General features: G+C 64.7%; 55 protein-coding genes (2 of these 55 running past the window's edge). 22 read left to right on the forward strand and 33 right to left on the reverse strand.

Annotated features, from left to right (window positions below; all coding sequences use genetic code 11):
- The 5 genes from GYK42_RS11150 to GYK42_RS11170 all read right to left on the reverse strand — a co-directional run.
- Positions 1–242, reverse strand: partial view of a hybrid sensor histidine kinase/response regulator gene (locus GYK42_RS11150; protein WP_240943556.1) — the beginning only. The gene continues 3,922 nt to the left of window position 1, outside the view; only the first 242 of its 4,164 coding nucleotides appear in the window; it begins with the start codon at positions 240–242; its stop codon lies beyond the left edge, outside the window.
- A gap of 120 nt (positions 243–362) precedes the next feature.
- Positions 363–1,532, reverse strand: coding sequence for a patatin-like phospholipase family protein (locus GYK42_RS11155; protein ID WP_034751717.1), 1,170 nt, complete (start codon positions 1,530–1,532; stop codon positions 363–365).
- Between the two features lie 40 nt (positions 1,533–1,572).
- A complete protein-coding gene (gene ggt / locus GYK42_RS11160; protein WP_166447572.1) occupies positions 1,573–3,348 on the reverse strand; it encodes a gamma-glutamyltransferase in 1,776 nt (591 codons plus the stop codon).
- A gap of 72 nt (positions 3,349–3,420) precedes the next feature.
- A complete protein-coding gene (locus GYK42_RS11165) occupies positions 3,421–4,179 on the reverse strand; it encodes a 3-hydroxyacyl-CoA dehydrogenase (protein ID WP_166447573.1) in 759 nt (252 codons plus the stop codon).
- 149 nt (positions 4,180–4,328) lie between these two features.
- A complete protein-coding gene (locus GYK42_RS11170) occupies positions 4,329–4,766 on the reverse strand; it encodes a hypothetical protein (protein ID WP_166447574.1) in 438 nt (145 codons plus the stop codon).
- A gap of 281 nt (positions 4,767–5,047) precedes the next feature.
- On the opposite strand from GYK42_RS11170, the gene GYK42_RS11175 reads away from it, so the two are divergent.
- The gene (locus GYK42_RS11175) at positions 5,048–7,117 is read left to right on the forward strand and encodes a TonB-dependent receptor domain-containing protein (RefSeq protein WP_166447575.1); all 2,070 of its coding nucleotides are present in this window, start codon (positions 5,048–5,050) and stop codon (positions 7,115–7,117) included.
- On the opposite strand, the gene GYK42_RS11180 is transcribed toward GYK42_RS11175, so the two are convergent.
- The 10 genes from GYK42_RS11180 to GYK42_RS11225 all read right to left on the reverse strand — a co-directional run bounded on the left by GYK42_RS11180 (position 7,114) and on the right by GYK42_RS11225 (position 15,550).
- Positions 7,114–7,614 carry a glycine zipper family protein gene (locus GYK42_RS11180; protein ID WP_166447576.1) on the reverse strand — a complete coding sequence of 167 codons (501 nt, stop codon included), beginning with the start codon at positions 7,612–7,614 and terminating at the stop codon, positions 7,114–7,116. The two genes, GYK42_RS11175 and GYK42_RS11180, sit on opposite strands and share 4 nt — an antisense overlap.
- A 14-nt stretch (positions 7,615–7,628) precedes the next feature.
- Positions 7,629–8,051 (reverse strand): hypothetical protein, encoded by a 423-nt coding sequence (locus GYK42_RS11185; RefSeq protein WP_205711360.1) that lies wholly within the window; start codon positions 8,049–8,051, stop codon positions 7,629–7,631.
- A 175-nt stretch (positions 8,052–8,226) separates the two neighbouring features.
- Positions 8,227–10,350: a sodium-translocating pyrophosphatase gene (locus GYK42_RS11190; protein ID WP_166447577.1), complete on the reverse strand. Its 2,124-nt coding sequence runs from the start codon at positions 10,348–10,350 to the stop codon at positions 8,227–8,229.
- A gap of 179 nt (positions 10,351–10,529) precedes the next feature.
- Positions 10,530–11,186 (reverse strand): adenylate kinase, encoded by a 657-nt coding sequence (adk, locus tag GYK42_RS11195; RefSeq protein ID WP_034782090.1) that lies wholly within the window; start codon positions 11,184–11,186, stop codon positions 10,530–10,532.
- 244 nt (positions 11,187–11,430) lie between these two features.
- On the reverse strand, positions 11,431–12,186 hold the full coding sequence (gene kdsB, locus GYK42_RS11200) for a 3-deoxy-manno-octulosonate cytidylyltransferase (protein WP_166447578.1): 756 nt from the start codon (positions 12,184–12,186) through the stop codon (positions 11,431–11,433).
- 2 nt (positions 12,187–12,188) lie between these two features.
- Positions 12,189–12,365 carry a Trm112 family protein gene (locus tag GYK42_RS11205; protein ID WP_010395789.1) on the reverse strand — a complete coding sequence of 59 codons (177 nt, stop codon included), beginning with the start codon at positions 12,363–12,365 and terminating at the stop codon, positions 12,189–12,191.
- Positions 12,346–13,401, reverse strand: coding sequence for a tetraacyldisaccharide 4'-kinase (gene lpxK / locus GYK42_RS11210; RefSeq protein ID WP_166447579.1), 1,056 nt, complete (start codon positions 13,399–13,401; stop codon positions 12,346–12,348). The genes GYK42_RS11205 and lpxK overlap by 20 nt, the downstream gene beginning before the upstream one ends.
- A gap of 112 nt (positions 13,402–13,513) precedes the next feature.
- Positions 13,514–13,954, reverse strand: a complete 441-nt coding sequence (locus tag GYK42_RS11215; protein WP_034751736.1) for an ExbD/TolR family protein — start codon at positions 13,952–13,954, stop codon at positions 13,514–13,516.
- A complete protein-coding gene (locus GYK42_RS11220) occupies positions 13,951–14,556 on the reverse strand; it encodes a MotA/TolQ/ExbB proton channel family protein (protein WP_058050625.1) in 606 nt (201 codons plus the stop codon). Before GYK42_RS11220 ends, GYK42_RS11215 begins: the two co-directional genes overlap by 4 nt.
- A 631-nt stretch (positions 14,557–15,187) precedes the next feature.
- On the reverse strand, positions 15,188–15,550 hold the full coding sequence (locus GYK42_RS11225) for a hypothetical protein (protein ID WP_166447580.1): 363 nt from the start codon (positions 15,548–15,550) through the stop codon (positions 15,188–15,190).
- A 334-nt stretch (positions 15,551–15,884) separates the two neighbouring features.
- Here GYK42_RS11225 and xseA point away from each other — a divergent pair, with 334 nt between their 5' ends.
- A complete protein-coding gene (xseA, locus tag GYK42_RS11230) occupies positions 15,885–17,246 on the forward strand; it encodes an exodeoxyribonuclease VII large subunit (RefSeq protein WP_166447581.1) in 1,362 nt (453 codons plus the stop codon).
- Between the two features lie 87 nt (positions 17,247–17,333).
- Here xseA and GYK42_RS11235 read toward each other — a convergent pair whose 3' ends face one another.
- The 6 genes from GYK42_RS11235 to GYK42_RS11260 all read right to left on the reverse strand — a co-directional run bounded on the left by GYK42_RS11235 (position 17,334) and on the right by GYK42_RS11260 (position 25,470).
- Positions 17,334–19,784 (reverse strand): TonB-dependent receptor, encoded by a 2,451-nt coding sequence (locus GYK42_RS11235; protein ID WP_166447582.1) that lies wholly within the window; start codon positions 19,782–19,784, stop codon positions 17,334–17,336.
- Between the two features lie 106 nt (positions 19,785–19,890).
- Positions 19,891–20,943, reverse strand: coding sequence for an ABC transporter ATP-binding protein (locus GYK42_RS11240; RefSeq protein ID WP_166447583.1), 1,053 nt, complete (start codon positions 20,941–20,943; stop codon positions 19,891–19,893).
- Position 20,944: 1 nt separating this feature from the next.
- Complete coding sequence (locus GYK42_RS11245) at positions 20,945–22,312, reverse strand: GH1 family beta-glucosidase (protein WP_166447584.1); 1,368 nt, start codon at positions 22,310–22,312, stop codon at positions 20,945–20,947.
- A gap of 26 nt (positions 22,313–22,338) precedes the next feature.
- Entirely contained in the window at positions 22,339–23,157 is an 819-nt protein-coding gene (locus GYK42_RS11250) for a carbohydrate ABC transporter permease (RefSeq protein WP_034751746.1), read from the reverse strand.
- Positions 23,154–24,161, reverse strand: a complete 1,008-nt coding sequence (locus GYK42_RS11255) for a carbohydrate ABC transporter permease (protein ID WP_166447585.1) — start codon at positions 24,159–24,161, stop codon at positions 23,154–23,156. The genes GYK42_RS11250 and GYK42_RS11255 overlap by 4 nt, the downstream gene beginning before the upstream one ends.
- Before the next feature lie 7 nt (positions 24,162–24,168).
- On the reverse strand, positions 24,169–25,470 hold the full coding sequence (locus tag GYK42_RS11260; protein ID WP_166447586.1) for an extracellular solute-binding protein: 1,302 nt from the start codon (positions 25,468–25,470) through the stop codon (positions 24,169–24,171).
- Positions 25,471–25,903: 433 nt separating this feature from the next.
- Here GYK42_RS11260 and GYK42_RS11265 point away from each other — a divergent pair, with 433 nt between their 5' ends.
- The 5 genes from GYK42_RS11265 (at position 25,904) to GYK42_RS11285 (ending at position 32,228) form a co-directional block, all read left to right on the forward strand.
- Positions 25,904–26,923 carry a LacI family DNA-binding transcriptional regulator gene (locus GYK42_RS11265; RefSeq protein ID WP_034751748.1) on the forward strand — a complete coding sequence of 340 codons (1,020 nt, stop codon included), beginning with the start codon at positions 25,904–25,906 and terminating at the stop codon, positions 26,921–26,923.
- Between the two features lie 212 nt (positions 26,924–27,135).
- On the forward strand, positions 27,136–27,714 hold the full coding sequence (locus tag GYK42_RS11270) for a superoxide dismutase (RefSeq protein ID WP_034751750.1): 579 nt from the start codon (positions 27,136–27,138) through the stop codon (positions 27,712–27,714).
- A 128-nt stretch (positions 27,715–27,842) separates the two neighbouring features.
- Positions 27,843–30,815 (forward strand): sensor histidine kinase, encoded by a 2,973-nt coding sequence (locus GYK42_RS11275; protein WP_166447587.1) that lies wholly within the window; start codon positions 27,843–27,845, stop codon positions 30,813–30,815.
- Positions 30,816–30,901: 86 nt separating this feature from the next.
- A complete protein-coding gene (locus GYK42_RS11280) occupies positions 30,902–31,273 on the forward strand; it encodes a lysozyme inhibitor LprI family protein (protein ID WP_166447588.1) in 372 nt (123 codons plus the stop codon).
- A gap of 79 nt (positions 31,274–31,352) precedes the next feature.
- Positions 31,353–32,228 carry a Kdo hydroxylase family protein gene (locus GYK42_RS11285; protein ID WP_166447589.1) on the forward strand — a complete coding sequence of 292 codons (876 nt, stop codon included), beginning with the start codon at positions 31,353–31,355 and terminating at the stop codon, positions 32,226–32,228.
- A gap of 33 nt (positions 32,229–32,261) precedes the next feature.
- Here the strand turns inward: GYK42_RS11285 and GYK42_RS11290 are convergent, their stop codons facing one another.
- Positions 32,262–33,842: a CYTH and CHAD domain-containing protein gene (locus GYK42_RS11290; RefSeq protein WP_166447590.1), complete on the reverse strand. Its 1,581-nt coding sequence runs from the start codon at positions 33,840–33,842 to the stop codon at positions 32,262–32,264.
- A gap of 121 nt (positions 33,843–33,963) precedes the next feature.
- On the opposite strand from GYK42_RS11290, the gene mgrA reads away from it, so the two are divergent.
- A complete protein-coding gene (gene mgrA / locus GYK42_RS11295; RefSeq protein WP_072454448.1) occupies positions 33,964–35,004 on the forward strand; it encodes an L-glyceraldehyde 3-phosphate reductase in 1,041 nt (346 codons plus the stop codon).
- A 76-nt stretch (positions 35,005–35,080) separates the two neighbouring features.
- On the forward strand, positions 35,081–35,566 hold the full coding sequence (locus GYK42_RS11300) for a hypothetical protein (RefSeq protein WP_166447591.1): 486 nt from the start codon (positions 35,081–35,083) through the stop codon (positions 35,564–35,566).
- Here the strand turns inward: GYK42_RS11300 and GYK42_RS11305 are convergent.
- The 3 genes from GYK42_RS11305 to GYK42_RS11315 all read right to left on the reverse strand — a co-directional run bounded on the left by GYK42_RS11305 (position 35,551) and on the right by GYK42_RS11315 (position 36,872).
- Entirely contained in the window at positions 35,551–36,027 is a 477-nt protein-coding gene (locus tag GYK42_RS11305) for a DUF2244 domain-containing protein (RefSeq protein ID WP_166447592.1), read from the reverse strand. The two genes, GYK42_RS11300 and GYK42_RS11305, sit on opposite strands and share 16 nt — an antisense overlap.
- An 82-nt stretch (positions 36,028–36,109) precedes the next feature.
- Positions 36,110–36,427, reverse strand: coding sequence for a hypothetical protein (locus GYK42_RS11310; protein WP_046682651.1), 318 nt, complete (start codon positions 36,425–36,427; stop codon positions 36,110–36,112).
- A 115-nt stretch (positions 36,428–36,542) separates the two neighbouring features.
- Positions 36,543–36,872 carry a hypothetical protein gene (locus tag GYK42_RS11315; protein WP_166447593.1) on the reverse strand — a complete coding sequence of 110 codons (330 nt, stop codon included), beginning with the start codon at positions 36,870–36,872 and terminating at the stop codon, positions 36,543–36,545.
- A 285-nt stretch (positions 36,873–37,157) separates the two neighbouring features.
- On the opposite strand from GYK42_RS11315, the gene GYK42_RS11320 reads away from it, so the two are divergent.
- The 7 genes from GYK42_RS11320 (at position 37,158) to GYK42_RS11350 (ending at position 43,801) form a co-directional block, all read left to right on the forward strand.
- Entirely contained in the window at positions 37,158–37,475 is a 318-nt protein-coding gene (locus GYK42_RS11320) for a DUF4148 domain-containing protein (protein ID WP_046682653.1), read from the forward strand.
- A gap of 128 nt (positions 37,476–37,603) precedes the next feature.
- A complete protein-coding gene (locus GYK42_RS11325; protein WP_166447594.1) occupies positions 37,604–39,016 on the forward strand; it encodes an efflux transporter outer membrane subunit in 1,413 nt (470 codons plus the stop codon).
- A 73-nt stretch (positions 39,017–39,089) separates the two neighbouring features.
- Positions 39,090–39,596, forward strand: a complete 507-nt coding sequence (locus GYK42_RS11330; protein WP_046682655.1) for a MarR family winged helix-turn-helix transcriptional regulator — start codon at positions 39,090–39,092, stop codon at positions 39,594–39,596.
- A 10-nt stretch (positions 39,597–39,606) separates the two neighbouring features.
- Positions 39,607–41,751 carry an FUSC family protein gene (locus GYK42_RS11335; protein ID WP_240943557.1) on the forward strand — a complete coding sequence of 715 codons (2,145 nt, stop codon included), beginning with the start codon at positions 39,607–39,609 and terminating at the stop codon, positions 41,749–41,751.
- Entirely contained in the window at positions 41,741–41,941 is a 201-nt protein-coding gene (locus tag GYK42_RS11340) for a DUF1656 domain-containing protein (protein ID WP_034751763.1), read from the forward strand. The genes GYK42_RS11335 and GYK42_RS11340 overlap by 11 nt, the downstream gene beginning before the upstream one ends.
- A gap of 49 nt (positions 41,942–41,990) precedes the next feature.
- Positions 41,991–42,887, forward strand: a complete 897-nt coding sequence (locus GYK42_RS11345; protein ID WP_166447595.1) for an efflux RND transporter periplasmic adaptor subunit — start codon at positions 41,991–41,993, stop codon at positions 42,885–42,887.
- On the forward strand, positions 42,884–43,801 hold the full coding sequence (locus GYK42_RS11350) for a LysR substrate-binding domain-containing protein (RefSeq protein WP_166447596.1): 918 nt from the start codon (positions 42,884–42,886) through the stop codon (positions 43,799–43,801). Before GYK42_RS11345 ends, GYK42_RS11350 begins: the two co-directional genes overlap by 4 nt.
- Before the next feature lie 10 nt (positions 43,802–43,811).
- Here the strand turns inward: GYK42_RS11350 and GYK42_RS11355 are convergent, their stop codons facing one another.
- From GYK42_RS11355 to GYK42_RS11380, 6 genes are all read right to left on the reverse strand, one after another.
- Positions 43,812–44,342 carry an ester cyclase gene (locus tag GYK42_RS11355; protein ID WP_431190168.1) on the reverse strand — a complete coding sequence of 177 codons (531 nt, stop codon included), beginning with the start codon at positions 44,340–44,342 and terminating at the stop codon, positions 43,812–43,814.
- A gap of 114 nt (positions 44,343–44,456) precedes the next feature.
- Positions 44,457–45,203 carry an SDR family oxidoreductase gene (locus GYK42_RS11360; protein WP_166447598.1) on the reverse strand — a complete coding sequence of 249 codons (747 nt, stop codon included), beginning with the start codon at positions 45,201–45,203 and terminating at the stop codon, positions 44,457–44,459.
- A gap of 81 nt (positions 45,204–45,284) precedes the next feature.
- Positions 45,285–45,509, reverse strand: coding sequence for a hypothetical protein (locus GYK42_RS11365; RefSeq protein ID WP_166447599.1), 225 nt, complete (start codon positions 45,507–45,509; stop codon positions 45,285–45,287).
- A gap of 11 nt (positions 45,510–45,520) precedes the next feature.
- Positions 45,521–46,192, reverse strand: coding sequence for a thiol:disulfide interchange protein DsbA/DsbL (locus GYK42_RS11370; RefSeq protein WP_166447600.1), 672 nt, complete (start codon positions 46,190–46,192; stop codon positions 45,521–45,523).
- A 145-nt stretch (positions 46,193–46,337) separates the two neighbouring features.
- Positions 46,338–47,882, reverse strand: a complete 1,545-nt coding sequence (locus GYK42_RS11375) for a TonB-dependent receptor domain-containing protein (protein ID WP_166447601.1) — start codon at positions 47,880–47,882, stop codon at positions 46,338–46,340.
- Between the two features lie 144 nt (positions 47,883–48,026).
- Positions 48,027–48,917, reverse strand: coding sequence for a LysR family transcriptional regulator (locus tag GYK42_RS11380; RefSeq protein ID WP_166447602.1), 891 nt, complete (start codon positions 48,915–48,917; stop codon positions 48,027–48,029).
- Positions 48,918–49,029: 112 nt separating this feature from the next.
- On the opposite strand from GYK42_RS11380, the gene GYK42_RS11385 reads away from it, so the two are divergent.
- Entirely contained in the window at positions 49,030–49,848 is an 819-nt protein-coding gene (locus GYK42_RS11385; protein WP_166447603.1) for a DODA-type extradiol aromatic ring-opening family dioxygenase, read from the forward strand.
- Between the two features lie 112 nt (positions 49,849–49,960).
- Here GYK42_RS11385 and ylqF read toward each other — a convergent pair whose 3' ends face one another.
- Positions 49,961–50,908 (reverse strand): ribosome biogenesis GTPase YlqF, encoded by a 948-nt coding sequence (gene ylqF, locus GYK42_RS11390; RefSeq protein WP_071650173.1) that lies wholly within the window; start codon positions 50,906–50,908, stop codon positions 49,961–49,963.
- Between the two features lie 201 nt (positions 50,909–51,109).
- Here ylqF and GYK42_RS11395 point away from each other — a divergent pair, with 201 nt between their 5' ends.
- Positions 51,110–51,907, forward strand: coding sequence for a hypothetical protein (locus GYK42_RS11395; RefSeq protein WP_166447604.1), 798 nt, complete (start codon positions 51,110–51,112; stop codon positions 51,905–51,907).
- Between the two features lie 162 nt (positions 51,908–52,069).
- The gene (locus GYK42_RS11400; protein WP_166447605.1) at positions 52,070–52,402 is read left to right on the forward strand and encodes a hypothetical protein; all 333 of its coding nucleotides are present in this window, start codon (positions 52,070–52,072) and stop codon (positions 52,400–52,402) included.
- On the opposite strand, the gene GYK42_RS11405 is transcribed toward GYK42_RS11400, so the two are convergent.
- Positions 52,403–53,329 carry a histone deacetylase family protein gene (locus GYK42_RS11405; RefSeq protein WP_046682665.1) on the reverse strand — a complete coding sequence of 309 codons (927 nt, stop codon included), beginning with the start codon at positions 53,327–53,329 and terminating at the stop codon, positions 52,403–52,405.
- A gap of 211 nt (positions 53,330–53,540) precedes the next feature.
- Here GYK42_RS11405 and GYK42_RS11410 point away from each other — a divergent pair, with 211 nt between their 5' ends.
- The 3 genes in view from GYK42_RS11410 to GYK42_RS11420 are tightly spaced (at most 5 nt apart) and all read left to right on the forward strand, a layout consistent with a single transcriptional unit that may run on beyond the window.
- Positions 53,541–54,449, forward strand: coding sequence for an AAA family ATPase (locus GYK42_RS11410; protein ID WP_166447606.1), 909 nt, complete (start codon positions 53,541–53,543; stop codon positions 54,447–54,449).
- 5 nt (positions 54,450–54,454) lie between these two features.
- Positions 54,455–55,453, forward strand: a complete 999-nt coding sequence (locus GYK42_RS11415; protein ID WP_166447607.1) for a DUF58 domain-containing protein — start codon at positions 54,455–54,457, stop codon at positions 55,451–55,453.
- On the forward strand, positions 55,450–56,598 hold the 5' portion of the coding sequence (locus GYK42_RS11420; protein WP_166447608.1) for a transglutaminase TgpA family protein. It continues 873 nt past the right edge of the window; only the first 1,149 of its 2,022 coding nucleotides appear in the window; it begins with the start codon at positions 55,450–55,452; its stop codon lies beyond the right edge, outside the window. Before GYK42_RS11415 ends, GYK42_RS11420 begins: the two co-directional genes overlap by 4 nt.

Consider the following 56,598-nt stretch of genomic DNA (forward strand, 5'->3'; position numbering starts at 1 on the left):
CACAGCTGGCCCTGGCTATCGACGTGCAGTTCGCCGACCCAGTTGTCGGCCAGGCTGGTCTTGTCGCCTTCGATATTCTTGTAGACGACCATGCGGTAGCCGTCGTAGCGGCTCAGGCCGGACTGGCTGCCGAACCACATATAGCCTTGCCGGTCCTGGGCGATGGCCAGCACCGATTCCTGCGCCAGGCCCTGGTCGACGCTGAGCTGGTCGAAACGCAGGGTGGGCGCAGGCCCCGCCATCGCCCGGCCGCCCATCAGCAGAATTAATAGTAAGGCAACATCGAAAACACGTCGAAATACCAGCACAATCGTCCTGTCAAAAAAAACGCGAAAAACCCGCACGCCGCTCCAAGGGCCGTCTCAAGAACCAAAAAACGCCAGTACATCGTCCTTGCGGGCCTGCGTATCGCGCTGTCCAAGACGGATCAGCTCGTTAGTATACGTCGATTCGAACAATAAATACGATGCCAGCGCCGCCCCGCGCGCTTCGGCCGCGCCGATGCCCGACAACATGGTGCGGATGGGACGGGGCAAACTGCCGATATGCCGGCTGGCGATGGCGTCGAGCCGCTCGGACGGCGCGATGACCAGCAATTCCACGGGGCGCAAGGCTGTCTTGCCCAGCAGTTCGGGCGGCAGCATGGACAGGGTCAGGTTGATGCGGTTCAGGCGCTCGATGTCGACGGCCAGGCCGTCGAGGAAGATCGACGACAGCGCGTGGCCGGCGATCTGCGCCAGACTCGGGTAGCGCGCCGCTTCGGACGCGGCGGGCGCCGGTTCCGTCATGCGCCCCGCGCCCACCACCAGCACCTTGTTCGCGCCCAGGTGGATGGCCGGCGAGATCGGCGCCAGCTGGCGCATGGAACCGTCGCCGCAGTATTCGCGCTGGCCGCCCACGTACAGGGGCACGGCGGGGAAGATGAAGGGGATGGCGGCCGAGGCCAGCAAGTGCTCCACGCCGATCTGGTCCGGCAGGGCCAGGCGCTGCGTGCGCACCCAGGGCGCGATGTCCTCGGCCGTCTGGTAAAACGTCATGTGCCGGCTGCCCGAATACGACGACGCCGTCACGGCCAGCGCATGCAGCAGGCCGTCGGCCAGGGCCGCGTCCAGGCGCGGCAGGTCGAGCATGCGGTGCAGCAGGCTGACCAGCGGGGTATTGTCGAGCAGGGAACTGGGCGGCGACGCATGCCACTGGCGCAGCAGCCAGCCAAACGACAGCAGGGACAGCCAGCGCGCGCCCGAACGGATCACGCCCAGCGAATCGGCCCGGTAGACTTGCTCGACTTCGATGTGCTGCCACACGTCGAGCAGCTTTTGCACGCCTTCGCCGAAATTATCTGCGCGGCAGGCCAGCGCCGTGGCGTTGATTGCGCCGGCCGAGGTGCCGCAGATGATGTCGAACGGATTGCGCGCCGGCGCCCAGCCCGCTTCCCACAGAATCGCCGAAATCGCTTGCAGCACGCCCACCTGATAGGCGGCACGGGCGCCTCCTCCCGTGAGTATCAAGCCTGTTTTATTTTGCATTCCCATGCCGGCAGATTAGCAGGGTCTTGGTGCTTTGTGGAAAAGTTTAGTCTCCTCGCACCATGCCTTCGCGTCTTGGATCCGCGCCCCCAAACCAGAAATCCTTGCCATGCGCATTCAGGCGCATGATGCCCTGCAAGCCCGAGTTCTGTTCGATCACGCGCACCTCGTGGCCCATCGCCTGCAGCGCCTCGACCTGGGCGGCCGGCGCGCGGCCCTTTTCCAGTTCCGTCGGGCCGTTGCGGCTGCCGAAGTTCGGCAGGCTGATCGCCTGCTGCACGTTCAAGCCCCAGTCCATGGTGCCGACGAGGACCTTGGCGACATAATTGATGATGGACGAGCCGCCGGGCGAACCCGTGGCCAGCACCAGCTTGTGCGTGCCCTTCTCGAACACGAGGGTGGGCGACATGGCGCTGCGCGGACGCTTGCCCGCTTCGACCCGGTTGGCGATCGGGCCGTCCGCATCGCGCGAATCGAACGAGAAATCCGTCAGCTGGTTATTCAGCAGGAAGCCGTCGACCATCTGGCGCGAGCCGAACGCGTCTTCCACGCTGGTGGTCATCGACAGACCGGCACCAAAAGCGTCGACGGCCACCAGGTGCGACGTCGACGGGCGCTGCAAGGCGTTGTCCATGCCCCACGCCACCTGCATGCCGGGCGGCGTACCTGGCAAGGCGCGGCCCATGGATTTTTCGCCGATCAGGGAAGCGCGCTGCGCCAGATAGGTTTTATCGAGCATCGCGGCGACGCCATTCCCAGGCAGCGGCACGAAGTCCGTGTCGGCCACGTAGCGGTTGCGGTCCGCGTAGGCCAGGCGCCCCGCCTCCGAGAACAGGTGGATCGCTTGCGCATCGAGCACGCCGTCGACGGGCGCATACGGACGGATATCCTTCACTTCCAGGATGCCCAGCATCTGCGCGATGGCGATGCCGCCCGACGACGGAGGCGGCATGCCGCACACGGTCCAGGCCTTGTAATCGCTGCAGACGGGCTCGCGCACCTTGGCCTTGTAGCCGGCGATGTCGGTCGCCGTCAGCTTGCCCGGATTGGTCGGATGCGACGCCACCTTGGCGGCGATGTCGCGCGCGATGCGGCCGTTGTAAAAGGCGTCGGCGCCGCCACGGGCGATCTCGCGCAGGGTGCGCGCCAGTTCCGGATTCTTCAGCACGTGGCCGACGGGCCAGGCCTTGCCCTCTTTGTCATAGAAATACGCGGCGGCGACAGGGTCGCGCTTCAAGGCCTGATCCCAGTTCAGCAAACCATTGAGGCGCTGGCTGACGGGAAAGCCGCCGTGCGCCAGCTTGATGGCGGGGCCGAACAGGGTCGCCCACGGCAGCTTGCCGTGTTCCTTGTGCGCCAGTTCCAGCATGCGCAGCACGCCCGGCGCGCCCACGGAACGCCCGCCCACCACGCCCGTGGCGCGCGAGACGGGACTGCCGTCCGGATTCTGGAACAGGTGCTCATCGGCGGCGGCCGGCGCCGTTTCGCGCCCGTCGAATGCCTGCACGCCCTTGGTCGTGGAGTACAGCAGGAATGCGCCGCCGCCGATGCCCGACGATTGCGGCTCGACGAGGGTCAGTACCAGCTGCGTGGCGATGGCTGCGTCAATGGCGCTGCCGCCCTTTTTCAGCATCTGGTAGCCGGCATCGGCAGCCAGCGGATTGGCGGCGGCGACCATGAATTTCTGCGCAGCCCAACCCGATTTTTCCGCATACGCGGTGGCGACTTCCGGCGCCTTTTGCGGCGCCTCGGCAAATACGGGACTGGCAGCGAGTGCTCCCAGCAAGGTCAGGCTCAGCGCCAGCGGCTTCAATGTGATCATGCTTACTCCGGTAAAGATACCCGGGTATGCTACCTCAAATGCCGGCCACGGCGCTGCACCCTGGCCGAGGGCTTACTTCGGCTGCATGCGAATGGCGCCGTCCAGGCGGATCGTCTCGCCATTGAGCATGACGTTTTCCACGATGGCTTTCACCAGCTGCGCGTATTCGCCAGGCTTGCCCAGGCGCGATGGGAACGGCACCATCTTGCCCAGCGCATCCTGCACTTCGGCCGGCATGCCCAGCAACATCGGCGTTTCGAAAATACCGGGCGCCACCGTCATCACGCGGATGCCGTTGCGCGACAGGTCGCGCGCCATCGGCAGGGTCAATCCCACGACGGCCGCCTTCGACGACGCGTAAGCCGCCTGGCCGATCTGGCCGTCGTAGGCCGCCACGGACGCCGTGTTGATGATGACGCCGCGCTCGCCCTCAGCGGTGGCATCCTGCCTGGCCATGGCGTCGGCCGCCAGGCGGCACATATTGAAGGTGCCCACCAGGTTGATGTTGACGACCTTCTGGAACAGGGCCAGCGGATGCGGGCCGTCCTTGCCCACGGTTTTCACGGCGGGCGCCACGCCGGCGCAGTTGACGAGGCCGCGCAAGGTGCCGAGCTTGGTCGCTGCCGCCACCACGGCCATGCCGTCTTCTTCCGACGTCACGTCGCACTGCACGAACACGCCATTCAGTTCCGCGGCCAGCGCCTGGCCCGCCTCCGTCTGCACGTCGGCCAGCACGACCTTGCCGCCCGCCGCCGTCAGCATGCGCGCCGTGGCCGCGCCCAAGCCCGATGCGCCGCCCGTGATGATGAATACATTGTCTTGAATCTGCATGAAATCTCCTGAGTGATAAGGGCCGTGTTCCCGGCGCCTGATGGTTACATGGTGCCATAGTTACGTTTACGTAAACGTAATGTCGGCGACAATTGTAGCCATTTTTGAGCGCACCGCGCGAAAACTTGCAGGGCCAGCCTATGGCAGAGCTAAAAACACTGGATGAAAGCGCCATTGCGGTGGCAGATGCGCCCGTTGGCGTCGAGCGTGGCGTTGCCCGCGCCGTTGTAGCGCACGCCGGCAGCATCGCGGCAACCGCCCGTGTCGCAGGCGCCGATGGGCTGCGGCGCACGGGGCATGGGCACGGCCGGGCTGGGCGGCAGGGGCGCCATGGGTACGACGGGAGGCGCAGGCTGGGCCGGCATGCGGCCGATCACCTGCGTCACGGAACGGCGCGGCTGCACGGGCGGCGCCGGGCGGCATGGTTCCTCCAGCAGCTTGCCGCTGTCACGCGGGTCGAGCTGGCATACGGGCAAAGGTTCAGGCAAGGATTCGGCGGGCGCCGGCGGCTCCTGCGACCAAGCATGGCCGCCAGCGAGCAACACGGCGCAGGCTAGTCCCGGTATCGCTTTTTTCATCGTCTTCATGCCGCCTCTCCAAGCATCGATCTCATGGCGTTCATTATTGGCACACGCCGTGACAGATGCCAGCGCGCGTAACAATTTCTCACGCTTGTAGCTGCCGTGCACATGCTGCAACGGTGTTTTATTTCCTTTCAGCACTTTCCTTCTTGCCAGGATAGCATTACAATAAGAACGATTCTTATTCTCATTGGCAGAATGGGAGCGCAGTTTATTGCATTTTCAATCATTCATACCCGAGCCACCCGGAAGGCAGCCAGGAAAAAACAACATCCGGAAAGTTCACCATGACCAAGCGCAGTCCCGCCTTCGCAACCCTTGCAGCCCCCGCCGCCACTCCCGCCCGCTCCCGCCATTGCGCCGCCCTGCTCCTGCCCTGCCTGCTGTCCTTGGCCGTCAGCAGCGCCTGGGCCGAAGGCAATGTAGCCGCCGACCCGACCATGAACACGGTGGTGGTCACCGCGTCCGGCACGGCCATCGACATCAAGGATGCGCCGGCCAGCATCAGCGTCATCACGCGCGAGGAAATCGAGCGCCAGCCCGTATATGACCTCAATACCCTGCTGCGCCGCATCCCCGGCGTGACGGGCGGCACCAGCCCCGTGGGCGAAGAGTCGAAGATCAAGCTGCGCGGCCTGCCCGACAAATACACCTTGATCCTCGTCGACGGCAAGCGCGTGGGCAGCTCGGCCGACACGGCTTACCGTCCCGACCTGGGCCGCCAGGACTTGAACTGGATTTCGCCCGACATGATCGAACGCATCGAAGTGGTACGCGGACCCATGTCCTCGCTGTATGGTTCGGATGCCATGGGCGGCGTGATCAACATCATCACGCGCAAGGTGCCGGGCAAGTGGAACGGTTCGGCCACGGCCAACTACACGCAGCCGCAAGACAGCGGCCGCGGCACGGCGCACCAGCTGGGCGTGAACCTGGCAGGTCCCCTGTCGGACACGGTCGGCATGCGCCTGGGCATGGGCCAGACGCGCCAGAATCCCGATGAAAAAGCCATCGGCAAATCGGGCGGCATCGGCGGCGAACGCAACCAGACTGTCACGGGCCAGCTGAGCTGGGCGCTGGACAAGAAGCAGAACCTGACGCTGGACGCCAGCTACGGCAAGCAGCAATCGACGGATTCGACCACGCTCGACGCGGACGGCTACCCGCTGTTCGGCGCCTGGGGCGCGAGCAAGCTGATACGCAAGAGCGCCAGCATCGGCTATGAAGGCCGCTGGGACTTCGGCAAGGCCATGGTCAACCTGTACCACAACGATTTCGACAACGAAGTCGTCGGCACGGTGGCCAAATCCAAGGACAGCACCCTCGACGCCAGCCTGGAAAAACGGGTCGGCTGGGGCGGCATCGAGCAAATGCTGGTGATGGGCGGCCAGTGGAAACACCAGGAACTGACGAACACGGATACCATCGGCACCATCCCCACCGATTACCTGGGCAACCCCGTCAGCGGCGCCACCCTGTCCGGCACCACCTCGGCCCTGTTCGCGGAAGACCAGCTGTTCCTGCGCGACAACCTGACAGCCACGGCCGGCCTGCGCCTCGACCACCACAGCAAGTTCGGCAACCACTACAGTCCGCGCCTGTACCTGGTGTACCACCCTGCCCCCGCCTGGACCATCAAGGGCGGCGTGTCGCAAGGCTTCCGCGCCCCGAGCCTGAAGGAAAACTCGCCGGCGGCGGCCACGCAGTCGGGTGGACGCGGTTGCGGCAGCCTGAAACCCCTGGGCTACATCACGGGCGGCTGCTACATGGCCGGCAATGCGGACTTGAAGCCAGAAACGAGCACGGCCGGCGAGATTGGCGTGGCGTGGGAACAAAATGGCTGGGACGTGGGCGTGACGTACTTCCACACGGATTTCAAGAACAAGATCGACTACGCGCCGCTGGGCTTTTACCAGAAGCAGTGGTGGACCAAGATGACGAATATCCAGAAAGCGCGCACCAGCGGCGTGGAAGCGACGGCCACCGTCCCGCTGACGAAAAACCTGAACTGGCGTAACAACGTGACCTACATGGCGGAAGCGAAGAACTTGACGACGGGCGCCAACCTGCTGTCGACGCCGAAGCTGTCGTGGTACTCGGCGCTGGGCTGGCAAGTCAACGACCAGCTGTTCGGCGAAGTATCGGCCCAGTACACGGGCAAGGAACTCGATGCCGGCCAGGCTGCCAACAAGGCCTACACCATCGTCGACACGGTCGTGTCGTACAAGGTCACGCCCCAGTGGACCGTGCGCGGCGGCGTGGAAAACCTGTTCAAGAAAGGCCCTCTGGCCGATGGACTGGTCGACTATTATGTGCCGGGACGGCGCATGTTCGTCGGTTTGACATCGCGCTTCTAATAGCGGGGCGGCGGCGTATCGGGCGGCGGCGTGGCGGCATTGGCCGGCACGCTGCCCAGCATCTGCCCGGCCACGGGCACCTTGTGGCCGCTCGCGTACATGCATTGCTGGTAGGTGTAGTCATAGCGGCGCTGCATGCCATACGCGGAACTGTCGGCCGCGCCCGTGCCGGCCAGCGCGCCAAAGACCAGACCCGTGCCGGCACCCACGCCGGCGCCATGGCCGCCATCGATGGCGGCGCCAGCCACCGCGCCCAGCAAGGTGCCCAGGGCCGCACTGCGCACGCCGCTGTCGGCTGCGGCCTGCTGGGCCGAACTGCCGCCCAGCTGCGCCTGCGCATAACCGCGGCAACTGGCGTCATCGCCCTGGAATTGCGCGAAACTCTTGCCCGTGCCGGGCAACACCATGGCCGATGGCCCTTGCGGCATCACCGTGCATGCCGCCAGCACAAGGGGCGCCAGTACGCTCCCACACACTGCGCCTGTTTTCCCGTTCATGTCGCACCTCGCCTTCAGCGCACACTGCCCGGCGCCACAGCGCGCCACGGCAGCGTGCAACTTGTCACGTAGGGATAATAGCCTTGCGGCTGACGGCAGTAGTACCACATCGGCGCCGTCGGCACCCCGCCCTGCTCGACATACATGGGCGGCGCGACGGGCAGCGGCTGCACCACGACCGTGCGTCCGTACGGATGGCGGTACCACGGGTCGCCGTACCAGCCCGGCCCGTAGCCCCAGCTCGAATCCAGCCACACCCCCACATGCGAGCGGCCATGGAAATGGCCGTGCCCGTGATGGCCATGGTGGCCGTGAAAGCCGTGTCCACCGTGCCGGCCATGTCCGCCGGGATCGGCCCAGGCGCTGCCGGCCAGCGCCAGCCCCACCGCCACGGCCAGCCCCCGCATCAGCCAGCGCCGTTTGTTCTCCTTGTCCATGATGCCTCCTGCTGCCTGAAGTGACTTCCTTCATTATTGGCAGGCGGCTGGCGCAGGCAAGGCGCTGTAACATTTGCTCACTTTTGATACGCGCAAGATATGGAAGCCAGGAAATTTTGACAGCCCCAACGTCAAACAGCCCCGTGACAGGGCTGTTTGACGTGAAACGGAGGGTTTATTGCGCCGGCAAGCTTTGCACGGGTGTGGCCGGCGCCAGGATGGGCGGCACGGGCGCGTGGATCGGTGCCGGAGCCTTGACCGCCAGCCAGCCCGTGGCCGGCAGCAACGGCACCAGCAGCAGGGCCACGATATTGATGATCTTGATCAAGGGGTTCACTGCCGGACCGGCCGTGTCCTTGTACGGGTCGCCCACCGTGTCGCCCGTGACGGCCGCCTTGTGCGCATCGGACCCCTTGCCGCCGAAGTGACCATCCTCGATGTATTTCTTCGCATTGTCCCAGGCGCCGCCGCCCGTGGTCATGGAGATGGCCACGAACAGGCCCGTGACGATGGTCCCCATCAGCAGGCCGCCCAGGGCCGCTGGCCCCAGCAGCATGCCCACGACGATGGGCACCACCACGGGTAACAGCGAGGGCACGATCATTTCACGGATGGCCGACGCCGTCAGCATGTCGACGGCCTTGTCGTATTCGGGCCGCGCCGTGCCTTCCATGATGCCCTTGATGTCGCGGAACTGCCGGCGCACCTCGACCACCACGGCGCCGGCCGCGCGGCCCACGGCTTCCATCGCCATGGCGCCGAACAGGTAGGGAATGAGGCCGCCGATGAACAGGCCCACGATGACCATGGGGTTCGACAGATCGAAGGTGATGTGCTGGCCCACGGATTCGAGCGCATGCGTGTAGTCGGCAAACAGCACCAGTGCGGCCAAGCCGGCAGAGCCGATGGCATAGCCCTTGGTGACGGCCTTGGTCGTGTTGCCAACGGCGTCCAGCGGATCGGTAATGGCGCGCACGGAATCGGGCAAGCCCGACATTTCCGCAATGCCGCCCGCGTTGTCCGTGATGGGACCATACGCGTCGAGCGCGACGATGATGCCCGCCATCGACAGCATCGACGTGGCCGCAATGGCGATGCCGTACAGGCCCGCCAACTGGTACGAGACGAGGATGGCGATGCAGACGGCCAGCACCGGATACGCGGTGGACTTCATCGACACGCCCAGGCCGGCGATGATGTTGGTGCCGTGGCCCGTCGTCGACGCTTCGGCGATGTGGCGCACGGGCTTGAAGTCCGTGCCCGTGTAGTACTCGGTGATGTACACCATCAGCCCCGTGAGGACGATGCCGACGACGGTCGCGCCCAGCATCTTGTAGCGCATCGCGTCATCGGGCCACAGCAGCCACGTGACGACGGCAAAGCCGACCAGCGACAGGCCGGCTGCCCACCACAGGCCCGTGTACAGGGCTGACATGATCTTCTTGCCGGGCGCCGTCTTGACCATCGAGCAGCCGACAATGGAAGCGAGGATGGACACGGCGCCCAGCAGCAGCGGATAGATGATGGCCGTGCTACTCGCCTCGGCCATCAGCAAGGCCCCCAGCAGCATGGTGGCGATCAGCGTCACGACATAGGTCTCGAACAGGTCGGCCGCCATGCCGGCGCAGTCGCCCACGTTGTCGCCCACGTTGTCGGCGATGACGGCCGGGTTGCGCGGATCGTCCTCGGGTATGCCCGCCTCGACCTTGCCCACCAGATCCGCGCCCACGTCGGCGCCCTTGGTGAAGATGCCGCCGCCGAGCCGCGCGAAGATGGAAATGAGCGAAGCGCCGAAGGCCAGGCCGATCAGCGGCTTGATCAAATCATGCTGGGTCAGGCCGGGCGCGCCCGTCGTCACCAGCAGCCAGTAGAACAGGGTCACGCCCAGCAGGCCCAGTCCGACGACCAGCATGCCGGTAATCGCCCCGCCCTTGAAAGCCACGTTCAGCGCCTGGTTGATGCCCAGGGTGGCCGCCTGCGCCGTGCGCACATTGGCCCGCACGGAGACATTCATGCCGATGAAGCCGCAGGCGCCCGACAGCACGGCGCCGATCAAAAAGCCCAGCGCCGTGTGCAGGCCAAGCAGCAGATAGATGGCGATCAGGAGCACCACGCCGACGATGGCGATGGTGCGGTACTGGCGCGCCAGGTAGGCGGCCGCGCCCTGCTGGATGGCCAGCGCGATTTCCTGCATGCGCGCATTGCCGGGATCCTGCCTCAGGATCCAGCTGCGCGACACCAGACCGTAAATGACTGCGACCACGCCGCAGGCTACCGCAAACCACAAACTGGCTGCCATATCGTCCCCTTCTGTTTTTATCCGACGTCATTGCCAACAGCTGCAGACCGCACCGGGTAGGCACGCGCAGCCAGGAAAACACGACCTGCAAAAAAACTGAACCACGAAAACGATACGGCGCCCGCATGAAGCGCGGGCACAAAAAAAGCGGACACTCAGGTCCGCTTTTCAAACACTGCTTATTCCGCCAGGGCGGCAAATGCGCTGTCGCGGATTTGCTCGACCGGACCGACGCCGGCGATGCGGCGGTATTTCGGCGCGCCTGGCAGGCCGGACTTGGCCCAGTCATTGTAGTAACCGAGCAAGACCTTGGTCTGGTTGTGGTACACGTCCAGGCGCTTCTTGACCGTTTCAGCCTTGTCGTCGTCGCGCTGGATCAGCGGCTCGCCCGTGATGTCGTCGATGCCGTCGACCTTGGGCGGATTGAATTTGACGTGGTACACGCGGCCCGAACCCGGGTGGCTGCGGCGGCCATCCATGCGCTCGATGATCGACGCGTCAGGCACGTCGATTTCCAGCACGTAGTCGACATTGATGCCGGCATCTTTCATGGCGTCCGCTTGCGCGATGGTGCGCGGGAAGCCGTCGAACAGGTAGCCATTGGCGCAATCGGCTTCCTGCAGGCGGTTCTTGACCAGGCCGATCATGATGTCGTCCGACACAAGGCCGCCCGCATCCATGACTTTTTTCGCTGCCAGGCCCAGTTCCGTGCCTTCCTTGATCGCCGCGCGCAGCATGTCGCCCGTGGAGATTTGTGGAATATTGTATTTTTCTTTGATGAAGTTAGCTTGGGTGCCCTTGCCGGCACCGGGTGCTCCTAAAAGTATCAGACGCATTGAAAAGTTCCTAAAAAACAGATTTTGGATGGTGGTATGTGTAATTATTTTTAGATGATGTTGCTATGGCTATCTTTCCCTACGAAACTTACCACAAAAAATCCCCGGAACGCCAGTTTGCTGTCGATTTGCTATGCCCTGATTGATCAAAGCCAGCAATTATCGAAGCGGACGTTTCAAAATGTGGTTTTTACTGTAGGCGCGCAAAACTTTATTTGCACGCCTGCCGTTTTGCGGGTAGCGCTTACAGGGCGCCGTAGTGGGCTTGCACCCTGGCAAGATCTTCCGGCGTGTCGACACCGGCGGCCGGTGCCGAGTCCGTGACATGCACAGCGATGGCGTAGCCATGCCACAGCACGCGCAACTGCTCCAGCGCCTCGATCGCTTCCAGCGGCGACGCGGAAAGGCCGGGATAGGTTTGCAGGAACGCATTGCTGTAGGCATACAGGCCGATATGCCGCAGCGGCACGTAGCCGGCTGGCAAGCTGTCTTTCGACTGCGCAAAGCCGTCGCGGTGCCACGGAATCGTCGCGCGCGAGAAATACAAGGCGCGGCCATTTTTATCCAGCACGACCTTGACCACGTTCGGGTTGAACGCATCGGCCACGTCGTGCAGCGGATGGGCGCACGTGGCCATGAGGACGGCGGCGCTGATCTGCGCCGCGCAGGCGGCCAGCAGCGCCGGATCGATCAGGGGTTCGTCGCCCTGCAGGTTGACGACGACGGCGTCCGGCGGCAGCTCGAGCGTGCGCGCCACTTCGGCGATGCGGTCCGTGCCCGACGGATGGTCGCTGCGCGTCATGCACACTTCCACGCCATGCGCGGCGCAGGCGGCGCGAATGGATTCATGGTCGGTGGCGACGATCACGCGCGCGGCGCCCGACAGGGCTGCCTGCTCGGCCACGCGCACCACCATGGGTTTGCCGCCCAGGTCGGCCAGCGGCTTGCCCGGCAGGCGCGTCGAGGCCAGGCGGGCCGGGATGATGACGATGAACGCCATCGTTATTCCACTGCGTCTTGCAGGGTGCGCGCTTCGTCCGCCCACATGATGGGGATGCCATCGCGGATAGGATAGGCGAGGCGGTCGGCGCGGCAAATCAGTTCCTGCGCCTTCTTATCGTGTTCAAGCGGACCCTTGCAAACAGGGCAGACCAGGATATCAAGCAGTCGAGCGTCCACGACATTTCTCCACAATTTGTTGGGCCAGCGCGCTATCGATGCGCGCACTGACGGGGACGACCCACAGTCTCGGGTCGTCTTTGAGATATTCAATTTGCGCACATTTTACTGCATCCTTCTCGGTGATCAAGATCACATCCGTGTCGAGCGCCGCAAATGGCTGGTCGAGAAAGTCGTGATGGTCGGGCAAGGGCAGTTCCACAAAGTCCAATCCGGCGCCGCGCAGCATGGCAAAGAAACGCCGTGGGTTGCCGATGCCGGCCGCCGCCACGATGCGCTGGCCGCTGGCCGCCAGGGTTGCAAGCGCCACGCTTTCGCCGCGGTTCACCATGCGTTCGGCCACGCCGCCGGCCAGCAGCATCTGCACCACCAGCCCGCCCTGCGGCGCGACCCTGGCCACCAGTGCCGGCGCCAGCTCGGGCACATTGATCACCGTCACGTCGCGCCGGCGGCGCGGCGATTCGCGCAAAGGCCCGGCGGGCAGCAGCCAGCCATTGCCCGCGCCGCGGCCGTCGAACAGCACGATTTCCACGTCGCGCTGCAAGGCGTAATGCTGCAAGCCGTCGTCCGTGACCAGTACGTCGACGTCCGGGTGCGCGGCCAGCAGCGCCCTGCCCGCTTGCGCGCGGTCGCGTCCCACCATCACGGGGCAGCCGCCGCGCTGGAAGATCAGCAGCGGCTCGTCGCCCACCTGCTGCGGCGTGGAAGCGGCGGTGACGGCGCGCGGCAGCCGGTCGGCGCTGCCATGGCCGCGCGAAATGACACCAGGGCGCATGCCCGCGTCGCGCAAGGCTTGCACCAGCCAGATCGTCAGCGGCGTCTTGCCCGTGCCGCCGATAAAAATATTGCCGACAACGACGACGGGCACGGGCAGGCGCGCGGATTTGATGATGTTTGCCCGGTACAGGCCGCGCCGCGCGGCGCTCAAGGCGCCAAACAGCAGCGACACGGGCCACAGCGCGCACGCCAGCGGGCCGCGCGTCAGCCAGGCACGGGTCAATGTGGTTTCAAGCTTGACGGGGGAGGATGTAGGCATGGAGGATGACGTAAAAATGGGGGAGGTCGGATTAGCTGCGCCGCCAGGCGCTGCGTAATCCGACATGCTCGGCTGCGGCTTTGTCGGCTTACGCCGTGCCGGCTAAGCCGACCTACTTGCCACCCGCTTGCGCCGCGAACGTCAGCTTTTCATAGCCGGCCAGCCGCGCCGCTTCCATGACGTGGATGACCATCTGGTGCATGGCGAACTGGTCGGCGTTGACCACGACCACGGGCGTCTGCGCCGGGGCCTTGCCGCCGTTGGCTGCCTTGGCCGCGTTCTGCAGGGCGTCGGCCAGGCCGGCCACGTCGCGGAACGAGACGGGCTCGCGGTTGACCGTGTAGTTGCCCTTGGCGTCGATGGTGACGTCGATCTGCTGCGGCTTCTCTTTCGCCTGCTCGGCGTCGGCCGTCGGCAAGGTGATCTGCAGCTCCGTAAACTTGCTGTAGGTGGTGCTGACCATGAGGAAGATCAGGATCACCAGCAGCACGTCGATAAACGGGATCAGGTTGATTTCGGGGTCTTCACGCCCCTTGCCTTTGCGGAAGTTCATTTGCGGCCACTGTGGACGATGTCGACGAACTTGACGGCTTGCTGCTCCATGTCAATGACGAAGCTGTCGACGAGGGCGCGGAAGTGGCGGTAGAAGACGAGGGTCGGCATGGCGATGGCCAGGCCAAAGCCCGTGTTATACAGGGCCACCGAAATACCGTGCGCCAATTGTGCGGGATTCGAGCCGCTGGCGTTTTGCGAACCGAAGATTTCGATCATGCCCACCACCGTGCCGAACAGGCCCATCAGCGGCGCCAGGGTGGCGATCGTGCCCAAGGTCGTCAGGAAACGTTCCAGCGTGTGGGCCACGCCGCTGCCCGCCTCTTCGATCGACTCCTTCATCACCTCGCGCGGCGCGTCGACGTTGCGCAAGGCGGCGGCCAGCACCACGCCCAGCGGCGAATTGCCTTCCAGCTTGGCCACCGTGTCCGGTGTGATCTTGCCGCTGCGATACACCTGCACCACTTCATCGAACAGCTTGCGGGGCAGGATCTTGGCGCGGCGCAAATACAGCAGGCGCTCGATGATCAGGGCCAGGGCGACGATGGAAGCGATCAACAACAGCCAGATGGGCCAGCCAGCGGCTTGAAATATAGCGAGCAAAAGAAACTCCTGGTAAAGGGAAGGCGATGGAACGCCCGAACAGCCTGTATTGTACCGAGCGCCAAAGACCGATTGTACGTGCGCGCAGGAATGGCGCAATGTAGCGCGTTGCCGCGCCGGCGGCAAGTGGCGCCTGCATGGTACTTGTCCCCAGCATGTGGCAAGCGCCCCTCCCGGCGCACAGTTTTGCACACTTTGTGTGGATAAGATTGTGAGCAAGCATGAAGTCCAGCATGCAAGCCATTGATTTGCATAGAAATTATCACGCTGCGCAAAATACAGGCATAGCAGCTTATCGACAGTAGTCAATGTCAATAAATTAATATCTAAAGAGTTTTGCACATTTACTGTGGACAAGATTGTGCGCAAAGCCGAGGAATGTAATCAAGTCATTGATTTGAAAGGACATTAAATCAATGCGCAAAAAAGTGGCAAGCGACGCGAAATCGGCGGCAGATAAGCCATCAAAGTTCTGCACACAATCTGTGGACAAGATTGTGCGCAAGCTCAAAGATAGACGCTAAGTACATTGATTTATATCGTTTTTATTGCCATGCGTAAAAATGTGGCAGAGGTCGGAAAGCGGGGTTTTTCACGTCCGATTTCACTTTCAAACGGCAGTTTTCCACCGTCAGCGCAGTTCCACACATAAAGTGTGGATAAGATTGTGAGCAAGCCGATTGACTCCATGCAAGAGCATTGATTCTAAAGGGATTTTTTTCTCTGCTGAAAAATAAGGCAGCAATTCGGCATGTTCACGCGGTGGAAAACCCGGACAGGCCACGAAACGGTTTATGCAGTTTTGCACACATTCTGTGGATAAGATTGTGAGCAAGGCGCGCGGTGCGATGCTATACCCTTGATTTATATGGCTATTTTTATGCTGCGCAAAATTCAGGCAAGCCATGCCATGGGCCTTCCAGTGGATAAATCCGGCGCCGCGCCAGAGTTCTGCACATTTTTTGTGGATAAGATTGTGCGCAAGGCCATGCATGGCATACTAAGCACTTGATTCATAGGCACTTTATTTCCGTGCGCAAAAATGTAGCAAGTCATTTTTATCGCTCAATCCGGACCAGCCCGGTCATGTTTGTTCAAGGCAAAAAGTTCCGCACACTTTCTGTGGATAACTTTGTGCGTAAGTGGCAGGGGCTACACTGATGTGCTTGATATTAAAGGTTTTTTTCCCTGTGCACGTAAATCAGGCATACGGGAATTCGTCATGAAATCAATTACTTAGAAATAGAACTTGTTGTTTTGCGCGATATATGACATAAGCATGACCTCGCCGATAATATGTGGACAGTTCCCTTCCCGCTCCCAGCTTTATGATGACCGACAACCCGACTGACAGCGGCTTTGCCGCCCCACCCGTGCTGACCGTCAGCGCCCTGAACCAGGCCGTCGCGCGCCTGCTCGAGCGCTCGTTCCCCCTGACCTGGATCGCCGGCGAGATTTCCAACTTCACGCGCGCCGCTTCCGGCCACTGGTACTTCACCTTGAAGGACGATGGCGCCCAGGTGCGCGCCGTGATGTTCCGCGGCCGCGCCCAGTACGCGGGTTTCACGCCGCGCGAAGGCGACAAGGTCGAAGTGCGCGCCCTCGTCACGCTGTACGGTGCACGCGGCGATTACCAGATCAACGTGGAAGCCATCCGCCGCGCCGGCGTGGGCGCCCTGTACGAAGCGTTCCAGCGCCTGAAGGAAAAGCTGGCCGCGCAAGGCCTGTTCGACCAGGAGCGCAAGCGCGCCATTCCCATGTTCGCGCGCAGCATCGGCATCGTCACCAGCCCGCAGGCGGCCGCCCTGCGCGACGTGCTGATCGCACTCAAGCGCCGCGCGCCGCACGTCAACATCATCCTGTATCCCACGCCCGTGCAGGGCCAGCAGGCGCCGGAAAAAATCGCGCACGCCATCCGCACGGCATCAGCAAGGGCCGAGTGCGACGTGCTGCTCGTGTGCCGTGGCGGCGGCAGCATCGAGGATCTGTGGTCGTTCAACGATGAAGCCGTGGCGCATGCGATCGCCGACTGCACCATGCCAGTGATCAGCGGCGTGGGACACGAGACGGATTTCACCATCGCCGACTTCGCGGCCGACCTGCGCGCGGCCACGCCGACGGCGGCGGCCGAACTGGCGGCCACGCCGCGCGCCGACTGGATGGCTTCCCTGCGCGCCGATGCGACGGATTTGCGCCGTGCCATGCGCCGCAGCCTCGACGACGCGGCGCAAACCCTGGACCGCCACAGCCGCCGCCTGCTCAACCCGAAGGCGCAGCTGCAGCAGCAGCGCTTGCAGTTGCTGGCCCTGTCGACAGCCATGACGCATGCGGCGCGCGCGCCCGTGAACCAGTCGCAGTACGCACTCGAGCGCCTGCGCTCGCGCTGGGCCAACCTGCGGCCCGACGTCACGGCATCGCGCGCGCGGCTGCTGGACATGCAGCGGCGTGGCGGCGCGGCCATGGCGCAGCAACTCAGCCAGCGGCGCCACCGCCTCGACGGTCTGGCGGCGCAGCTGGAACTGCTCAATCCGCAGCGCACCCTGGAACGCGGCTACGCCATCCTGCGCGATGAAAAAGGGAATATCGTGCGCTCGCCGTCGCAGCTGCAGGCGCGCCAGAACGTCAACGTACGCCTGGCCGAAGGCAGCGCGCAGATCGGCATCGCCAGCGTGCAGGCGACGTTGGAATAAAAAAGGCCGGGGAAGAACCCCGGCCCAACACCTTCCCTACTGAGTGGACTGCTACTACTACTGCCGCTGCTCTTTCACCCTACCTGATCAAAACTTCATCGACACGCGGGCGCCAAACGTGCGCGGCGCATTGTAGAAGGCGCCGTAGATCTGCTGCGTGGGCTGGCATGGCATGCCGACATCCGTGCAGATTTCATTGACGTCCAGCTTGACGGCCTTGTCGGTGGCGTTCTGCACGAACGCTTCCACCGTGTACGCCTTGTTGGCCGGCTGGAAGCGCAGGCTCAGGTCCAGGGTCGTGTAGGCTTCCTGGCGCTTGACGCCGGCATGGCCCGGCACGTCGCCGTTGAACGCGCCCGCCCCCACGTACGACATGGTTTCATAGTGCACCGAAGCGCGCGGCGTAATCTGGCCGCCGGCGACATTGAAATCATGCTCATACTGGACGGTCGTGGAAAACTTCGGTGCATGCTTCATGGTGCTGCCGCCCACGTTCACCAGTGGCGCCGTCGAACCGCAAGACTGGCCATTCGCGCGCGCCGCATCGACGTCGCACGACATGAAGTCGTCGTACACGGCTTTGAGCCAGGTGGCATTGCCCGTCAGGCGGTCGACCTTCGTTGGCCGCCACACCCACTCCGCTTCCAGACCCTTGACGGTGGCGCCGGCCGCATTGAAGTTGGCCAGCACGCTGTTGACCACCTGCGACTCGAGCTTGTCCTTGTACTTCATCAGGAAGGCGTCGAGGTTCAGGGTCAGTTCGCGGTTCAGCAAGTCCGACTTGAAGCCGATTTCATAACTGGTCAGCTTTTCCGGCTTGGTGGTGGCGCCGCCGTCGCCGATGGCCGGCGAATGGAAGCCCGTCGTCACGGAACCGAACAGCAGAATGTCCGGGCGCAGCTTGTACTCGATGCGCCCCAGCCAGGTGGCCTGGCCGTATTTCAGGTCGGCCGTATTGTCGCCCGGCGTATTGCCGCAGGTGGCGGCCGTGATGGCGCCGCCCGGACCGATATTGTGCGTGTTGGCCAGGCCCGTGCCCGGCGTGACGAGCTGGCGCAGCTGGTCGGCAGTGAGGACCGTGGTGCCCAGCGGGGTGTTGGCCGGCCAGTTCGGGCACGCCCAGTTCTTGCCGCCGACGTCGAATTTATGGTCTTTCGTGTAGCGCGCGCCGGCCGTCAGCTTGATCTGGTCCGTCACTTGCTGGCTGACCTGGCCGAACACGGCTTTCGATTTGAGCTGGCGGTCGCCCTGGATGAAGGACATCGACGAGGCATACTGGCCCACGGTCGGCTGCACAAAGATCACGGCGCCGTTGGCGATATCCTGCTGCACGGCCGCCTGCGAAATCTGGCTGCGGTCGATATCGAAGCGCACCTTGTTCTTTTCATTGAACAGGAACAGGCCAGCCACCCACTGGAACGGCGCATCGTCGTCCGAGCGCGCCTGCAGCTCGTGCGAATAGCTGTCGAACTGCGCCCAGTCCGTGCGGTTTTCCGACTTGAAACCGGGGAACAGGCCCGCATCGGAGTCGTTGCTGTTCTGGCGCTTGTAGCGGCTCCAGCTGCCCAGATACGTGAAGTCCAGCGCGTCCGTCGGCTTGTAATTGAGCTTGCCCTTGTAGGTCAAAATCGACTGGTCCAGGGTGCCCGGCGTATCGATCAGGGCCGAGCGCAGTTTTTCACCGAGTTTCGGTTCAGCCGCCAGGTAAACGTTGCCGGCGCCCTGGTCGAGGAAGTAGTCGGCGATGAAGGTGCCGCGCAGCTGCGGCGTGAACTTCCACAGCAGCGAGGCGCGCACGCCCATCTGGTCGCCGGCGCCATACTTGGCCGTGCCCGGCATGACGTTCGAGCCGCGGCGGAAGTCCACCGTGCCGTCGTGGCTATCCTTGATGGCGGCGATGCGCAGCGCCACGTCGTCGGAAAACGGGATATTGATCATGCCCTGCGTCTGCAGGTGGCGCTTGTCGCCCACGGTGATGCCGGCCGAGCCCATGAACTTGGCCGTGCTAGGCGCGGCGGAGACGAGGTTAACGGCGCCGGCCGTCGAATTGCGTCCGTTCAGGGTACCCTGCGGTCCGCGCGCCACCTCGACGTGCGACAGGTCGTACATCAGCGCCGTGGCGCCCTGCGGACGCGGCGAATACACGCCATCGACATAGAAGGCGACGGCCGGGTCGCCCAGCTCCGTATGGTTGGCCGAACCAACGCCGCGCATGTAGACGTGCACGCCGCCCGAGTCGCCATGCTGTTCGACGACGAGGCTGGGCACCATGGTGGCCAGCGAGGCCAGATCCTTGACCTGGTTGTTTTGCAGGGTATCCTGGTTGAAGGCGGTGACGGCCAGCGGCGTCTCCTGCACGAAGGTATTGCGGCGCGTGGCCGTGACGACGATGCGGTCCATCTGTTCGGAGGCCGGTTTTGCCGCGTCGGTGGCTGCAGCCTCCTGGGCCATGGCGGCGCCGCTGCCCAGCAAGATGAACTGGGCGAAGGTCGCATGCGCCAGACTGAGGGCGATGGTGTTGCGTTTGAGCTGTTGCATTTTTTTGTCTCCTGTACCGCTGGTTGATTGATGATCACATAGCTCTTTGGCTATTGCTGCACATTTTTTGGGTGTCAATCTGAAGTCATGTCGCCTCCGTGCGGGGTCAATGGGTAGCCACGGCGCGCCCGGCCGTGTCGAATAGAAAGGCATGGCCTTCTTCCGGTGCAAAGCCGATGGCGCTGCCCTGCGTCAGACTGTGGCGCGCCTCGCCGTGCAGCTTGATGGCCACCGCGTGCGGGCCGCCGTCGATGTGTCCGTCGAGCGTCGCGTGAATGATTTGCGCGTCGCCCAGCTGCTCGATCAGGGTCACCGTGGCGCCATAGCCTTCGTGGCTCGGCACCAGGCGCAAGTGCTCTGGACGTATGCCGACCAGCATGCCCGCCTCGCCGCCAAGCTGGCTGGCCAGCGCGGGGACGGCGGCGCACGGCAAGAAGTTCATGCGCAGCGCGCCGATGAAGCCGGCCACGAACTGGCTGGCCGGATGGCGGTACAGTTCCAGAGGCGCGCCCACCTGCTCCAGGTGGCCGCCGTGGAAAACGGCCACCCGATCACCGAGGGTCATGGCCTCGACCTGATCGTGCGTGACGTAGATCATGGTGGTGCCCAGTTCCTGGTGCAGCTTGGCCAGCTCGATACGCGTCTGCACGCGCAGCGAGGCGTCGAGGTTCGACAGCGGTTCATCGAACAAAAATACCTTGGGCTGGCGCACAATGGAACGGCCGATGGCCACGCGCTGGCGCTCGCCGCCCGACAGGGCCTTGGGTTTGCGGTCGAGCAGGTGCGTGATCTGCAAAATCTCCGCCACCTTGCCGACAGCCGCGCGCACTTCGGCTTCCGGCTTGCCCGCCAGTTTCAAGGCAAAACCCATGTTGTCGCGCGCCGTCATGTGCGGATACAGGGCGTAGCTCTGGAAGACCATGGCGATGCCGCGCTCGGCCGGCGCCACGTCGTTGGCCAGCAGGTCGCCGATGCGCAGCTGGCCCGCGCTGATGTCTTCCAGTCCCGCGATCATGCGCAGCAGGGTCGATTTGCCGCAGCCGGACGGCCCCACGAAAACCATGAATTCGCCGTCATGGATATCGAGGTCCAGGCCCTTGACGATTTCCGGGCCGTCGCCGTAGGTCTTGCGGATGCCGCGCAGGGAGATGGCGGCCATGTCAGTGCTCCTCGGCCAGGAGGGCGGCGTGGGATGCGCGCTGCGCGGCGATGAAATCGCGATACCACAGGGCGCTGTCCTTGAAGCTGCGCTGCTGCGTGGCGTAGTCGACGTAGACCATGCCGAAGCGCTTGGCGTAGCCCGAGTTCCACTCGAAGTTATCCATCAGGCTCCAGTAGAAATAGCCGCGCACGTCGATGCCCTGCGCGATCACGGCGCGCAAGGCGTCCAGGTGCAGCCGCACATACTCGATGCGCGGCGCGTCGTGGATCTTGCCGTCGACGGGCTTGTCGGCGACGGCCATGCCGTTTTCCGTGATATACACGGGCGGCAATCGGTATTCGCGGTGCAGGCCGACCAGCAGTTCCGTCAAGCCTTGCGGATAGGTTTCCCAGCCCATGTCGTTGACACCGAGCTTGCATTCGGGCTTGCGCGGCGGCGTCTCGGCGCTCATGAAAGCGCGCGTGTAATAGTTCACACCGAGGAAATCGATGGGCTGCTTGATATCCATGAAATCGTTTTCAAAGATGGATAAAGCAGAAGCGTCGACGTGTTTCAGGGCCAGGGCCGGGTAGCGGCCCTTGAAGATGGCGTCCATATACCACTGCACCGAGCGCGCATATTCGAGTTCGGCCAGTTCGCGGTCCTGGGCGCTGTCCGTGGCCGGCGTGGCCGTCCATTGATTGAGCACGATGCCCAGTTTCGCGGGCGGATTGACGGCGCGCATCGCCTGCATGGCCAGGCCGTGCGACAGCAGCAGATGGTGCGACACTTGCACGGCGGCGGCCGGGTCGGCCATGCCGGGCGCGAACTGGCCCGTGCCGTGGCCCAGCACGGCCGTGCACCATGGTTCGTTATGGGTGGCGATGCTGACCACCTTGTGGCCGAAGCGGCGCGCCACCTCGGCCGCGTAGGCGGCAAAGTGGTAGCAGGTGGCGCGATTGAGCCAGCCGCCCTCGTCCTGCAAGGCTTGCGGCAAGTCCCAGTGGTACAGGGTCAGATGCGCATCGAGCCGCTTGGTGGCCAGGGCGTCAAGCAAACGCCCATAAAAGTCGAAGCCGGCCTCGTTCCAGGCGCCGGAACCCGTGGGCTGCACGCGCGACCAGGACATGGAAAAGCGGTAGGCGTTCACGCCCAGGCTGGCGATCAGCTCCACGTCCTCCGCGTAGCGGTGATAGTGGTCGCAGGCCACGTCGCCATTGCTGCCGTCGATGATCTTGCCATCCGTATGGCTGAAGGTATCCCAGATGGATGGGCCCCTGCCGTCGATGGCGGCGGCGCCCTCGATCTGGTAGGCGCTGGTGGCCACGCCCCAGGTGAAGGTGGCGGGGAAATTGGTATCAATGTCGTCGTTATGCATGGTGGTCATGTCAGTGTGAGTGGATGAAAAAAGTGCTAGCCTTTGACGGCGCCCTGGGTCAGTCCTTCAATTAAACGCTTCGAGGCGACAAAAAACATCAGCAGCAGCGGCAGCACGGCGATGGCGGCGCCCGTCATCAGCGCGCCCCACTCCGTGTTGTTCGGCGCCTGCATGCTGCGCAAGGCCAGCGGGATCGTATAGTTCTCGACCGAGCGCATGACGACCAGCGGCGTGATGAAATTGTTCCACGAGTTGATGAAGGTGATCAGGCCCAGGGTGCCCATCGCGGGACCGATCAGCGGCAGCACGACGCGCCAGTAGATGGCGAATTCGCCGCAGCCGTCGATGCGCGCCGCCTCGATCAAGTCCTTCGGTATCGCCGTGCCGATGTACTGGCGCATCAGGAAAATCCCCAGCGCGCCGGCCGCGCCAGGCACGTACAGGGCGCGCGGCTGGTCCAGCCAGCCGAGGAAATCCATCAGCATGAAGGTCGGAATCATGTTCATGAACGAGGGGATGATCATCGACGCCATCACCAGGGTGAACAGGGGCCGCTTGAAGCGGAACTCGTACATGGCGAAGGCATAGCCGCCCAGCGAGCAAAAGAACAAGGTCAGCGCCGTCGTCATCAGGGCCACGTACAGGCTGATGCCGATATTGCGCCAGAACGGCAGGCGCTCCTGCAGCAATTCCAGGTTGTTGAGCAGGGCCGTGCCGAACCAGCGCGGCGGCGGCAGGCTGTAGATCTCGGCGCTCGTGTGCGTGGCGAAGACGAACATGAAGTAGAACGGCGCGACCATGATCAGGGCGCCGATGGCTACCATGGCGTAGGCCGTCCAGCGGGTGGTTTTCATCGGACCTCCTTGCGTTCATTGCGTTCATTGCGTTCATTGCGGCTGAAAATGCGGTTGTTGACCCAGGTGGTGCTGGCGATGATCAAAAACAGCAGCCAGGAAATGGCCGACGCCGTGCCGAAGTCGCCCGAGGAAAACGCAGTCTTGTAGACGAAGATAGCCGTCGTCATCACGGACTGGCTCACGCCGCTCGACTCGGCCACCAGCACGAACGGTTCCTCGAACAGCTGCAGGTTGCCCATGATGGTGAGTGTCACGGCCAGGTAGATCATCGGACGCAGCTGCGGCAAGGTGATGTACCAGAACTGCTGGCGTTTCGACGCGCCGTCGATGGTGGCCGCCTCGTACAGATCCTTCGGGATCACCTGCAACGCGGACAGATACAGCACCAGGTTCCAGCCCAGATAGCGCCAGAAAATCACGAAGGCGACGGCCGGCTTGATGAACAGCGAGCTGCCCAGCCAGTCGATCGATTCGGCCGGGAACAGGCCACCGATTAACGGCAGGCTGGCGCACCATTGGATCAGCACATTGATCTGGCCATAGTCGCGCGAGAACAGGGTGTTGAAGACCATGGCGATGGCCACGCTGGACGTGATAAACGGTAAAAAGTAAATGCCGATCACGAGGTTGCGCGAGCGCTTGAAGCTGTTGTGGATGAAGGCTGCCAGCGGAATGGCGACCAGGTGCTGCGGCACGCCCGAGGCCAGCGCCAGCCAGACGGTATTGCCCAGCGAACGCAAGAACCACGGGTCGCTCAAGGCGTACTTGTAGTTGTCCAGGCCCACCCACTGCATGGCTTCCACGCCGCTGGCCGCTTCCCACTGGTTAAACGACAGATAGATGGAAAACAGCAGCGGGAACAGGCTGAAGACGGCGAACAGGATGAAGAAGGGGCTGATGAAAATATACGGCGCCCACTTCTTCATGTTGTAGCGTTTCCTGGCGGGCCGCGCCGCAGCAGCAGCGGGCGCGCCATCGGTACAAGGCATGGAGGTAGTCATGCTGCTCCTAGCGCCGCGCGCGGTGGGTAATCAGGGCCTTGGCGTCGGCAAGCGCCGTCTTGATATCCTTGTTTTGCGCCAGCACGCTTTCCAGTTCCATGTTGACGATGTCGCGCGCCACGGCGTCGAATTTGTCGACGCGGATGACGGGGATTTTCGCCGCCGTGTCGCGCGCCAGAATGCGCGTCTTCTGGCCGCCGAAATACGGCTGCGGCTCGTCCATCATCGGGTCCGCATACGCAGCCTTGAGGGCCGGGAAGGCGCCGATCTCTTTGAGCGAGTGCAGCTGGATATCCTTGTTCACGGTCATGAACTTGATGAATTCCCAGGCCTGGGTTTTATTCGCCGCCTTTTTCGGGATGCCGTAGAAGGAACCACCGTAGGACGCCAGCGCGCCGGCCGGCAAGTTCGCCGCGCGCCACTGGCCCTTGGAATCGGGGGCCAGCCACTTGGCCAGGTGGCCGCTGAGCCACGAACCCATCATCTGGCTGGCCACCTTGTCGCGTTTGAAGCCTTCGGCCCACTCGCCCGTCCAGGCCACGGTGCGCGCATCGATGCCGGCGACCCGCGCTGCCTTGGCCAGTTCGAACGCTTTCACGAAGCGGGGCGAGTCGACCAGCACCTGGCCCTTGTCGCCAAAATAGATGCCTTCGCCATCTTTCAAATTGGCGCGGATGACAATGTCGGCCAGGTCGCTGGCGCCGGCCAGCAGATAGGTGCCGGTGGCGGCCTTGAGCTTCTTGCCGGCGGCGATATACGACTCCCACGATTGCGTCAGATCGCTTTCCTTGATGCCCGCCTTGTCCATCAGGTCCTTGCGGTAGAACAAGGTGCCAGGTCCCAGATCGGCCGGCATGGCGCCCAGGGTGCCGCGCGAACTGGTCGCCTGGACGAAGGTGAACGGCACGAACTGGGCGCGGTACTGCCCTGCCCCGTATGGCGGCTGCAGCAAATCTTCCATGCCCTTCGATTCGGCGAAGCTGCCGACGTAGCGGAAGTCGATGGCCATCACGTCGGGCAGGCGCGCGCCGGCCGCCAGCGCCGTCGTCATCGAGTTATGGTGGTCGTCGATCTGCAGGCTGACCAGCTTGACCTTTACTTGCGGATACAGTTTTTCCCACAGGGGCAAGGCCGTCTTCACGGCGCGGTCCAGGTCGGGGAACGAGGCGACGGTAATCGTGGCCGGGGCCAGCGCCGGCAACGGTGCGGCCTGCGAGACGGCCGGCGGGACGGCTGCAGGTGCGGCGGCCACGCCAAAGGCCAGGGTCAGCGCAGCCAGAGGGGCGGCGCCAAGGATGCTTGACTTCATTATTTCATCTCCGTTTATTGAGCGTCTTCTATCTTGAAAACGTTTTCACAACATGTGCTCATTTAACACCGCAAAGAAAATCAAGTCAATCGAAAAAGTTGTCATTTTTATTGAGGGCAGCATGGCGAGATGCACGCCATGGCGCGTGTTCTCCTATGAAAAGACGCAAAAATCCGCCATTTCAAGATGCTGTTGTTTTTCGTGAAAACGTTTTCAAGCGTAGGTCGGATTAGCGCTACGCGCGTAATCCGACAACATTGTTGGCGCCAGAGGCATGGTTACGGCGCGTTGTTGGCTGCGCTATGTCGGCTTACGCCCTGCGGGCTAACCCGGCCTACGCCGACCTACGGCCCTTTAGGCATTTATGGTAATCTTTCGATGAAAAGGTTTTCAGAGCACTGAGAACCAGCCATCTTGATACCCGGGAATCACCTTGAACGATAGCGCCCACGCTGCTCCCCCTTCCACCCTGCTCGACGTGGCCCGCCAGGCCGGCGTGTCGCCCAGCACCGTTTCGCGCATCCTCAATGGCACGGCCAGGGTCTCCGACGACAAGCGCGACGCCGTGCTGGCGGCCATCGCGCACATGAAATTCGCGCCGAACCAGATGGCGCAAGGTCTGAAGAAGGGCCGCTCGATGACCATCGGCATCGTGGTGCAGGATATTTCCAGCCCCTTCTTCGACGAAAGCCTGCGCGGCGTGGACGACGGCTTGAAGGACACGGGCTATGCGTCCGTCATCGTCAGCGGGCACTGGAATGCGCAGGAAGAGGCGGACCGCATCCGTTTGCTGCTGGCGAGGAAGGTCGACGGCATCATCCTGCTATCGGGGCGCATCTCGGACGAGAGCGTGCTCGATTTCTCGCAGCAGCGGCCCATCGTTTCGACGGGCCGCCTGCTGGCCACGAAAAGCGCCATCGGCTTCAAGCTCGACAACGAATACGGCGCCTACCTGGCCGTGCGCCACCTGGTGGAACTGGGCCACCGCCGCATCGCCTTCGTGGCCGGCCCCGCCAACAACACGGATGCGGCCGAGCGCCTGACGGGCTACCAGCGCGCGCTGCGCGAAGCGGACATCGCCATCGACCCGAAGCTGATGGTGGAAGGTGATTTCCATGAGGCAAGCGGGATGCTGGCCATGAACCATTTGTTCGATACGCAGCAGCAATTCAGCGCCGTCTTCGCCGCCAACGACCTGTCCGCCTATGGCGTGCGCCTGTGCCTGTACCGCAAGGGCATCCGCGTGCCCGACGATATCTCGCTCGTCGGTTTCGATGACTTGCCCGGCTCGTCCTACACGACGCCGCCACTGACGACCATCCACCAGCCCCTGTACGACATCGGCCGCATCGCCACGGAAGCGCTGCTGGGGCTGATCAATGGCGAAGCCGTGCAGGCGGCCATTCCGCCGCTGGAACTGATCGTCAGGGAAACCACCCGGCGCATCCGTTAAGGCTTGCGGCTGGGAACTTTTCCGCCCGATTCAGGCTGAACGAGAATCACTACGCCAAAGGCATCCGCGACGCGTGCCGGAATCTGCAGCAATGGCGCATCCGCTTTACAATAGTGGCTCGTTCAGCAAGAATGCCTGCTTCAAGCAAGCTTGGCTCAACCCTCCGGCCTCAGGCTGGAAGACTCCGAACACTCACCACAAAGGGACATCACATGGAACATACTCTGCCACCACTGCCGTATGAAATGGACGCTCTGGCGCCGCATATTTCGAAAGAAACCCTGGAATACCACTATGCCAAGCATCACCAGGCGTATGTCACCAACTTGAACAACCTGATCAAGGGTACCGAGTTCGAGAACCTGTCGCTGGAAGAGATCATCAAGAAATCGTCGGGCGGCATCTTCAACAATGCAGCCCAGGTATGGAACCACACCTTCTACTGGAACGGCATGAAGCCGGCCGGCGGCGGCGCGCCTGCGGGTGCCGTGGCTGACGCGATCAACGCCAAATGGTCGTCGTTCGACAAGTTCAAGGAAGAATTCACCAAGTCGTGCGTGGGCAACTTCGGTTCGGGCTGGACCTGGCTGGTGCAAAAAGCCGACGGCTCCGTCGACATCGTCAACACCTCGAACGCCGGCTGCCCTTTGACCACCGGCGACAAGCCGCTGCTGACCTGCGACGTCTGGGAACACGCCTACTACATCGACTACCGCAACCTGCGCGCCAAGTACGTGGAAACGTTCTGGGGCCTGGTCAACTGGGACTTCGTTGCCAAGAACTTCGCGTAAGCGCCAGTTCCTGTCAACGTAGGGCGAAAAGAAGCCTGCGCCACCCGCGCAGGCTTTTTTTTGCCTGCTGAAAGGCACGGCGCTGCGCTACAATCACTGCCCCGCCACCGCTATCTCCGTCTGCCACGATGTCCGCTCGCCTGCTGCGCCGCCTGTTGATCCTGCCCCTGCTGGCGTGCCACCTGCACGCGTGCGCGGCCGCCCCATCGCCCCTGCTGTCCGACTATACCCACAATGCCTGGGGCGCCCTGCAAGGCGCGCCCGTCGATGTGCTGAAATTCGCCCAGGGCAAGGATGGCTGGCTGTGGATCGCCACGGCCACCGGCTTGTACCGCTACGACGGCGTGCGTTTCGACAGGGTCGACAGCGTGTACGGCCACCGCCTGCCGTCGAGCAATGTGCTGGGCCTGGCCACACCGGCGGACGGCGCCGTGTGGGTCGGCTACCGCCTCGGCGGCGTCAGCATCTTTCGCAAGGATGGCACACGCACCTACCGCGAGGCGGACGGCTTGCCGCCGGGCGCCGTGTTCCATATCGAGGTAGCGCCCGACGGCGCCATCTGGGTCGGCACGCGCGATGGCGCGGCGCGCCTGGCACCGGGCGCGGACCGCTTCGTTGCGCAAGCGGCCAACGTGGGCCTGCCCGACAAGCGCGTCTACCAGATCCTGTTCGCCCGCGATGGCACGCAGTGGATGGGCACCATGCATGGCGCCTATTTCCGCAGGCCGGGAGAGACGCATTTTTCCCATGCCTGGCCGCGCACCATCCTCACCGGCATGGATGAAGCGCCCGATGGCGCCATCTGGGCCGTCGATGCGCAAAGCAATTACTATCGCGTGCGCACCAGCGCGCCGCGCGGCGATGCGCCCATCCGGCCCGACGCCAGGGGCAACAGCATCCGCTTCGACCGCGCCGGCACCATGTGGCTGATGCAGCCCGACGGCATCGAACGCAAGTTCGACCCTTCCGGCCCCAGCCTGCCGGCCCAGCGTCTGACGCGCCAGAACGGCATCAGCGGCCCGCTGCCGCAAACGTCATTCCAGGACCGCGAAGGCAATCTGTGGTTCGGCACCTCGACGGGCCTGGACCGGCTGCGGCCGAACCGCCTGAAGACCCTGGCCGTTGCCGTGCCCTTCGACCATCCCGGCATGCTGCCGGGGCCCGACGGCGACGTGTGGATCGGCGACTATGTGAGCGACGTGCGCAGCTTTACGGCCGATGGCATGAAAAACGTGATCTTGAAAGGGGCGCTGGCGGCCAGCCACTGGGCGCCCGACGGCACGCTGTGGCTGGGCAATGAGCAGGAACTCCACCATCGCGCGCGCAACGGAACCATGACGCGCGTGGTGGCGCCCGTGCAAGGGCTCGATCCGCAGGCGCTGCAGCAAGACCGCTCGGGTGCCCTGTGGGCCTCGTTTTCCGGCGGCGGCCTGTTTCGCCTGAACGACGGAAAATGGAGCGCGAACGGCGGCCTGTCCGGGCTGCCGACGGTGCTGACGACGGCCATGGCGATGGATGGCGCCGGCACCGTCTGGCTGGGCCATGCCGACAATACCGTCAGCCTGGTGGCCGATGGCCAGCGCGCGGGCGCCGTCAGGCGGCTCGGCGCGCCCGAGGGCCTGCAAGTGGGCACCGTGCTGCAGCTGTACCGCGATGGCGACGCGATGTGGGCCGGCGGCGAAAACGGCGTGGCCTTGTACCGCGCCGGCCGCTTCCACACCTTGCGCGGCGCGCGCGGCGCAGCGTTTCGCGGCGTGTCGGGCATCGTGCGCCTGCCGGACGGCGACCTGTGGCTGCATGGCGCGGACGGCATCGACCATATCGGCGCTGCCAGCCTGGCCGCGTGGATGCGCGACGGCAGCGCTGTTACCTCGGAACGCTTCGACGCGCTCGACGGCTTGCAGGGCCATGCCTCGCAGCTGCGCCCCGTGCCGTCGCTGATCCATGCGCCCGATGGCAAGCTGTGGTTTTCCACCTCGGCCACCATCGGCATGCTCGACCCGCTGCACATCCGCCGCAACGCCCTGGCGCCGCCCGTGCAGATCCACAGCCTGCTGGCCGATGGCGCGCGTTACGCGCTGGACGATGGCAAGCCGCTGCACCTGCCGCAGGGCAGCAAGACCCTGCAGATCGGCTTCACGGCCCTGAGCCTGTCGATGCCGGAACGCGTGCGCCTGCGCTACAAACTGGCGGGCGTGGACGCGGGCTGGCAAGAAGCGGTCGGCCGCCGCGAAGCCTACTACACCAACCTCGCACCCGGCAGCTACCGCTTCGAGGTCACGGCCGCCAACGAAGACGGCGTGTGGAACACGCAGGGGACAGGGCTAGCCATCGTCATCGCGCCAACCTTCGTGCAAACGCCATGGTTCGTCGTGCTGCTGGCGCTGGGCGCGGCGCTGCTGCTGTATGGCGGTTACGTGCTGCGCATCCGCCACCTGACGCGCAACATGCAGGAACGGCTGCAGGAACGCTTGCAGGAGCGCCTGGCCGAACGCTCGCGCATCGCCCGTTCGCTGCACGACACCCTGCTGCAAAGCGTGCAGGGCCTGATCCTGTCGTTCCACGCGCATGCGGACATGCTGCCCAAGGGCACGCGCGAACGGGCACGCCTCGACGGCACCCTCAACCTGGCCGACCAGTTGCTGATCGAAGGACGCGACCAGATCATGGACTTGCGCGCCTCGGCCGAACCGGACGAACTGCGCCTGGCGCTGCAGCAATTCGGCAAGGGCCTGGCAGAGCACCGCGCGCATGCGTTCACGGTGCACGTCAGCGGCACCTGCCGGCGCCTGCAGCCGCGCGTGCATGACGAAATCTATGCGATCGCGCGCGAAGCGCTGTTTAACGCCTCGCGCTATGCCGAGGCGGCCAACATCGTGCTGGAACTCGACTATGCGGACCATGCGTTCACCCTGCGCGTGCGCGACGACGGCTGCGGCCTCGATGACGCCGTGGCGCAAACGGGCCAGCGGCCCGGCCACTGGGGCCTGGTCGGCATGCGCGAGCGCGCCGCCGGCATCGCGGCCAGCCTGCGCATCGACAGCCGGCCCGGCGCCGGCACGCAGATCGAAGTGAGCGTGCCGGGCCGCCTGGCTTACTGACGGCGCTGGAAGGGAAGTGTTGTAGGATGCGCAAGAGCGCTGCCTTGCTCGCCGATCCGGTTCCCACCACTTTCTGAAAGCCCGCCATGAAAAAATGCCTGCTTGCCCTGCTCATGTTTGCCTCCGGTTCCGCCTTCGCCAACTCGGCTTGCGACACGCCGCGCAACGACTTCGACGGCCTGTACTGCCTCAACAAGGTGTACCAGGAAGCGGACAAGGAACTCAACGCCAACTACAAGAAACTTAGCTCCCAGCTCGATGCCAGCGGCAAGCAAAAGCTGAAATCGGGCCAGCTGGCGTGGATAGCCAACCGCAACCAGAATTGCTCCAAGCGCGAATCGTCGGGCTTCTATGTGAACCTCGATTGCGCCACCCAAACCACCATCGAACGTGCGCAATTCCTGCAGGACCGGGTGCGCGAATGCGCTAGTACCGGCTGCCAGAACAGCAAACTGTGAACTGAATCTGCGCCAGCGCAAACGGAAGCGGACGGCAAGCGCCCATACTGGCCGCTCCGATGTTTTACCCGTTTGTGCCATGAGCAAACTCATCGATATTTCCCTGGACCGGTGGGACGCCAGCGGCAGCGCAGCGCAGCAGGCGGCGGCGCAGCAGGCCCTCGAAGATGGACAGGTGCTGCTGTTGCCCGCGCTGGGCTTTCCCCTGCGACAGGAAGAACATGCGCTGCTGAACAGCGCTGTGGGTAGCGCCGGCATCACCAAGAACATCAGCTGGGAACCGGCGCGCGGCGTGCGCGGCCACGGCAATGCCTGCGATGCGGCGCTGCTGGCCGCGCTGATGCAGCGCTATGCGCGGCGCACGCAGCGCCTGCTGGCCGGCTTGCTGCCTGCCTATTCGGCTCATCTGCAGCAAGGCAAGGGCAGCTTTCGTCCCGTGGAAATCGCCGGCCGCGTGACTTCCTGGCGCAAGGACGATACGCGCCTGCATGTCGACAGCTTTCCCTCCTCGCCCACGCAGGGCCGGCGCATCCTGCGCGTGTTCACCAACATCCATCCGCGCGACGCACCCCGCGTGTGGAAACTGGGCGCGCCATTCGAACAGGTGGCGCAGCATTTCCTGCCCGTCGCGAAGCGTCCGCAACCCGTGCTGGCGGCCCTGCTGCAATGGCTGCGCGTCACCAAGTCGCGGCGCACGGCATACGATCACTACATGCTGCAGTTGCACGACGCCATGAAGGCCGACCTCGGTTACCAGGCGCAGGTGGAACAGCACACGCATGCGTTCGCGCCGGGCCAGACGTGGATCGTCTTCAGCGATGCCGTATCGCATGCAGCCCTGCGGGGACAGCATGCGCTCGAGCAAACCTGGCTGCTGCCCGTGCGCGCCATGGCCGCCCCGCACAAGTCGCCGCTGGCCATCCTCGAACGCCAGTTGCGACGTCCGCTGGCCTAGAATGGCTTGATCTCACGCCCGGAAGAACCCGGCTCAGGCCGGCAAGCGGGCTGCCTTGAAGCGCCGCCAAGCCTTGTGCATGCGGCCATCGCTGCCCTGCGCCTGCGCACGCGCCGCCAGATAGCCGCGCACGAAGGCCGCGTGCAGCAGCAATCCGTCCTGGGCGGACTGGTCAGCCTGGCCAGCCTGGCCAGCCTGAACTTCGGGCAATTGCCGCAGCAGCCGGTCGGCCACTTGCACATCGTTGAGCCAGCCCAGTTCATCCTGCAGCGCCGACAGCCGCCCCACATACGGTTTCACGGCCCGGCCCGCAAACAGCGAGGCAAAAAATTCCGTCGCATAGCGCGTCTTCTTAGCCGCGATGCGCACCCGGTGGCGCTGCTGCGGCGTCGCATGCAGCAGGCGCTTGCCGCGCTTCATCAGGCGGCGCTGGTCCTTGCGCAGGGTCGCGCGGGCAAACGGCGAAACGTGCGCGTCCAGGCGCCGCAATTGGCGCGCGGAACAGCTGTCGTGCCAGGCGCGCGCCTGCAGCCAGCGCTGCAAGCCCAGCATGCAAGCCGTGTAGCGCGCCGAGGTGACGGCCTGGGCCGCTTGTTCGTGCTTGAGGCGCGCCTGCGCGTGCGCCGCATCTGCCAGCGCCGCCGCATCCGCGGCCGCCTCGCCATCGAGCTGCGCCAGGGTATTGCCAGCCAACACATCCCAGTCGCGCGCCTCGCCCAGCACGCCGCCCAGCCACTCGAGTTCACCTTTCAAGGCATCCGGCAGCGCCAGCAGCGACTTGAACATGCCCAGCGCCGAACGCAAACGGCGCAGGCCCACGCGCATCTGGTGCACGCTTTCCACGTCCTCGCCCCCTGCCACGCCATTCTGGTTGCCACTGACTTGCTCGAGGCAATTGCCGGCGATGGCCAGGAACACCTGCTCCACCGACATGGCCGCGTCCAGCGCCAGGGGCTGGGCCTTGACCGCCTGCAGAGGCTGTGACGCCGCGAGACGGTAACCGCGCTCCGCCTTGCTCATGTGGCCCAGCTGCAGCGGCACGTTCTGCAGCAGGGCCAGCGCCACGTCGAACAGGCTGGACGCCTGCCCCTGCTTCAATTCCAGCTCGATCTCGCTGACGGGCACGCTGCGCGCGGCACCATCCGAGCCGCTTTCGATGACACCCTGGTCCAGCACGCATTCGATCTCGTCGCCCTGCGGCGTGCGCAACTGCCATACGGTGCGCTCCATGCGCGTGGTAAACACGGGCTGCAAGGCGTCGCGGATGGCGTCCTGGCGCAGCAGCGCGCGGATGGGCTGCTTGCGGCCGATGGCCGAGTCGAGCGCGGCCAGGTCCGGCTGCGGCCCCGGCACCTCGCCTTCCCATTCGTGGCGGCTGTGCAAGCCGCCACTGACCGTGCCGCCCGCCTTCAGGGTTTGCACCCAGCGCCCGTCCACCTGGCGCACGCGCAAGCCGGCCTGGTGACGGCACAGCTGCAGATCGGGCGTGTCGACATAGATATCGTGCATCCGCAGCAGTTGCGGCTCACCTTGCGTGGATTGCGCCAGCAGCGGGTGCGCGCGCAAACGCGATACATCCTGCTGTGCCAGCAACAGTTTCAATTCGATTTCCATGACCGCTCCTTGCGAGACTCCTCAACGCTTATTGTAAGGCGCGTCCGGCCAGGCGCACGGCGCACGCACACGGACCTTGATTTTGCGCGAAAATAAACGCTTCATTCAACCAGGAGATGCCATGACCTACCACGCCGCCGAGAACCGCTATGACAGCATGCAATACCGCACTTGCGGGCGCAGCGGGCTGAAACTGCCGCTGCTGTCGCTGGGACTGTGGCACAACTTTGGCGACAGCAACAACCTGGCTTCGCAGCGCGACATGCTGCGCACGGCATTTGACCTGGGCATCACGCATTTCGACCTGGCCAATAACTACGGCCCGCCGTATGGCAGCGCGGAAAGCAATTTCGGCAAGCTGCTGCGCGACGATTTCCTGCCCTACCGCGATGAGCTGATCATTTCCACCAAGGCGGGCTGGGACATGTGGCCGGGACCGTACGGCCAGGGCGGCGGGTCGCGCAAATACGTGCTGGCCAGCCTGGACCAAAGTCTGAAGCGCCTGGGCCTCGACTATGTCGACATCTTTTACTCGCATCGTTACGACGCCGACACGCCGCTGGAAGAAACCATGGGCGCGCTGGCCACCGCCGTGCAGCAGGGCAAGGCGCTGTACGTGGGCCTGTCGTCGTATTCGCCGCAAAAGACGGCCGAGGCGGCCGCCCTGTTGAAGGAATGGAAAGTACCGTGTCTGATCCACCAGCCGGCCTACAACATGCTCAACCGCTGGATCGAGGAAGATGGCTTGCTCGACACCCTGCAGCAGGAAGGCATGGGCTGCATCACGTTCACGGCGCTGGCGCAGGGGCTGCTCAGTGACAAGTACCTCGATGGCGTGCCGCAGGATGCGCGCGTCAACCGTCCCGGCGGCGGTTCGCTGACACAACAGCATCTGAGCGCGGAAAACCTGGCCCGCGTGCGCGCCCTGAACCAGATCGCCGCGCAGCGGGGGCAAACCCTGGCGCAGATGGCGCTGGCCTGGGTGCTGCGCGATCCCCGCGTCACGTCGACCCTGATCGGCGCGAGCAGCAGCGCGCAAATCCGCGAAAATGTGGCCGCGCTGCAGCAACTGTCGTTCACTGCCGATGAGCTGGCCGCCATCGACGTGCAGGCGCGCGAAGGCCATATCAATCTGTGGGAAGGTCCGTCGCGGGCCACCTGAGGATCGCACTGCGCTTGTGGCGGCGGCAGCCTGCAGGTAGACTGCCGCCGCCGTCCAACATCCACCACGAGGTTCCATGCAAGCCATCCCCGCCATCACCGTCTGCCTGCTGCTGTCATGTGCGGCCAACGCCCGCGCGGCCAATTATTGCGACTCGCCGCAATGGTCGATCGTGCATAACAAGAGCTACGACGAGGTGATGAAGATCGCCACGAAGCGCGACAAGATCCGCGACGCCGAATGCAGTTTTACCGATGTGATCCTGAGAATCCAGAACGAAGAGGCGGGCATCGAGCGCTATCCGGGCATCCTGCTCATCGCCGACCAGCAGGATGAAAACTTCGTCGTCACCAGCCGCGTCGGCGCCTACACCATCTTCAGCCACCGCTATAACGACAAGCATCTGTTGCAGTTTGCCATGAAGGATCACAGCTGGGCGGAAGGGGAAGAGTTCCAGGCCGGCGCCTACAAGATCACCGGTGTCAAGCAATTCAAGACCATCACGGGCTTCCCCACCACCTTGCTGGTGGTACAGACTTTCCAGTTTTACGGGCCTAAATAGGGCGGCAGCAGCGCGCATAGTTCTTGCGCCACTTGCCGGCGCCGTTCCGGCGTGGCGAAGACGCCCACTGACACATGGCGGGCAGCATCACACATATCGTTGATGTGTATCAATTGACGCGGCCCTTGCGGCACGGCGATGCGCGTGCGCCACGGGAAAAAGTGGTGGCGCCGACAGTGGCCGGCGCTGACCTGTTCGATGACCAGTTCGCCATCGCGCAGGGCGATATGTTCATAGTCGCGCGCGTGGCGCAGGTAATGCAGCAGAGCGGCGGCCACCAGGCCCAGTTCAAGGAACGAAAAAACGGGAATGTACCAGAGGCCGCGCAGCGCAAAAGCGGCGGCAATGACGAAGGAAAACAGGCATAGCAAGCCATAGGCGCGCAGCAACTGGCGCGCCGTCAAGGCACTGTGGCGCGCCAGCAGCCATTGCGGCTGCTCGCGCGAGTGATCGCGTGGCATGGCGCCTCCCGCACTCCATCACCGCGCCGGCCTCGTGGCCGCCGACAGGTTCGGCCAGATCGTTCAGCCAGCTTGCGCCGGCTCAGGCGCCCATGCGCACCAGCGCATGGCCCACGTGCTGCCACCAGTGGTCGCGCGACTTGACCTGTTTCAGGCAGGACGTGTCGATTTCCGTGGGAAACACGTGATCCTGGCACGCCTTCGTTTCCAGGGCATAGCGCTGGTTTTCCGCCGCAGCCAGGGCCACGACGAGCCAGAACGCCAGCGCCAGCAACATCACCAGCAAACTCCAGGCCAGGTGATTGGTATTACTTTTTTCGCCAAAAAACTCGCGCGGCCGCGTCTCGCGGTACATCGACATCAAGTCTTTTTCTTTCTCTTGCGACATCTGCGTTTGCATCCTCTGACATCCTATCCTGTGCAGGCCGGCTGGCCATGGCGGCGCGCGCGCCGCCTTGCCGCCATTTTACGCTGATGGCGACACAGCGGCGGCAATTTGCGGCCAGCCCATGGCATCAGGGTCGCGGCGCTGGCGTCCGCGAAGCGCCGGGCTCGCCATCACCCTCCTCTGCTGGCTGCGCGGGCGTCATGCTTTCCACATGATCGACGTCGATGTCGCCGCCGTCGGGCGCCGTATTGCGCGACTCCACGCCGGCCCGCTCGCCCGTGCCGGCCGCATCGCTGTCGTTATCGAGCTCTTCCGGGTCCTGGCCCGGCACGCCCTGCATGTCGCTGCCGCTGTCGGAACTGTCGCTGGGGCCCAGCGCGCCCTTGCCATGGCCGCTGCCCAGGACGCGGTCGGGGGTGACGGGCAAATTGTCCGGATCGAGTGAACTACCGCTCATGACTGCCTCCGTTAATAAAAAAACCAGCTTACTCCCCTGGCCCGGCCAGCGGCGCACGCCTGCACGGCATTTTCCTGCGGGCAAATGCGGCGACGCACAACTATTTTCACAAATTACTTCACAAATGTACTATTCATTGCTATAGTTAATTCAAGTAAGCATTTTCTCATCCAGAAACTGCCTCATCGGCGGCACGGCGCCCACCAGCGCCATGCCGCCGAACCGACCGGTACGTGGCGATCCGGCCCATCCACCCAGCCATCATGCACATTTTGGAGTCTTATCATGCAAGCCAAATCACTCATCGCAGCATTGTTTGCCATCACCACCGCCACCTCGGCTTTCGCCCAAAGCGCCGCGCCTGCCACCACGGGCCAGCAATTGTCGCGCGAACAAGTCACGGCCGAATACATCCGTGCCCGCAACGCCGGCGAAATCGCCACCAGCGAAGTCGACTACCCGAAAACGCCGGCCACCGCCGCCAGCCAGGTGACGCGCGAACAAGTCATGGCCGAGTTCTACGCCGCCCGCAAGGCTGGCCTGATCCCGCAAACGGAAGCGGACTTTGACGTCGCGCAAACGGCAAAACACGTCGTGCAATAAGAAACCAGTCAGCCGGTTTCAGTCAGTCAGTAACACACCTCAGTTGCGGCGCAGCACCCGGGCCACTCCCGGCGCTCACCGCGGCGAGCTGTCAGCATTGCCCCAACACCTTCTTCCGGAGTTCCTGCATGTCCCTGCACCGTCGTTTGCTTGCCGCCAGCCTGATCCTTGCCTTGAGCGCTTGCGCCGACATGGGCCATATCGCGCCGCAATCGGCCATGCTCGACGCCAATAAACTGCAGGCGAGCCAGGCCATGGATGCCGCCGCCAGCGCAGCGATCGCCTGGCCGCGCACGCAATGGTGGCAAGACTTGCACGACCCCCAATTGAACCGTTTGATGGACCAGGCCCTGGCCGACAGCCCCACCCTGCGCGGCGCCCAGGCGCGCGTGCGCCAGGCCGAGGCGCTGGCCGGCGCGTTTGAGGACAAGACCCGCCCGCAAGCGGACGCGGCCATCTCCATCAACCGCGAACTGTATTCGCAGCACGGCAGCACGCCGGCGCCGCTGGCCGGCAATTACGCGTGGCGCAACCAGGCCACCGTCACGGCCTCGTACGACCTGGACCTGTGGGGCCGCAACCGCGCCGCCCTGTCCGCCGCCTTGGGCGACGTGCAGATGGCCTCGGCCGAATCGCAGATGGCCCGCCTGGCGCTGGAAACGGCCCTGGTGCGCACCTACATCCAGCTGTCGTATGAATTCCAGCTGCAGGACGTGATCGAACGCAGCCTGGCGCAGCGCGCCCGCATCCTCGACATCACGCGCCAGCGCAAGGCGGCCGGCATCGGCACCGACATCGACGTGGCGCAAATCGAAACCACCTTGCCGGCCGGCCGGCGCCAGCTGGAACAGTCGGCCGAATCGCTGGCCCTGCTGCGCAACCAGCTGGCGGCCCTGTCGGGCAAGGGGCCAGCGGCCGGCGCGGCGCTCACGCGTCCCGTGCTGCGCCTGGACCAGCCGCTGGCCATCCCCGCCGCGCTGCCTGCCGACCTGATCGGCCGCCGCCCCGACATCGCCGCCCAGCGCTGGAGAGTGGAAGCGGCGGCGCAGCGCATCGACGCCGCCAAGGCCGAGTTCTACCCGAACGTCAACCTGGTGGCGTTCGCCGGTTTCCAGGCCTTCGGCTTCAGCCATTTTCTCGACGCCAACTCGCAGATCCGCGGCGCCTCGCCCGCGCTGAGCCTGCCCATCTTTGCCGGCGCCCGTTTGCGCGCCCAGCTGGGCAGCCAGACGGCCGTGTACGACGGCGCCGTGGAGCAGTACAACGCCACCGTCATCAACGCCATGTCGGACGTGGCCAATGCCGTCACCAAGGCGCAGTCGCTGGCCAGGCAACACGAGCTGACCGTGCAGGCGCTGGCCACGGCGCAGCGCGCGCGCGACCTGGCGGAAAAAGCGTACAAGGCGGGCATGAGCGACGCCATCGCCATGCTCAACACGCAAGTGGCGTTGCTGGCGGAAGAACAACAGCAGGCGCAAAATGGGGCACGCGAGCTCGATCTGTACGTTTCCTTGATGAATGCACTGGGAGGCGGCATATAAGCTTGCAATCCTGGCATTGCCCTAGCTCAACAAGATACAATCGGAACTTTATTCACACATGAAGGAATATGACATGACCGCTTTTGACGCCACCTCCAAGCGGCTGCAAAACATCCGCACGCGCATGCCAGGCTTCCCCATGGAACTGATGCGTTTATTGCGCATGACGTACCACATTCAAAAAGGCATGAAGGACCTGACCAACGCCGCGCTGAAAAAGCACGACCTGGTCGATGCCAGCTACATGGTGCTGGCCGTGCTGTACGGCACGGACGACGAAACGTCGAACGCCTGCACCCTGGGCATGGCCTGCCATGAAAAACCGGCCAACCTGACGCGCGTGTGCAACGACCTGGAAACGCGCGGCCTGATCCACCGCGGCACGCGCCCCGGCGACCGCCGCTCCGTGATGATCTCGCTGACCGACAAGGGCCGCGCGCTGATCGAAACGGCGCTGCCCGACGTGTACCAGGAAACCTCGGCCCTGTACGAAGGGTTTACGGAAGAAGAGCTGCAAGTACTCGACAAGCTGTACATGCGCCAGCTGCGCAATTTGAACAATCTCAACAACCAGAACTGATAGCCTATCGATGACGCCAGCCACAGCAACAACACCTATAGACGGCCCCCTGACCCGGGCGGCCCGCTGGCTGGCGCTGGCGCTGCAGGACTGGCGCGCGACGGAAGGCGAACGCTGGATCTACGTCGGCAAGACCCTGATCGCCGCGTTCTGCGCCCTGTGGCTGGCCTACCGCCTGGGCCTCGATTCGCCCAGCACGGCGATGACCACCACCATCATCCTGGCCCTGCCCAGCAGCGGCATGGTGCTGGAAAAAAGCTTTTACCGCCTGTGCGGCACCCTGCTGGGCTGCACGGCCGCGCTGACCCTGATCGGCCTGTTCCCGCAGCAGCCCGTGCTGCTGTTCGCGGGCCTGGCCTTGTGGGTGGGCCTGTGCACGAGCGGCTCGGCCCTGCACCGCAACGCCCAGTCGTATGTGTACGTGCTGGCCGGCTACACGGCTTGCATGATCGTCTTGCCCGCCATCGAGCAGCCGATGCAGGTATTTTCTCTGGCCGTCACGCGCGTGGCTGAAGTGAGCCTGGGCATCATCTGCTCGGCCGCCATCTCCAGCGTGCTGCTGCCGCGCCACCAGGGCACGCAGGTGATGCGCACGGTGCAGGCCCGCTACGGAAAATTCCTCACCTTTTGCCAGGACGTGCTGCAGCAAAAGCTCACGCCGGCGCAGGTGGAACTGACGCATTTGCAGTTTGCCGCCGACGTGGCGGCGCTGGAACTGGGCCGCTCGGCCGCCCTGTTTGAAGTGACCAGCAAAGTGGGCCACGTGCGCGCGCAAAACCGCAAGCTGCACGCCTTCAACGCCACCTTCATGACGGCGCTGACCACCTTCTATACCTTCCACCGCCTGTTCGACCGCCTGCAGCGCGACGGCGAGAACCAGGTCATGCAGGCCTGCGCGCCGTTGTACGCCATCGTCGCCGAAGCGCTGCAGGCGACGCCTTCGCAAGACTCGCTCGACACCATGCAGCGGCATCTGCAGACGGCGCTGGGCCAGGCCCGCGCGGAGATTGACAGTGCGCACATCGTGCATGCGCAGCGCATCGATTTCGACACCGTCTGCGAACTGCTCGAGCGCTTCGCGCGCGACATGAGCCGCTTTCACGAAGTGTATTTCAGCCTCGTGCACGACACGCCGCTGGACGTGAGCACGCCGCAGGCGTATGCGCCGAAGACGCCGCCCGCGCTGGTGCTTGCCAGCGGCGCGCGCGCCGGCATCAGCCTGGCCCTGCTGGCGCTGGGCGCCTACTTCCTCGCCTGGCCCTACGCCAGCACGGCGATGCTGATGGCGGCCGTGTTCTGCGCGCTGGCCTCATCCTCGCCGCGTCCCATCATGATGATCCGCCAGGTGCTGGCGGGCTTTCTGATCGCCATGCCCCTGTCGCTCGTCTGCGTGTACTTCGTGCTGGTGCACGGCGACGGCTTCCCCATGCTGGTGCTCAGTTTTGCGCCGTTTCTGGCCGTCGGCCTGTACCTGATGACGAATCCCGCCAAGCTGGGCGTGGGCCTGGGCGTATCGACCTTCATCACGCAGATGGCGCCGACGAATGTGATGCATGTCGACGGCGCCGCCTTTTTGAACACGGGCATGGCGCTGATCGTGGGACTGATGCTGGCCGCCCTGGTGTTTGCCGTGCTGCTGCCCGAGCACACGATGGGCCACAAGGACCATATCGGCCGCGCCCTGTGGCGCGAAGCGCTGCATGCGTGCACGGCGCCCGCCCGGCGCGTAAAACACCGTTTCGACAACCGCGTGCGCGACCTGCTCAGCCAGCTCAATGCGGCGGCCGGCCCGGCGCCGGGCGAGGCCACGCGCGCCGTCGTGCGCCAGGCCTTGACCCTGCTGGAAATCGGCCACTCGGTGATCGAACTGCGCGAACTGATCGCGACGGCCCGGCCAGGCGCCACGCCGCAAGCACTGCAGCAGTGCGTGGACCGCATCGCCGGCTGGCTGCGCACGCGCGGCGACGCGCCATTGCAGGCGGCGCTGGCAGCCACCCTGCAGGCAGGCGCCGTGGTGCGCGCCGCGCAAACCGAAGCGGGCATCACGCCGGAACGCGGCGCACGCCTGCAGACGGCGCTGGCCGACCTGCACTCGATCTACACCTCATTACTCGACCACATGGCGCCTGGCGCCGGAGACCACCATGCCGCGTGAATTCGCCCTGTTCGGAATTCTGATTCCTACCCTGCTGCCCCTGTTCCTCCTCAGCATAGCCCTGCAAACCCTGCTCGACCGCGTGCTGGGCTGGCTGGGCGTGTACCGCATGGTGTGGCACCCGTCGCTGGCGCGGCTGTGCATCTTCATCGCCATCTTCGGCGCGCTGGCTTTATCGCTTTACAAATAGCGCTACAAATAAAAAAACCGTTCAACCCGATCAAGGAAAGGCTGCCGACATGGTAAGCAAACTGACCCGCTATGCAATCACCCTGCTGCTATTGGCCGCAGCCCTGTGGATAGGCAAGACCGTCTGGGACCGCTACATGGAGTCGCCGTGGACGCGCGACGGCCGCATCAAGGCCGATATCGTCAACATCAGCGCCGACGTGGCCGGCACCGTCACGGACGTGCTGGTGCGCGACAACCAGGTCGTGCAAAAAGGCGACGTGCTGTTCGTCGTCGACAAGGAACGCTACACGAGCGCGCTGGCGCAGGCCGACGCCGTGCTGGCCGCGCAAAGGACGGAGCAGGGCCGCCGCGGCAAGGAAGCCCAGCGCCGTGCCAATCTTGACGCCAGCATCATCTCGACGGAAAGCCGCGAAAGCGCAGCCTTCGCCGCCACCTCGGCCACCTCGCAAGTGCAGGCCGCCGTGGCCGCCCGCGCGCTGGCGCAATTGAACCTGGAGCGCACCACCGTGCGCGCGCCCGTCAGCGGCTACGTGACGAACCTGAACGTGCACAAGGGCGACTTTGCCGCCGTCGGCGCGGCCAAGCTGGCCGTCATCGACAGCGCCTCGTACTATGTCGTCGGCTACTTCGAAGAGACCAAGCTGGGCATGCTGGCGCAGGACGACAAGGCGGAAATGAATCTGATGAGCGGCGGCACCCTGCACGGCCACATCGAGAGCATCGCGCGCGGCATCACCGACCGCGACGCCGCTACGGGCCGCGAACTGCTGGCCGACGTCAACCCCACCTTCAACTGGGTGCGCCTGGCGCAGCGCGTGCCCGTGCGCATCCACATCGACGAGCAGCCCAAGGGACAATTGCTGGTGGCCGGCACCACTTGCACCGTGGTGATCACGCCCCACTCTGCACCGGCGCCGAAACCAGCGGCCGCGCACCCCGCATGATACGCGGCGGTGCCGGACGCCTGGCGGAAATCGCCCTGTTCCTCGACGCCGCGGCGCTGGGCAGCTTTTCCGCGGCCGGCCGCAAGCACGGCCTGTCGCCGGCCGCCGCCAGCGCCGCCATCGCCCGCCTGGAAACCGCGCTGGGCGCCACCCTGTTCGAACGCACGACGCGTCAGCTGCGCCTGACGGAAGAAGGCCTGCACTACCGCCGCTACAGCGAACAGGCGCTGGACTTGCTGGCGCAGGCCGAAGACGGCTTGCATGCGGGTAGCGGCTCCGTGCGCGGCGTGGTGCGCATCTCGGCGCCATCGGACATCGGCCGCCAGTTGCTGCTGCCCATGCTCGACCGCTTTGCCGCGCTGCACCCACAGGTGCGCCATGCGCTGACCCTGACGGACGCCACGGCCAACCTGGTGCAGGACGACGTCGACCTGGCCATCCGCTACGGCGAGTTGCCCGACAGCGACATGGTGGCGCGCCTGCTGCACCCGGGCCGGCGCGTCGTGTGCGTGGCGCCCGCGCTGGCCGCCAGGGTCGGCTTGCCGGCCACGCCGCGCGACCTGGCGTCGCTGCCCACCCTCGTGCTCACGGCCGGCGACGGCGCGCCGCAGGAATGGCGCTACCGCGAAAGCGGCAAGCGCCACAGCTTGCGCCTGCAGGGGGACTGGCACAGCAACGACGGCGAAATCATCCGCCGCTGGGCCGTGGCCGGCCACGGCTATGCCTATAAGTCCCTGCTCGACATCGACGGCGACCTGCGCGCGGGGCGCTTGCAGACGGTGCTCGACGAATATTTTTCCGATAGCGTGCCACTGAACCTGCTGTACCGGCGCAGCCGCTTCCAGCCGCCGCGCGTCACTCTGCTGGTCGACTTCCTGCTGCAGCAGTTTTCCGCGCTGCCGGCGCAGCCCTAGCGGACCGCCCTCACGGCGCCAGCACGCCCAGCTGGCGCAGCAGGGTCAGATTGTCTTCCAGGTGCCAGTTGTCACTGATGCGCCCCTGCCCATTCACGCGGTACAGGTCGAACGCATGGAAATCGATGGCTTGGCCTTGCCCCAGCAAGGGACCCTGCGGCGTGGGGAAGACGCCCGTGAAGCGGCCCGTGAAATGCAGGCGCAGGGTGACCCGGTCGCCGGCCACCAGCATCTCCTCGATGGTTACCTTCAAATCCGGCACGGCGGCATGGAACACTTGCGACGCCTGCAGCGGGCCGGCCAGTCCCTGCGGGCGGCCGGCGGGCAAGGTGCGGTCGGTGAAGTCGTCGGCCAGCGCCAGCCGCGCCATGGCCGAATCTCCGCTTTGCCAGAACGCGGCATAGCGGCGCGCGGCCAGCGCCGTTTTATCTGTGGCGGTGGCGCCGGACAGTTGGACCGGCATGGGCAAATCCATGGCGGCATGGGCTGGCGCGGCGGCCAACAGCGACAGGGCGAGGATGGCGGGGACAAAAGCGGGCATAGTAGTTCCAAATGAGTTGATCGGCATGCACATGACACACCGCCATTCTGGACTCGCTTGCCCCGCTTGATAATTGGCCCCGCGCTTGAATCAGTTACTTGCAGCAGTTGAAGATCAGCGCCCGCCCGCCACGTCCAGTATGCTGCCCGTCACATAGCTGGCGCCCGGTCCCAGCAGGTACACAATGGCGTCGGCGATTTCTTCCGGCTGGCCGCCCCGCTGCATCGGCACGCCGGGCGCCAGGCGTGCCACCCTGCCCGGTTCGCCGCCAGACGCGTGGATGTCCGTATAGATGATGCCGGGCCGTACGCCGTTGACGCGGATGCCCTCGGCCGCCACTTCCTTCGCCAGGCCCAAGGTCATGGTATCGACGGCGCCTTTCGAGGCCGCGTAATCGATGTATTCGTCCGGAGAGCCGAGGCGGGCCGCCGCCGACGAGACATTCACGATGCGCCCGCCCTGCCCGCCATGGGCCGTCGACATGCGCCGCACGGCTTGCTGGCAGCACAGGAAATAACTGATCACGTTGGTGCGCAGCACGCGTTCCAGGCGCTGCACGGACATGTCGACGAGCCTGCATTTCTGCTCCAGCACGCCCACATTGTTGACCAGCGCCGTCACGGTTCCCAGGCGCGCATCGACTTCCGCAAACAGGCGCGCCACGTCCGCTTCATCGCTGGCGTCGGCCTGCACGGCGATCGCCTCGCCGCCGTCGGCCACGATGCGCGCACACAGCGCGTCGGCCGCCTGCGCATCGCGCACATAGTTGATGCACACGGCATAGCCCTGGCGCGCCGCCAGCAGCGCCGTCGCCGCGCCGATGCCGCGGCTGCTGCCCGTAATCAAGATCACTTCCTTCATCGTTCCTCCTGAATAGTTGTGGCTTCATCATACGCGGACGAAAAAAAACCCGCGCGCGGCGGGTTTTTCGTACTGACACATTCAATTTCGGAAATGCGTCATGGCGTAAGTCAGATGCTGCCACCAGTGTTCGCGCGACCGCACGGACGCCAGGCATTTCGCATCGACCTCGTTCTTGAACGCGGGGTCCACGCAAGCCTTGCTGACCAGCGCATTGCGCTGGTTTTCCACGTTGACGATGGCAATCGCCAGCCACGCCACGAGGGCTAAGGCCAGTACGCACAAAGTCCAGGGTAGCTGTTTCATGGCTTCTCCGCTTACTTCTTCGCTGGCGCGGGAGCGCGCTCTTTCAGCACGCGCGCCACCAGTTCATCCATCACGCGCAGGGTTGCCGTCTGGGTTTGCGGCTCGGACTGGCCAGGGCGCGACAGCTGCGCCGGCGACGTCACGAAGCGGCCGTCGATGACGATGGTCGGCGCGCTGTCGATCTTGCTGGCGGTGATCAGCTGCTCGTTGCGTTTCAGCTTGGTCTGCACGCCGAACGAATTGAACATGTCCAGGTATTTCGCCTTGTCGATGCCGTTCTTGACCAGCAGGTCGAGGATGGCGTCATCGCGGTTCAGGCGGTTGCGCTCGACGTGGATGGCGCGGAAGATCTTGTCGTGGAACTGGTCCAGCTGGCCCATCGCTTCCAGGGTGGCATAAGCGTGCGCCTGAGAGTCTTTCGGGCCGGTGGCAGCCAGATGGACGCGGCGGAAGGCGATCTTGTCGCCCTGCTTCTTGACCCAGTCGTGCATCAGCGGATCGAGCGCGTAGCAATGCGGGCACGAATACATGAAGTACTCGACCACTTCCACCTTCTTGCCCGTGTCCGTACGCACTGGCGTCGTGAGCGTGGTAAAGCCGGTATCGGCCGCCATGGCGCCGCCGGTGGCCGCCACCAGAGTGACGGCGGCAAGCAGGGGACGCAAGAAACGCAGAAAACGCATATAAATCCTTCATCATAAGTGGTCGTGAACGGGGCGAGATTACCACTTTTTGCGCCGGGCGATGTCGCCATGTCGGAAAAAATCGCTTTTACGCGCTCCGTTTGCGCCCGATTAAGCCGCATTTAAGCCCCGCTGCGCCCCTGCCTCAGAAATGGTAGCGCGCCGACACGCGCAGCTGGCGCGCATCGTTGAGGTAAATGCTGGAACGGCAGCCCGGCGCATCGCCGTAATGGCGGCGGTTGGCCAGGTTGCTGCCGGCCAATTCCAGCTCCCAGGCGCCCAGCTTGCGCGCATAGCGTCCGTCCACGGTGGCAAACGCAGGCACTTGCGCCAGGCAGCTGTTGGCGAAATCGGGGCCATAGCGTAGGGCGCGCAGCCATTGCACGCCGACGTCGGCACTGGCGCCGCCCTGCCCCGCCCAGTACAGGCGCAGGCTGGCCAGGGTCTTCGGCACGAGGGCGATGTCCGGGCCGTCGTAGGCGTAATCGTCATAGCGCGCATGCACTTGCCGCAACTGAGCGTCAAGGCGCCAGTCGCGCGCCAGCGCCATGCTGGCTTCGATGGCGACGCCGTCGCGACGCGAGGGGTCGAGGTTGCCCGCAAAGCCCAGCTGTCCCAGGTTCTGGTCGAAGACGATCTGGTTGCTCAGGCGCTCGCTGAAGACGCGCACGGAAGCGCTGCGCGCCGCGTCGCCGAAGGTGGCGCCCACTTCCATGTCGCGCCGCAGCTGTCCCGCCAGCGGGCGGTAGCCGGCGCGGGTATAACCATCGTCATCGATGCGGTAGCTGCGCGCGGCCTTGGCGTACACGCTCAGTTGCGGGCGCAATTGCAGGCTGCCCTGCAAGTCCCAGGCATTCTGGTTTTCCCAGTCGCTGCCGCCGGCGGGCATGTCGGCCGGATCGAGCTGGAACTGTTCATGCCGCAACCCCAGCAGCAGGCGCGGCGCATACGGGCCGCCGAAGGCCAGCTCTTCGCGCAGCAGCAGCGCGCGCGAATACTGGCGGCGCTGCGCATCACCATCGCGGCCCGAGCGCCGCTGCCACTGCATCAGGTCCAGGCCCACTTCCGTATCCGTGCCCACGCCGCCCACCTTGCCGTAATGGCGCAAGCGTGGCGCCAGCTGCCGGCGGCGGCTGCTGTACGTCGACTCGCTGCTGCCGTCCTCGCCCGCATAGTGGGCCGTGGCGCGCTTTTCCCGCTGAGACAGTTCCACGCCCAGCTCGAAACTGCCCACATAGCGCTGCACGAAGGCGCTGGCGCGCCGCACCTCATAGCGGTACAGGTCTTCCGGGCGGGCCGCCAGCAAGGCCAGGAACGGCGCCTCGGGCGCGGGATAGCGGGTGTCCTGCTTCAGCTGGTCGGCGCTGAAGCCGAAGCGGCCCTGGCGCAGCTTCCATTCCGCGCCGCCGTTGAAGCCGCGCTGGTGAAACACGCTGCCGTCGCGGTAATTGCCATTGCGCAGGCCGTCGAAGGCCACGTCGAGCACCATGCCGCCCTGGTCGCGCGACAGGGCGCCGCGCGCGCTGTGCTGGCCGCCCTGCGCCAGTTCGGCGGACAAGTCGCCATGCGTGACGCCGGCCGCAGCGCCATCCACGCCAGCCACGCCATCCTGCGCGCACGCCGGCATGGCCAGGACGCACAGCAGCAAGGTGCGCGCGGCGATGGTCAGGGCGGAAAGGGCAGGCATCATGGCGGAAAGCTGGGTGCGCTACCGGGGCGCGCACGCACGGTAACAGGAAGGATGGCAAAAGCGAATCATTATACGCACGGCGCACGGCGCCGCAAGCAATGGGCAAGTGGCCGGCATGGCGCATCGGCGTCTGGCCGGCGGCCCTCAGCTTCCAAGGCGCGCCTCGTCGGCCAGGAAGTCGATGAAGGTGCGCACTTTCGACGACAGGTAGCGGCGGCTCGTGTAGACGGCGTAGACACTGCCGCCCGCCAGCTTGAAATCGTCGAAGAGGCGCACCAGGCGCCCGGCCGCCAGGTCCGCATCCGTTTGCCACGATGGCAGCAGGGCGATGCCCATGCCGTCGAGCGCGGCCGCGTGCAGCAGGCTTTCGTTATTGCATTGCAGCACGGGCGTAAACTTCACCGTTTCGCGTCCCTGCGGCCCATCGAAGGCCAGCTCATTGCCGTTCGCCAACAAGGAATAGCTGATCATGGCGTGCTGCGTGAGGTCTTGCGGCAGCTGCGGCCGGCCCGCGCGCGCCAGGTAGGCGGGCGCGGCCACCAGATGAAAGGCGATGCTGCCGATGGGCCGCGCGATCAGGGCCGGCGATGGCGCCTGGCTCACGCGCAGGGCCAGGTCGAAGCCCTCTTCCACCAGGTTGACGACTCTGCCGCTCAAGTCGATGTCGAACGTCACTTCCGGGAAGCGCTCACGGTAGGCCACCAGGGTGCGCGTAAAGATGGCGTTGGCGAACCAGACGGGAGCGCTCAGGCGCAGCATGCCACGCGGCACCACCGTCGTGCGGCCGACCGTTGCTTCCACCTCGTCGAGGTTGTCGAGCATGTCGCGGCACTGTTCAAAATATACCTTGCCGATTTCCGTCAGGCTCAGGTGGCGGCTGCTGCGGTTCAGCAGACGCGCGCCCAGGTGGCGTTCCAAGTGCATCACGTGCTTGCTGACCATGGCCGGCGACAGGTCGAGGCGCTCGCTGGCGCGCACGAAACTGTCCTGTTCCACCACGGCGCGAAACACGCGCATGCTGCGCAAGGTATCCATACCCATCCAATCATCAACAAATTGGAAATGATATATCAATAACTGCGATCTTGATCAACTGACTGGGCATGACTATCATCGATAGCATCAGCCATTCCACTGCGGAGCCGCCATGCAAGAGCACACCTTCCCTACCTACTTCCTGTCGCACGGCGGCGGCCCTTGGCCGTTCATGAAAGACCAGTTCGGCGGCCGCTACGACGTGCTCGAAGCGTCGTTGCAGGATATCCCGCGCCAGATCGGCGCGCGCCCGAAAGCCGTACTCGTCGTCACGGCGCACTGGGAAGGACCGCAATTTCTCGTCTCGGCCAGCCCCCGGCCGGGCATGATCTACGACTATTCGGGCTTTCCGCCGCACACCTATCAAATCCAGTACCCGGCGCCCGGCGCGCCCGAGCTGGCGGCGCAGGTAAAACAGTTGCTCGACGCTGCCGGCCACCCGGCGCGCCTCGACCATGAACGGGGTTTCGACCACGGCACCTTCAGCGCCCTGTTCCCCATCTATCCGCAGGCGGACGTGCCGCTGGTGCAGCTGTCGCTGAAACACGGCTACGACCCGCTCACCCACGTCGAAGTGGGCCGCGCGCTGGCCAGCCTGCGCCGGCAAGGTGTGCTGATCGTCGGCAGCGGCCTTAGTTACCATAACCTGCGCCAGTTCGGCCAGGCGGGCGCCGTCGCCTCGCACCAGTTCGACGCCTGGCTGCGCCAGACGATGACCTTGCCGCCGGAACAAAGATTGGAGCAATTGCTGGCCTGGGACAGGGCACCGGGCGCGCGCCAGGCCCATCCGCAGGAAGACCATCTGCTGCCGCTGATGGTGGCGCTCGGCGCGGCCGAGCAGGAAGCGGCGCAGGTCGTGTATCACGAGGAGGATTTCTTCGGGGCGCTGGCGGTGACGAGTTTCCGGTTTGGAACGACTGGCGGAAATTAGCAACGAGCCGGGGTCAGACCCTCAACACCGCTAACGGCCGGTTCAGCGCCAACGTCACCGGGGGGTCTGACCCCAGAATTTTAAAAAGCCGCTAACTAGCGGCTTTTTTTAGTTAAGTCCCGCGCTTGCCCCGCGCCGCATTCTTCGCTTTTTCAGCAGCGATCTCGGCCGCCTTGGCCGCTTTTTCCGCCATCTCGGCCGCGTGCTGGGCCATCAGGGCCGCGCGCGTGTCCGGCGTTTCCAGCGAGATGCGTCCCAGGATGCCACTGCGGTAGTCGAGCAGCAGGGTGTGCGACGCCTTCTCGAAATCGTAGTCGCCGCCCTTGATGCGGAAGCCGCGCTTGGCGGCGATGCCCTCGACCACGCCGATGGCGTCGACTTCACCGATCTTGGTGCCGTAGCGGGTTGCCAGCAAGTCCGGGTAGCGCTTGAGCAATTCCTCGGCCAGGAACACGGCCACTTCCTCTTCGATCAGCGCGTTCGAGCCGATGGCGTGGCTGGCGGCCAGCATCAGGCCGTCGCTGGGGATGGCGATCTTCGGCCACAGCATGCCGGGCGTATCGACGAGGATGGTGTTCTTGTCCAGGTACAGCTTTTGCTGCATTTTCGTCACGGCCGGCTCGTCGCCCACCTTGGCCACGCGCTTTTTCAGCAGCGCGTTCATCAGGGTCGACTTGCCCACGTTGGGGATGCCCATGATCATGATGCGCAGCGGCTTCGTCGGCACGCCGCGGTGCGGCGCCAGCGACTTGGCCAGGTCCGGAATGCGCGCCACGTCGCCTGGCTTCTTGGTCGTCATCGCATACGCGGTCACGCCTTCCTGGGCATTGAAGTACGCCACCCAGGCGGCGGTCGCGGCAGGGTCGGCCAGGTCAGTCTTGTTGAGGATTTTCAGGCAAGGGCGCTGGCGGAACAGGCGCAGCTCGTCCACCATGGGATTGCAGCTGGCTGCCGGCAGGCGCGCGTCCACCACTTCAATCACCAGATCGGTGTTTTCCATGGTTTCGGCCGCTTTCTTGCGGGCCGCGTTCATGTGTCCTGGGTACCATTGTATCGCCATGCTCTTGCTTTCAAAATCGTTCAGTCAATCCGCTATTTTACGTGGTTGCCGCCACGACGTCCCATTTTCCGCCGCCAGCGCCAGCCGTGCGACGCGAACGAGACAATTGGTGATAATTTAGCAGTTACATGAATGATAAGATCCGCAGTCCGTCCAGCCTGGGCGGATTCTCCATTGCAAGCTCAACCTGGCACGCATTCCATGCATCTTCCCCGTTTCCTCCTCCTCGCCCCCTTTTGCGCCTGCCTGCTACCCGCCATGGCCCAGGAACAAGCGGCGGTGCCGGGCGACGCAGTGCACCAGGAAATGCAACAGATTGTCGATGTGCAAGGCACGCGCGATCCCGACCTGCGCCCCTACCGCACCATGCTCAAGGGACTCGACGCGTATGCCGACCATCAGCGCCTGGCACCGGGCGCGCCGCTGCGCTTCATGCTGATCCCCGCCACGCCGAAGGCCAGGCTCGATGGCGTGACCCTGCACCTGTCGGCCGACAACCTGTCTATCCCCGTGCCGCTGGCGGCGGACGGCGGTTTCACCTTGACGCGCGACAAGACCGCCTTCGATGCAAATGCCGACCTGGTCAGCAACAAGAAGCGCGATACCCTGCGCTGGCGCGCCGACATCCACACGCCGGGCCTGCCCCAGAACGTGCGCCGCCTGGGCGACTTGCGCCTGGAATGCGAAATCCGCTGGGCCGTCGAGCAGGATGACTTGCCGTTTGTGCGGCGCAACCTGTTCCGCCTGGCGGGCGGGCCATGCCACTCGTCGCTGATCCACGTGCCGTATCCCGTGTTCCGCAAGCTGCTTGCCGTGCAGGCGCGCTCGGGCGAGCGCACGCTGGACATCCGCATCACGGAAGACCGCCAGCGCTACGTGCCGCCGCTGCATGACGCGAGCTGGGACGACAATACCCTGCTGACCCTCACGTATGCCGACGACGGCAACATGGCGCAAGCCGTCCCCGCAGCGCCCATGAAGGCGGCGCTGCGCCAGTGATACGTGCCCGAAAAGCCAGGTCAAGTATTTCCATAGAGATTTTTTTATTTACTGAGAGTAATAAAAAAGTGTGCTCTAATATCGCCTCTTAAATGAAAAGCAATTATTTTCCAGGCTGGCTCCCGCCAGATGCAGGGAGATAGGCGATGGGGATAGCTCGATATGATGATGATGATGGAACACACTGGCAAGGCGCCCAAGCGCGTGCCGCGCAATGACTGGAAGAAGGAATGCCGGCAATTGCAGGGGCAAGTGGCGCAGCTGGAAGAGCGCCTGAAACGCCAGAGCGCCGACAGCTATGGCTTGCAAATGCTGTATGACCAACTGGTCAATGAAATCAAGCACCACCGCGACATGTTGCAGCTCGACAGTTTTGATGCGGATAAATCATCGCTCGTCTACACGCAGGCCTGGCGCCGCTTCATGGCCGGCGAGGCGCTCGACTACCAGACGCACCGCCACACGAATTCCAGCAGCCGCCCTACCCTGCTTTAGTCAGAGTTCCGCCAGCGCCTTCACGTGCGCCGCCACGCTGCGGCCCAGCGACGACAGGTTGTAGCCCCCTTCGAGGCAGCTGACGATGCGGCCTTTGCCATACTGATTGGCCACGGCCATCATCTGCTGCGTCATCCACGTGTAGTCGGCCTCCACCAGGCCCATGCCGCCCACGTCGTCTTCGCGGTGGGCGTCGAAACCGGCGGAAATGAAAATCATCTGCGGCTGCTGGCGGTGCAGCGCGGGCAGCCAGTGGTCGAGCACCAGCTGGCGCACGGCGTCGCCCTTCGAGCGGGCAGGTACGGGCACGTTGACGCGCGTGTCGGTGTACGATTCCACGTCGCTGTACGGATAGAACGGGTGCTGGAAAAAACTCACCATCAGGATGCGCGGATCGTGCGCCACGGACTCGGCCGTGCCATTGCCATGGTGCACGTCGAAATCGACGATGGCGACGCGCTCCAGGCCGCGCACGTCGAGCGCATGCTTGGCGGCGATGGCGACATTATTGAACAGGCAAAAACCCATCGGTTCGCTGGGCCGCGCATGGTGGCCGGGCGGACGGATCGCGCAGAAGGCATTGCTGATCTCGCCATCGATGACGGCGTCCGTGGCTGCCACGGCCGAGCCGGCGGCGGCCAGCGCCGCGTCATAGCTGTGCGCGTTGAGCAAGGTGTCGCCGTCGAGCGGATAGTAGTCGCCCTCTTGCGGCACATTGTCGCGCACCAGGCCGATGGCCGTGGCGCTGTGGTTGCGCTCGATATCGGACAATTGCGCGCGCACGCCGTCGCGGTGTTCGACCAGGTCGCTGATGTGCGCGAGGATCAATTGATCATTGATGGCCTGCAAGCGGGCCGGCGATTCAGGGTGCCAGTCGCCCATTTCATGGCGCTGGCAATCGGGATGGGTATAAATGGCTGTGCTCATGCGCTGTACTGGTTACCTCTGTCTCTGTCCATTCTCCGGGAACACTGCATGGCATTCCTGTTCGCCCTGCGCGTTCTCGCATAAAATCACTGGCCGGTCTGTGCCGCTACCGCACTAATCTACCACGTGCACGGCACGGGCGGGCGGCACGGCTTGACCTGGCCAAAGCGATTGTAAATTAAATAATCCGACTTACTGTGATAGAAATAGCATGTTTTCGAAAATACACCAGGCCGCACAGCAGATCGGCGAAGTTCTCGTCGGCAAACACTTGCAGATCCGCCAGACCCTCGCCTGCGTGCTGGCCGGCGGCCACCTGCTGATCGAAGACGTGCCCGGCGTGGGCAAGACCACCCTGGCCCATGCGCTGGCCATCTCGCTGGGCCTGCAATGGAAGCGCCAGCAATTTACCAGCGACCTGCTGCCCGCCGACGTGGCCGGCATGAGCGTGTATGACCGGGGCAGTGGCAGCTTCGTGTTTCACCCCGGTCCCCTGTTCACGCAAGTGCTGCTGGCCGACGAGATCAACCGCGCCACGCCGAAGACGCAGTCGGGCTTGCTCGAAGCGATGGAAGAGCGGCAAGTGACGCTCGATGGCGTCACGCACGCGCTGCCGCAGCCGTTTTTCGTCATCGCCACGCAGAACTGCGCGCACCAGCTGGGCACCTTCCCCCTGCCCGAATCGCAGCTCGACCGTTTTCTCATGTGCGTGACCCTCGGCTACCCCGATGCAGCCGCCGAACGGGCGCTGCTGCTGGGCGCCGACCGCCGCGCCATGCTGCACACCTTGCCGGCCGTCATGAATGGAGAAGAATTGCTGCAGGCGCAAGCGGGCCTGCGCGCCATCCACGCCTCGGCCACCGTCGTCGACTACGTGCTGGCCCTCGTGCATGCCACGCGCGCGCCGGGCGTGTTTGCCGATGGCCTGAGCCCGCGCGCCGCGCTGGCCCTGCTGCAGGCGGCGCGCGCCTGGGCCGCCCTGGAAGGCCGCGACCACGTCACGCCCGACGATGTGCAAGCCGTGCTGCTGCCCGTCTGCGCCCACCGCCTGCATGCGGCGCAAGGGTCCACGGACAGCCGCGCGCTGCTGCAGCACATGCTCTTGAGTATTCCCGTCTGACAGCCGTGCGCCTGCGCGACATCCAATGGCTGCCGGCGCGCCCCTGGCTGGGCGCGCAGCGCGTGCACGTCCGTCCCTCGGGCGCGGGCCTGGCGTTTGGGGCGCTGCTGCTGGCGCTGTGGATCGCCGCCGTCAATTACCGCCTGGGCCTGGGCTATGCGCTCACGTATTTCGCGGCCGCCTGCGCCATCGCCGACATGCTGTTTGCCAGCCGCAACCTGGCAGGCCTGGCCCTGGCCGCCACGCCGGGCAAGCCCGTGTTCGCGGGCAGCCAGGCCACGTTCACCTTGCGCTTGATTAACCGCAGCGCCCGCCCGCGCCATGCGCTCCACGTGGCCATCAGCGGTTCGGCGGCAGCGCCCAGCCTGGCCGACATCGCCGCCCACGGGGAAACGGCCGTTAACATCGTCGTGGCCGCGCCGCAGCGGGGATGGCTCATTGTCCCGGCCGCGCGCCTGTCCGGCAGTTTCCCTCTGGGCCTGTTCCTTGCCTGGTGCCACTGGCAACCCGACGCAAGCGTGCTCGTGTATCCGCAGCCCGAACACAATGCGCCGCCGCTGCCCTTGCCTGCCGGCATGCTACAGCCGGCACAGCAGGCACGGCAGCCAGACTCACCCGATGGCGCTCTGGAGCTGGCCGGCGTACGCGCCTACCAGCCAGGCGATCCCCTGCACCGCCTAGCCTGGCGCCAGATCGCCCGCCACGATGGCGAGCATGTATTCAGCAAGCAATTCCAGCCTGCCGCCGACTCTCCCGCAGGCGCAACCCATGGCAGCATCGTGTTCGAGCATGCGGCCCTGCACGCGCTGGCGCCGGAAGCGCGCTTGTCGCGCCTGGCCGCCTGGGTACTGCAGGCGGAACGCGCGGGCATGCCGTACGGCATGCGCCTGGGCGCGCTGACTCTGGCGCCAGCCCTGGGTGCCAGCCACCGCGACGCCTGTTTGCGCGCACTGGCCCTGCACGGTTCGCCGCACGATTTTCCGCCAGCGCAGGCGACGCCATGAAAGCCTGGCCGAGCAATTTGCCGCGTGACAAGGCCGACATTGTGCTGCTGTTGCTGGCCGCCGCCATGGTGCTGGCGCCGCACGCGCTGCACCTGCCCCCGTGGCTGTCAGCCGCCGCTGCCGCGCTCCTGCTGTGGCGCGCCGTCATTACCGTGCGGGGCCGGCGCCAGCCTCAGCTGATCCTGCTAGCGCCGCTGGCCTTGCTCGGCATCGCCGGCGTCTACGCCAGCTATGGCACCGTGTTGGGACGCGATCCGGGCGTGGCCATGCTAGCCCTGCTGCTGGCCTTGAAGTCGCTGGAAATGCATGGCCGGCGCGACATCTTCGTCTTCGTCTTCCTCAGTTTTTTCCTCCTGCTGGCGAACTTCTTTCATACGCAAGGCATCCTCAGCGCCGCCTGGATGCTGGCCACCGTCATCGTCCTGCTGGCCGCCCTGCTGTCGGCCCAGTACGGCGCCGTGCAGCCCCGCCTGGCGCAAAGACTGGGCTTGCTGGGACGCATGCTGGCGCTGGCCATCCCCCTGTCGGCCGTGCTGTTTCTTGCCGTGCCGCGCGTCGACGGTCCCCTGTGGGGCACGGCAACAGAAGGCACACAAGCGCGCACGGGCTTGTCCGACAGCATGCAACCGGGCGCCATCGCCTCGCTGGCCCTGTCAAGCGAACCCGTCTTCACGGCCCGTTTCAGCACACCGCTCCCGCCGCAAGAACAGCTGTACTGGCGCGGCGTGGTGCTGGGCGACTTCGACGGCGCCACCTGGACGCGCCGGGGCGCGAAGGGCCGCGCGCCTGCCAGTGACAGCCGCATAGATATCGCGCTGGAAGGCCAGCCCAGCCACTACGAAGTCAGCTTGCAAGCGAGCGGCCAGCGGCGCATCTTCGCGCTCGACGTGCCGCGCAGCATAGAACGCTTGCCCGGCAATCCGTATGTCGTGTCGTCCGCGCTGGAAGTGCTGACCATACAGCCCATTACTTCGACCGTGCGTTACCGCGTCAGTTCCCAGTCCCGCTACCGGCTGCAGGCAAGCTTGTCGCCAGAACAGCGGCAGCCATGGCTGGCCTTGCCCGCTGGCAGCAACCCGCGCAGCGTGGCCTGGGCCCGCGCCCTGCGCGGCCATGGCGCGCAGGCGCTGGCGCCGGCCGACGCC

Origin of the sequence: Janthinobacterium lividum, assembly GCF_011601275.1 — a bacterium.
GTDB lineage: Bacteria > Pseudomonadota > Gammaproteobacteria > Burkholderiales > Burkholderiaceae_D > Janthinobacterium > Janthinobacterium lividum_E.

Coding starts and splice junctions, on each gene's coding strand:
- GYK42_RS11235 (WP_166447582.1), bottom strand. CDS start 19,784: ATGCAACAGCTCAAACGCAACACCATCGCCCTCAGTCTGGCGCATGCG.
- GYK42_RS11360 (WP_166447598.1), bottom strand. CDS start 45,203: ATGAAGGAAGTGATCTTGATTACGGGCAGCAGCCGCGGCATCGGCGCG.
- GYK42_RS11280 (WP_166447588.1), top strand. CDS start 30,902: ATGAAAAAATGCCTGCTTGCCCTGCTCATGTTTGCCTCCGGTTCCGCC.
- lpxK (WP_166447579.1), bottom strand. CDS start 13,401: ATGCCTACATCCTCCCCCGTCAAGCTTGAAACCACATTGACCCGTGCC.
- GYK42_RS11260 (WP_166447586.1), bottom strand. CDS start 25,470: ATGAAGTCAAGCATCCTTGGCGCCGCCCCTCTGGCTGCGCTGACCCTG.
- GYK42_RS11255 (WP_166447585.1), bottom strand. CDS start 24,161: ATGACTACCTCCATGCCTTGTACCGATGGCGCGCCCGCTGCTGCTGCG.
- GYK42_RS11285 (WP_166447589.1), top strand. CDS start 31,353: ATGAGCAAACTCATCGATATTTCCCTGGACCGGTGGGACGCCAGCGGC.
- adk (WP_034782090.1), bottom strand. CDS start 11,186: ATGCGTCTGATACTTTTAGGAGCACCCGGTGCCGGCAAGGGCACCCAA.
- GYK42_RS11385 (WP_166447603.1), top strand. CDS start 49,030: ATGCAAGAGCACACCTTCCCTACCTACTTCCTGTCGCACGGCGGCGGC.
- GYK42_RS11410 (WP_166447606.1), top strand. CDS start 53,541: ATGTTTTCGAAAATACACCAGGCCGCACAGCAGATCGGCGAAGTTCTC.
- GYK42_RS11155 (WP_034751717.1), bottom strand. CDS start 1,532: ATGGGAATGCAAAATAAAACAGGCTTGATACTCACGGGAGGAGGCGCC.
- kdsB (WP_166447578.1), bottom strand. CDS start 12,186: ATGGCGTTCATCGTCATCATCCCGGCCCGCCTGGCCTCGACGCGCCTG.
- GYK42_RS11380 (WP_166447602.1), bottom strand. CDS start 48,917: ATGGATACCTTGCGCAGCATGCGCGTGTTTCGCGCCGTGGTGGAACAG.
- ggt (WP_166447572.1), bottom strand. CDS start 3,348: ATGATCACATTGAAGCCGCTGGCGCTGAGCCTGACCTTGCTGGGAGCA.
- GYK42_RS11290 (WP_166447590.1), bottom strand. CDS start 33,842: ATGGAAATCGAATTGAAACTGTTGCTGGCACAGCAGGATGTATCGCGT.
- GYK42_RS11375 (WP_166447601.1), bottom strand. CDS start 47,882: ATGATGCCTGCCCTTTCCGCCCTGACCATCGCCGCGCGCACCTTGCTG.
- GYK42_RS11335 (WP_240943557.1), top strand. CDS start 39,607: ATGACGCCAGCCACAGCAACAACACCTATAGACGGCCCCCTGACCCGG.
- mgrA (WP_072454448.1), top strand. CDS start 33,964: ATGACCTACCACGCCGCCGAGAACCGCTATGACAGCATGCAATACCGC.
- GYK42_RS11175 (WP_166447575.1), top strand. CDS start 5,048: ATGACCAAGCGCAGTCCCGCCTTCGCAACCCTTGCAGCCCCCGCCGCC.
- GYK42_RS11215 (WP_034751736.1), bottom strand. CDS start 13,954: ATGAACTTCCGCAAAGGCAAGGGGCGTGAAGACCCCGAAATCAACCTG.
- GYK42_RS11250 (WP_034751746.1), bottom strand. CDS start 23,157: ATGAAAACCACCCGCTGGACGGCCTACGCCATGGTAGCCATCGGCGCC.
- GYK42_RS11245 (WP_166447584.1), bottom strand. CDS start 22,312: ATGACCACCATGCATAACGACGACATTGATACCAATTTCCCCGCCACC.
- GYK42_RS11305 (WP_166447592.1), bottom strand. CDS start 36,027: ATGCCACGCGATCACTCGCGCGAGCAGCCGCAATGGCTGCTGGCGCGC.
- GYK42_RS11225 (WP_166447580.1), bottom strand. CDS start 15,550: ATGCATGGCCTTGCGCACAATCTTATCCACAAAAAATGTGCAGAACTC.
- GYK42_RS11340 (WP_034751763.1), top strand. CDS start 41,741: ATGCCGCGTGAATTCGCCCTGTTCGGAATTCTGATTCCTACCCTGCTG.
- GYK42_RS11180 (WP_166447576.1), bottom strand. CDS start 7,614: ATGAACGGGAAAACAGGCGCAGTGTGTGGGAGCGTACTGGCGCCCCTT.
- GYK42_RS11300 (WP_166447591.1), top strand. CDS start 35,081: ATGCAAGCCATCCCCGCCATCACCGTCTGCCTGCTGCTGTCATGTGCG.
- GYK42_RS11190 (WP_166447577.1), bottom strand. CDS start 10,350: ATGGCAGCCAGTTTGTGGTTTGCGGTAGCCTGCGGCGTGGTCGCAGTC.
- GYK42_RS11370 (WP_166447600.1), bottom strand. CDS start 46,192: ATGCGTTTTCTGCGTTTCTTGCGTCCCCTGCTTGCCGCCGTCACTCTG.
- GYK42_RS11395 (WP_166447604.1), top strand. CDS start 51,110: ATGCATCTTCCCCGTTTCCTCCTCCTCGCCCCCTTTTGCGCCTGCCTG.
- GYK42_RS11310 (WP_046682651.1), bottom strand. CDS start 36,427: ATGCAAACGCAGATGTCGCAAGAGAAAGAAAAAGACTTGATGTCGATG.
- xseA (WP_166447581.1), top strand. CDS start 15,885: ATGATGACCGACAACCCGACTGACAGCGGCTTTGCCGCCCCACCCGTG.
- GYK42_RS11330 (WP_046682655.1), top strand. CDS start 39,090: ATGACCGCTTTTGACGCCACCTCCAAGCGGCTGCAAAACATCCGCACG.
- GYK42_RS11345 (WP_166447595.1), top strand. CDS start 41,991: ATGGTAAGCAAACTGACCCGCTATGCAATCACCCTGCTGCTATTGGCC.
- GYK42_RS11240 (WP_166447583.1), bottom strand. CDS start 20,943: ATGGCCGCCATCTCCCTGCGCGGCATCCGCAAGACCTACGGCGACGGC.
- GYK42_RS11185 (WP_205711360.1), bottom strand. CDS start 8,051: ATGGACAAGGAGAACAAACGGCGCTGGCTGATGCGGGGGCTGGCCGTG.
- GYK42_RS11405 (WP_046682665.1), bottom strand. CDS start 53,329: ATGAGCACAGCCATTTATACCCATCCCGATTGCCAGCGCCATGAAATG.
- GYK42_RS11365 (WP_166447599.1), bottom strand. CDS start 45,509: ATGAAACAGCTACCCTGGACTTTGTGCGTACTGGCCTTAGCCCTCGTG.
- GYK42_RS11350 (WP_166447596.1), top strand. CDS start 42,884: ATGATACGCGGCGGTGCCGGACGCCTGGCGGAAATCGCCCTGTTCCTC.
- ylqF (WP_071650173.1), bottom strand. CDS start 50,908: ATGGCGATACAATGGTACCCAGGACACATGAACGCGGCCCGCAAGAAA.
- GYK42_RS11355 (WP_431190168.1), bottom strand. CDS start 44,342: ATGCCCGCTTTTGTCCCCGCCATCCTCGCCCTGTCGCTGTTGGCCGCC.
- GYK42_RS11170 (WP_166447574.1), bottom strand. CDS start 4,766: ATGAAGACGATGAAAAAAGCGATACCGGGACTAGCCTGCGCCGTGTTG.
- GYK42_RS11315 (WP_166447593.1), bottom strand. CDS start 36,872: ATGAGCGGTAGTTCACTCGATCCGGACAATTTGCCCGTCACCCCCGAC.
- GYK42_RS11275 (WP_166447587.1), top strand. CDS start 27,843: ATGTCCGCTCGCCTGCTGCGCCGCCTGTTGATCCTGCCCCTGCTGGCG.
- GYK42_RS11320 (WP_046682653.1), top strand. CDS start 37,158: ATGCAAGCCAAATCACTCATCGCAGCATTGTTTGCCATCACCACCGCC.
- GYK42_RS11165 (WP_166447573.1), bottom strand. CDS start 4,179: ATGCAGATTCAAGACAATGTATTCATCATCACGGGCGGCGCATCGGGC.
- GYK42_RS11325 (WP_166447594.1), top strand. CDS start 37,604: ATGTCCCTGCACCGTCGTTTGCTTGCCGCCAGCCTGATCCTTGCCTTG.
- GYK42_RS11270 (WP_034751750.1), top strand. CDS start 27,136: ATGGAACATACTCTGCCACCACTGCCGTATGAAATGGACGCTCTGGCG.
- GYK42_RS11400 (WP_166447605.1), top strand. CDS start 52,070: ATGATGATGATGATGGAACACACTGGCAAGGCGCCCAAGCGCGTGCCG.